49 protein-coding genes and 5 pseudogenes are annotated in these 46,732 nt (G+C 56.7%); 19 read left to right on the top strand and 35 right to left on the bottom strand.

Annotation, left to right across the window (positions count from 1 at the left end):
* Window positions 1-96: 96 nt before the first annotated feature.
* A pseudogene (locus ACR0K5_RS23145) lies at window positions 97-228 on the top strand (hypothetical protein); the annotation flags it as partial.
* Between the two features lie 27 nt (window positions 229-255).
* Here the strand turns inward: ACR0K5_RS23145 and ACR0K5_RS23140 are convergent.
* The 18 genes from ACR0K5_RS23140 to ACR0K5_RS23055 form a co-directional block, all read right to left on the bottom strand.
* The gene (locus ACR0K5_RS23140; protein WP_480631900.1) at window positions 256-2,436 is read right to left on the bottom strand and encodes a type IV secretory system conjugative DNA transfer family protein; all 2,181 of its coding nucleotides are present in this window, start codon (window positions 2,434-2,436) and stop codon (window positions 256-258) included.
* Between the two features lie 99 nt (window positions 2,437-2,535).
* Window positions 2,536-3,825 (bottom strand): TrbI/VirB10 family protein, encoded by a 1,290-nt coding sequence (locus tag ACR0K5_RS23135; protein ID WP_480631899.1) that lies wholly within the window; start codon window positions 3,823-3,825, stop codon window positions 2,536-2,538.
* Window positions 3,825-4,646 (bottom strand): TrbG/VirB9 family P-type conjugative transfer protein, encoded by an 822-nt coding sequence (locus ACR0K5_RS23130; RefSeq protein ID WP_480631898.1) that lies wholly within the window; start codon window positions 4,644-4,646, stop codon window positions 3,825-3,827. The genes ACR0K5_RS23135 and ACR0K5_RS23130 overlap by 1 nt, the downstream gene beginning before the upstream one ends.
* Window positions 4,646-5,383 (bottom strand): VirB8 family type IV secretion system protein, encoded by a 738-nt coding sequence (locus ACR0K5_RS23125; protein ID WP_480631897.1) that lies wholly within the window; start codon window positions 5,381-5,383, stop codon window positions 4,646-4,648. The genes ACR0K5_RS23130 and ACR0K5_RS23125 overlap by 1 nt, the downstream gene beginning before the upstream one ends.
* A gap of 61 nt (window positions 5,384-5,444) precedes the next feature.
* Window positions 5,445-6,524, bottom strand: a complete 1,080-nt coding sequence (locus ACR0K5_RS23120; protein ID WP_480631896.1) for a type IV secretion system protein — start codon at window positions 6,522-6,524, stop codon at window positions 5,445-5,447.
* On the bottom strand, window positions 6,521-6,907 hold the full coding sequence (locus tag ACR0K5_RS23115; RefSeq protein ID WP_480631895.1) for a hypothetical protein: 387 nt from the start codon (window positions 6,905-6,907) through the stop codon (window positions 6,521-6,523). Before ACR0K5_RS23115 ends, ACR0K5_RS23120 begins: the two co-directional genes overlap by 4 nt.
* On the bottom strand, window positions 6,907-7,665 hold the full coding sequence (locus ACR0K5_RS23110) for a type IV secretion system protein (protein WP_480631894.1): 759 nt from the start codon (window positions 7,663-7,665) through the stop codon (window positions 6,907-6,909). The genes ACR0K5_RS23115 and ACR0K5_RS23110 overlap by 1 nt, the downstream gene beginning before the upstream one ends.
* A 24-nt stretch (window positions 7,666-7,689) precedes the next feature.
* Window positions 7,690-7,869, bottom strand: a complete 180-nt coding sequence (locus ACR0K5_RS23105) for a hypothetical protein (protein ID WP_480631893.1) — start codon at window positions 7,867-7,869, stop codon at window positions 7,690-7,692.
* Complete coding sequence (locus ACR0K5_RS23100; RefSeq protein WP_480631892.1) at window positions 7,866-10,307, bottom strand: VirB4 family type IV secretion/conjugal transfer ATPase; 2,442 nt, start codon at window positions 10,305-10,307, stop codon at window positions 7,866-7,868. Before ACR0K5_RS23100 ends, ACR0K5_RS23105 begins: the two co-directional genes overlap by 4 nt.
* A gap of 1 nt (window position 10,308) precedes the next feature.
* On the bottom strand, window positions 10,309-10,599 hold the full coding sequence (locus ACR0K5_RS23095) for a VirB3 family type IV secretion system protein (RefSeq protein ID WP_480631891.1): 291 nt from the start codon (window positions 10,597-10,599) through the stop codon (window positions 10,309-10,311).
* Window positions 10,599-10,901: a TrbC/VirB2 family protein gene (locus ACR0K5_RS23090; RefSeq protein WP_480631890.1), complete on the bottom strand. Its 303-nt coding sequence runs from the start codon at window positions 10,899-10,901 to the stop codon at window positions 10,599-10,601. The genes ACR0K5_RS23095 and ACR0K5_RS23090 overlap by 1 nt, the downstream gene beginning before the upstream one ends.
* Window positions 10,902-10,930: 29 nt before the next feature.
* On the bottom strand, window positions 10,931-11,386 hold the full coding sequence (locus tag ACR0K5_RS23085; RefSeq protein ID WP_480631889.1) for a lytic transglycosylase domain-containing protein: 456 nt from the start codon (window positions 11,384-11,386) through the stop codon (window positions 10,931-10,933).
* A gap of 188 nt (window positions 11,387-11,574) precedes the next feature.
* Complete coding sequence (locus ACR0K5_RS23080) at window positions 11,575-13,011, bottom strand: DUF1173 family protein (RefSeq protein ID WP_480631888.1); 1,437 nt, start codon at window positions 13,009-13,011, stop codon at window positions 11,575-11,577.
* Window positions 13,008-13,322 (bottom strand): hypothetical protein, encoded by a 315-nt coding sequence (locus tag ACR0K5_RS23075; protein ID WP_480631887.1) that lies wholly within the window; start codon window positions 13,320-13,322, stop codon window positions 13,008-13,010. Before ACR0K5_RS23075 ends, ACR0K5_RS23080 begins: the two co-directional genes overlap by 4 nt.
* Window positions 13,323-13,340: 18 nt before the next feature.
* A complete protein-coding gene (locus ACR0K5_RS23070) occupies window positions 13,341-13,799 on the bottom strand; it encodes an RES family NAD+ phosphorylase (protein WP_480631886.1) in 459 nt (152 codons plus the stop codon).
* Between the two features lie 224 nt (window positions 13,800-14,023).
* Window positions 14,024-14,341: an MbcA/ParS/Xre antitoxin family protein gene (locus tag ACR0K5_RS23065; RefSeq protein ID WP_480631885.1), complete on the bottom strand. Its 318-nt coding sequence runs from the start codon at window positions 14,339-14,341 to the stop codon at window positions 14,024-14,026.
* 365 nt (window positions 14,342-14,706) lie between these two features.
* Complete coding sequence (locus ACR0K5_RS23060) at window positions 14,707-14,997, bottom strand: hypothetical protein (protein ID WP_480631884.1); 291 nt, start codon at window positions 14,995-14,997, stop codon at window positions 14,707-14,709.
* Between the two features lie 132 nt (window positions 14,998-15,129).
* Complete coding sequence (locus tag ACR0K5_RS23055) at window positions 15,130-15,330, bottom strand: hypothetical protein (protein WP_480631883.1); 201 nt, start codon at window positions 15,328-15,330, stop codon at window positions 15,130-15,132.
* Between ACR0K5_RS23055 and ACR0K5_RS23050 the strand changes: the two genes are divergently transcribed.
* The 10 genes from ACR0K5_RS23050 to ACR0K5_RS23005 all read left to right on the top strand — a co-directional run bounded on the left by ACR0K5_RS23050 (window position 15,304) and on the right by ACR0K5_RS23005 (window position 23,797).
* Window positions 15,304-15,876, top strand: coding sequence for a hypothetical protein (locus tag ACR0K5_RS23050; protein WP_480631882.1), 573 nt, complete (start codon window positions 15,304-15,306; stop codon window positions 15,874-15,876). The genes ACR0K5_RS23055 and ACR0K5_RS23050 overlap by 27 nt on opposite strands.
* Window positions 15,877-16,008: 132 nt before the next feature.
* The gene (locus ACR0K5_RS23045) at window positions 16,009-16,254 is read left to right on the top strand and encodes a DUF433 domain-containing protein (RefSeq protein ID WP_480631881.1); all 246 of its coding nucleotides are present in this window, start codon (window positions 16,009-16,011) and stop codon (window positions 16,252-16,254) included.
* Between the two features lie 295 nt (window positions 16,255-16,549).
* Window positions 16,550-17,167 (top strand): TetR/AcrR family transcriptional regulator, encoded by a 618-nt coding sequence (locus ACR0K5_RS23040; RefSeq protein ID WP_480631880.1) that lies wholly within the window; start codon window positions 16,550-16,552, stop codon window positions 17,165-17,167.
* A 16-nt stretch (window positions 17,168-17,183) separates the two neighbouring features.
* Window positions 17,184-18,731, top strand: coding sequence for a sulfatase-like hydrolase/transferase (locus ACR0K5_RS23035; protein WP_480631879.1), 1,548 nt, complete (start codon window positions 17,184-17,186; stop codon window positions 18,729-18,731).
* Window positions 18,725-19,480 (top strand): ABC transporter ATP-binding protein, encoded by a 756-nt coding sequence (locus ACR0K5_RS23030; protein ID WP_480631878.1) that lies wholly within the window; start codon window positions 18,725-18,727, stop codon window positions 19,478-19,480. The genes ACR0K5_RS23035 and ACR0K5_RS23030 overlap by 7 nt, the downstream gene beginning before the upstream one ends.
* Window positions 19,480-20,229 (top strand): ABC transporter ATP-binding protein, encoded by a 750-nt coding sequence (locus tag ACR0K5_RS23025; RefSeq protein WP_480631877.1) that lies wholly within the window; start codon window positions 19,480-19,482, stop codon window positions 20,227-20,229. The genes ACR0K5_RS23030 and ACR0K5_RS23025 overlap by 1 nt, the downstream gene beginning before the upstream one ends.
* Window positions 20,229-21,089 carry a branched-chain amino acid ABC transporter permease gene (locus ACR0K5_RS23020; RefSeq protein ID WP_480631876.1) on the top strand — a complete coding sequence of 287 codons (861 nt, stop codon included), beginning with the start codon at window positions 20,229-20,231 and terminating at the stop codon, window positions 21,087-21,089. Before ACR0K5_RS23025 ends, ACR0K5_RS23020 begins: the two co-directional genes overlap by 1 nt.
* Window positions 21,086-21,994: a branched-chain amino acid ABC transporter permease gene (locus ACR0K5_RS23015; RefSeq protein WP_480631875.1), complete on the top strand. Its 909-nt coding sequence runs from the start codon at window positions 21,086-21,088 to the stop codon at window positions 21,992-21,994. The genes ACR0K5_RS23020 and ACR0K5_RS23015 overlap by 4 nt, the downstream gene beginning before the upstream one ends.
* On the top strand, window positions 21,991-22,542 hold the full coding sequence (locus ACR0K5_RS23010; protein ID WP_480631874.1) for a carboxymuconolactone decarboxylase family protein: 552 nt from the start codon (window positions 21,991-21,993) through the stop codon (window positions 22,540-22,542). Before ACR0K5_RS23015 ends, ACR0K5_RS23010 begins: the two co-directional genes overlap by 4 nt.
* 22 nt (window positions 22,543-22,564) lie before the next feature.
* Window positions 22,565-23,797, top strand: a complete 1,233-nt coding sequence (locus ACR0K5_RS23005; protein WP_480631873.1) for an ABC transporter substrate-binding protein — start codon at window positions 22,565-22,567, stop codon at window positions 23,795-23,797.
* 67 nt (window positions 23,798-23,864) lie between these two features.
* On the opposite strand, the pseudogene ACR0K5_RS23000 reads toward ACR0K5_RS23005, so the two are convergent.
* From ACR0K5_RS23000 to ACR0K5_RS22925, 16 genes and pseudogenes are all read right to left on the bottom strand, one after another.
* Window positions 23,865-24,600 (bottom strand): annotated as a pseudogene (locus tag ACR0K5_RS23000) (IS5 family transposase).
* A gap of 45 nt (window positions 24,601-24,645) precedes the next feature.
* A pseudogene (locus tag ACR0K5_RS22995) lies at window positions 24,646-24,898 on the bottom strand (transposase); the annotation flags it as partial.
* 143 nt (window positions 24,899-25,041) lie between these two features.
* Window positions 25,042-25,659, bottom strand: coding sequence for a rhodanese-like domain-containing protein (locus ACR0K5_RS22990; RefSeq protein ID WP_480631872.1), 618 nt, complete (start codon window positions 25,657-25,659; stop codon window positions 25,042-25,044).
* Window positions 25,656-25,856, bottom strand: coding sequence for a YgaP family membrane protein (locus tag ACR0K5_RS22985; protein ID WP_480631871.1), 201 nt, complete (start codon window positions 25,854-25,856; stop codon window positions 25,656-25,658). Before ACR0K5_RS22985 ends, ACR0K5_RS22990 begins: the two co-directional genes overlap by 4 nt.
* 42 nt (window positions 25,857-25,898) lie before the next feature.
* Complete coding sequence (locus tag ACR0K5_RS22980) at window positions 25,899-26,561, bottom strand: Crp/Fnr family transcriptional regulator (protein WP_480631870.1); 663 nt, start codon at window positions 26,559-26,561, stop codon at window positions 25,899-25,901.
* Window positions 26,562-26,802: 241 nt separating this feature from the next.
* Window positions 26,803-27,849: a cytochrome-c peroxidase gene (locus tag ACR0K5_RS22975; protein ID WP_480631869.1), complete on the bottom strand. Its 1,047-nt coding sequence runs from the start codon at window positions 27,847-27,849 to the stop codon at window positions 26,803-26,805.
* A 169-nt stretch (window positions 27,850-28,018) separates the two neighbouring features.
* Window positions 28,019-28,693, bottom strand: a pseudogene (locus ACR0K5_RS22970) (integrase core domain-containing protein); the annotation flags it as partial.
* A gap of 108 nt (window positions 28,694-28,801) precedes the next feature.
* Entirely contained in the window at window positions 28,802-29,302 is a 501-nt protein-coding gene (locus ACR0K5_RS22965) for an IS110 family transposase (protein ID WP_480631868.1), read from the bottom strand.
* Between the two features lie 173 nt (window positions 29,303-29,475).
* A complete protein-coding gene (locus ACR0K5_RS22960) occupies window positions 29,476-31,278 on the bottom strand; it encodes an ABC transporter ATP-binding protein (RefSeq protein ID WP_480631867.1) in 1,803 nt (600 codons plus the stop codon).
* A complete protein-coding gene (locus ACR0K5_RS22955; RefSeq protein ID WP_480631866.1) occupies window positions 31,275-32,219 on the bottom strand; it encodes an acetamidase/formamidase family protein in 945 nt (314 codons plus the stop codon). Before ACR0K5_RS22955 ends, ACR0K5_RS22960 begins: the two co-directional genes overlap by 4 nt.
* 4 nt (window positions 32,220-32,223) lie before the next feature.
* On the bottom strand, window positions 32,224-33,846 hold the full coding sequence (locus ACR0K5_RS22950; protein WP_480631865.1) for an ABC transporter substrate-binding protein: 1,623 nt from the start codon (window positions 33,844-33,846) through the stop codon (window positions 32,224-32,226).
* A gap of 36 nt (window positions 33,847-33,882) precedes the next feature.
* Entirely contained in the window at window positions 33,883-34,803 is a 921-nt protein-coding gene (locus ACR0K5_RS22945) for an ABC transporter permease (RefSeq protein ID WP_480631864.1), read from the bottom strand.
* The gene (locus ACR0K5_RS22940; protein WP_480631863.1) at window positions 34,803-35,693 is read right to left on the bottom strand and encodes an ABC transporter permease; all 891 of its coding nucleotides are present in this window, start codon (window positions 35,691-35,693) and stop codon (window positions 34,803-34,805) included. The genes ACR0K5_RS22945 and ACR0K5_RS22940 overlap by 1 nt, the downstream gene beginning before the upstream one ends.
* Window positions 35,668-36,279: an ANTAR domain-containing response regulator gene (locus ACR0K5_RS22935; RefSeq protein ID WP_480631862.1), complete on the bottom strand. Its 612-nt coding sequence runs from the start codon at window positions 36,277-36,279 to the stop codon at window positions 35,668-35,670. Before ACR0K5_RS22935 ends, ACR0K5_RS22940 begins: the two co-directional genes overlap by 26 nt.
* The gene (locus tag ACR0K5_RS22930; RefSeq protein WP_480631861.1) at window positions 36,276-37,376 is read right to left on the bottom strand and encodes a transporter substrate-binding protein; all 1,101 of its coding nucleotides are present in this window, start codon (window positions 37,374-37,376) and stop codon (window positions 36,276-36,278) included. The genes ACR0K5_RS22935 and ACR0K5_RS22930 overlap by 4 nt, the downstream gene beginning before the upstream one ends.
* 176 nt (window positions 37,377-37,552) lie before the next feature.
* Window positions 37,553-37,747, bottom strand: coding sequence for a hypothetical protein (locus tag ACR0K5_RS22925; RefSeq protein WP_480631860.1), 195 nt, complete (start codon window positions 37,745-37,747; stop codon window positions 37,553-37,555).
* A gap of 55 nt (window positions 37,748-37,802) precedes the next feature.
* Here ACR0K5_RS22925 and ACR0K5_RS22920 point away from each other — a divergent pair.
* A pseudogene (locus tag ACR0K5_RS22920) lies at window positions 37,803-37,985 on the top strand (IS6 family transposase); the annotation flags it as partial.
* Window positions 37,986-38,188: 203 nt separating this feature from the next.
* On the opposite strand, the gene ACR0K5_RS22915 reads toward ACR0K5_RS22920, so the two are convergent.
* Window positions 38,189-38,860, bottom strand: coding sequence for a GntR family transcriptional regulator (locus tag ACR0K5_RS22915; RefSeq protein WP_480631859.1), 672 nt, complete (start codon window positions 38,858-38,860; stop codon window positions 38,189-38,191).
* Between the two features lie 294 nt (window positions 38,861-39,154).
* Between ACR0K5_RS22915 and ACR0K5_RS22910 the strand changes: the two genes are divergently transcribed.
* The 7 genes from ACR0K5_RS22910 to ACR0K5_RS22880 are packed head-to-tail and all read left to right on the top strand — an operon-like array spanning window position 39,155 to window position 46,591.
* On the top strand, window positions 39,155-40,048 hold the full coding sequence (locus tag ACR0K5_RS22910; protein ID WP_480631858.1) for a DUF1932 domain-containing protein: 894 nt from the start codon (window positions 39,155-39,157) through the stop codon (window positions 40,046-40,048).
* Window positions 40,049-40,057: 9 nt separating this feature from the next.
* Window positions 40,058-41,263, top strand: coding sequence for a pyridoxal phosphate-dependent aminotransferase (locus tag ACR0K5_RS22905; protein WP_480631857.1), 1,206 nt, complete (start codon window positions 40,058-40,060; stop codon window positions 41,261-41,263).
* Entirely contained in the window at window positions 41,260-42,537 is a 1,278-nt protein-coding gene (locus tag ACR0K5_RS22900; protein WP_480631856.1) for a hypothetical protein, read from the top strand. Before ACR0K5_RS22905 ends, ACR0K5_RS22900 begins: the two co-directional genes overlap by 4 nt.
* A gap of 25 nt (window positions 42,538-42,562) precedes the next feature.
* Entirely contained in the window at window positions 42,563-43,663 is a 1,101-nt protein-coding gene (locus ACR0K5_RS22895) for a Bug family tripartite tricarboxylate transporter substrate binding protein (protein ID WP_480631855.1), read from the top strand.
* 54 nt (window positions 43,664-43,717) lie between these two features.
* Window positions 43,718-44,215 carry a tripartite tricarboxylate transporter TctB family protein gene (locus tag ACR0K5_RS22890; protein ID WP_480631854.1) on the top strand — a complete coding sequence of 166 codons (498 nt, stop codon included), beginning with the start codon at window positions 43,718-43,720 and terminating at the stop codon, window positions 44,213-44,215.
* A gap of 40 nt (window positions 44,216-44,255) precedes the next feature.
* Window positions 44,256-45,746, top strand: coding sequence for a tripartite tricarboxylate transporter permease (locus tag ACR0K5_RS22885; protein ID WP_480631853.1), 1,491 nt, complete (start codon window positions 44,256-44,258; stop codon window positions 45,744-45,746).
* Window positions 45,743-46,591 carry a DUF6282 family protein gene (locus ACR0K5_RS22880; RefSeq protein ID WP_480631852.1) on the top strand — a complete coding sequence of 283 codons (849 nt, stop codon included), beginning with the start codon at window positions 45,743-45,745 and terminating at the stop codon, window positions 46,589-46,591. Before ACR0K5_RS22885 ends, ACR0K5_RS22880 begins: the two co-directional genes overlap by 4 nt.
* Window positions 46,592-46,732: the final 141 nt, after the last annotated feature.

Here is a 46,732-nt window from a genome sequence, read left to right as displayed (position 1 = left end):
AGATTACTCATGTTATACCCCTGAAACTCAAGGGTTTGAATCACGCAGCCGAGATGACGGCAACCAAATTAATGGGTCCAGAACCTAGGGTTTCCAGCCAGCGGTAATCGCGTCGAATTCAAGATAATTAGTATCTACAAGGTCAAAGATGGCAGGCTGGCCGAGTTCTGGGGGTTGCAGGACGAGGAAGCACTAAGAAAACAACTTGTTGCCTGCAAAGAATACTGAGGTTTGCTTTGTCCGCTTCTTGCCAGTTCATGCCCCCTGCAGCGAATGACCACTGATCGTCACGTTTTTACCGCTGAACAGTGGCATCAACCGGTTGACTAGTTCGTCAGGTGAGAGCCGATGTGCCAGATCGGAAAGTTCGGGCTCGCTGTCTGCGCTGATCGGTGCCAGGTTCAAGAGGTTGCCGAGGTTGTCCGCAAAGCTGGGTGCCTTCACCGTTTCGATTGCTTGCGTTAGTTGGCGGTCCTCGGCTGTTTCCTCGTCCTCGGCTGTCTCGCGCGGATCTTCGAAGTAACCGTATCCGGCCACGCCATGATCAAGATGCCCTTCATATTCAGGTGGATCAAAAGCACTTGGGCCAGTTACAGCCGCACGCTGTGACAAGGGCGGTTTGGCGACAGGCTCAGGGTCCGGTTCTTCGACCTCAGCCGATTTTGAAGAACCGGCATCCTTCAGGAACTCATCAAACCGCGTCACAATCCCATCCTTGGCCACAGGCACATCCGGCCAGGGCTTGCCCTTTTGACGGTTGTTCAGCGCTTTGAACCGATGGTCTTTGTAATAGGACACCCGATTTGTCCGGATCGGGAACATGCCCTTGCCGGTGACAATGACCTCTTCCTTGCCCAACCGACCGATTTCTTCAGGTGTCAGAAGCGCCCGGCTTTTCTCTGACCAGCTTTCCGACCGGCCGGGTTCTTTCGACCAGTTGCGCCCCGAGACGGATTTCTGCGTCACCGTCTTGTTGCCAAGGGCCTTGGACAGCTTTTGCTTTGTCTCCTCTGAATTGGGGGTCAGCCACACATGCAGATGCGAACTCTCTGTCAGAATTTCCTCACCAGCTGGCCCATAGTGTTCACGCAGCGATGCCGGCGACTGCACAATCAGGCACAGCCGGCCACCATAGCCGGGCAGGGTGGTCACAGCATCGAGGACGCCTTGCATCTTTCCCAGCGAATGAAACTCATCGATCAGAAACAGGACCGGCAGGAAATCCTCACCCGAGGCCATAAGGCGACGACGCAGCGCGTTGATGGCGCACTGGATGAACAGACGCACCAAAGGCCGCGACACCTGCTTATGCGCTTCAGGAATCGAGATGTAACAGGTCTGCGGTTTCCAACGCATCGATTCAAAATCGAAATCATTGTTCTTTGTCGCGCGCACGATCGCGGGGTTGCGCCATGCATTCAGACCACCACCCATCAAAACCGACAGGTAGATCCCCAGCTGCTTATTGTCCTGGCCCGCCATGCGCAGCATTGCCCCTTTCGAAACCGGATCAGGCGCGCGCGGCGCAAGGGCGGCGAACATGCCTTTGTAATCCGGTATCTCATCATCGCCCGCCACTTCCGGCGTCAACACCTGCAGGACGCGCCCGAGCGACGGTTCGGGTTCGTTACAGATAATGGCCGCGGCGGCCTCAAAGATTTCCTGTGCATCTTCCATCAACGACGCCTCAGCGCCTGTTGAACTTTTGGGTGCCAAAAGCGCGGCACTGATTTCCGAAATCCGCACAAGCCGGTCTTCCAGGTCTTCCATTGCCGCAATCTCAACCAGCGGGTTGAAGCTGTGCGACCGGCCGACAAGGGAACCGTCCGGATTGTTCGGAAACTGAACGTCGAAAGGCGATAGCACCCGCACCTTGTCGCCTTTTTCCAATCGCCGCCGCGACGTGGTTTCAAAAAGCTCGCCTTTGACATCATAGACGATGAGCGAACCGGGGTAGTCGAGCAGGGTGGGGACAACGATACCGACACCTTTACCGGATCGCGGCGGACCCGAGACCAGGACCGTGCCTTGATCATCTGTATGGGCGCGCAGGTGTGGCGCTTTTTTCTCAGGTTTGCCCAGCTTACCCAGCACCAACCCCCAATCGCTGATGAGACGTGCGGCGCGGATCTCTTTCGCCGTGGCCCATCGCGCATCCCCATGCGCATCAGTCGCCGTCACCCCAAACACCATCCCGCCAAAGAGATAGGCAAGGCCCGCGCCGGTCATCAGCCCGAGGGTGATGCCACCCCAAAGCACCAGGTCCCAATCCTTTTGGTGCAGACTATTGCGCTGGCTGAGCAGGAGCCAGGGCCGCCATGTTTCAATGTCGCCATTCACCTTCCAGGCTATCAGAAGCGCGGCCCAGAGCGGGATGCTGATGAGGCCAGCTGCTATCGTGTACGGAAGGTGGGTCTTTGCCTGTATGGTGCTCATGGCATTCTCCTTCAGGACAAGAGTGTTAAGGGGTGGAAAGCTCGAAAACGCTGCGGGGCACAACCGTGTTGCGCCCCGCCTGGAATGATGCTCAAGGCGTCACATATAGAGGTCTCGCGATACGAACACGTTGATGTTCTCGCCCTGATTCACCCAGATCGTCGGCGGGATCGACAGATATTCCTCAAAGGCGTCCTGACCGGAATTCGCAAAGCCATCGGTTCCGGTGGACAGATCGTTCTCGCTCAGAGTGCGATTTCCGAAGCTGGAAATCCCCGAGAAGATTGAGATGAAGAATGCCGCTTCAAACTTGAGGCCGAAATGGTGCTGCACATTGCCCGTCAGACCGGCGCGGCCGAGCCCGTCGACGCCGCGCGATCCGATCATGACCGAGCGTTTGTCTGTTGTGATCACCCGGTTCCAGGCCACTAGGACCCGGCGCTGACCAAGGGAGATATCTGACGAGTATTCGCCAATCAGCGTTGACCCTTTGGGTATCAGGATCGTGGTTGCATCTGATGACCACACATCCCGGCTAATGGTGGCTTTCAGTTCACCAGGAAGATCGGACGATATTGCTGTATCCAGAATGGCCGGAATCATGGTTCCTTGCGTCACCAGTCGATGCACATCCTGCAACTGAACCGCCCGCGCAGTCTGAACGGTACGAGACGCGGCCGCATCGAGGAAATCGTTGCCCGTGCTGTTATTCGCATTACCGCCAGCACCCGCTCCAGGAGCACTGCGCCCAAGGCTATTGGTCAGAGGCTGGGTCAACCGGTCTTCTTCAGCCTGAACCGCAGCCTGTGCCGCATCGCCTTCCTGTGCCGGTTCAGAAGCTTTGCCCGGTTCTGTAATCGGCCGGTTGGCCTGAATCCGCGCGAGCAGTTCCCGTTGCCGCCGTTCATCGGCCAGCCGATCCTCTTCCAGTTTCTTCAGGAACGCCTCAAGGGCCTTTTCTTGCCGTTCGGTGCGTTCTTCGAGCGCTGCGAGAGCGGCTGCGTCTAGATCCGGGTCGGGCGCTTGCGGGTTTGGCTCCGTCACAGGCTCCTCTTCCTGCGCCGCTTTAATTAACTCGCGCAGTTCGGCTAGCTCAGCCTCAAGCAAGGCAACGCGTGGGTCTGGCTCTTGTTCGACTTGGGGCAAAGGTTCCGTTGGCACGGCTCCAAATAGGGTGCCCCCTTGATTGCGCTGGTCCGGTGTCTCGTTGACTTCGGGAATGATGCTGCCGCGTCGGTCGCTGTCATTCCCGCCGCTGTTGATCCACAAGAACAGGCCAACAAAGGCGACGAATGCACCGATGCCGAGGATCATGGGCAGGTTTGGGCCGCGTGTTTCTTCCTCAGAGCCTTCGATGCGGTTTTTAAGCAGTTTGTTTTGCTCAGACATCAGCGGTTCTCCCCATGCAGGCTTGCGGTGCGGCTTGAGCCGGACTGGGACCGCCAGGGTTTGTTCGGGTCGCGGTTCTGGTCGATTTCATAGAGAGGGATGTTGAACACGCAGACCACATAAGGTCCGTCGCGCAGGACCAGGCGCGGATATACGCCGGTCACGACAATGGTGCCATCGGCCAGATCCGTTGAGTTGACCAGACGTTCGCGCCCTTTTGCATCCATGGCAAAGACGGCGGGCCGCACGCTTTGCTGTTTTAGGCGCAGATACGTCTTGCGCCCATCATCAAAGGCCACTTCCGGCCGCAACAGCCTGTCACCGCTTGCACTGTATTGCAGATTGGCAGGCCGACCAGTGGTGTTGAATGCCGTCTGGATGTTTCCTGCCTGTCGCGGTTTGAATCCCTTTTTCTGATCCGGATAGCTGAACCGATAGAGAAACCCGACATTATCCGGTGGCCCGGCTTCATGCGCCTGAAGGAGAAACACATAGCTGCGCAGGTTGGTTTGCAGAATGAGGTTGCTCGCCTGCGACGTGGCATGTTTGGCCTTCAGGACAAAGCCGTTGCCAGCGGTCAGAGGGATAAAATCCCAGGTCTTGGGATCGCCCCGGACCTCATCGACCATCTGTTCACCGGCTTCGAGGTGAATGCTGAGAGCATAGCCCCGCGAAACATCGATCTTGTAAACCTCGTCAGGGTGATACACGAGGGTGCGCACGCGCGCGTCTGTGCGGGTTCCCCGTCCTTTTTGTTCAGCTGAGACAGCGGCCACGCCAAGCGCCAGCATCACAGCCACAGTGCAGATCAAACGCAGCATTATCGCGCCTCCTCATCCAGTCGATAATTGGTGACGCAAAAGCCGGTTGGGTTGTTCCAACGTTCTTCCAGTGTCATGTTTCCGGTGCGGTCGAACTCGTAGCCCATCGTCACCACGAAATTCCGCATTGTGACGGGTGCGCCTTGTTGCGCCCGAGCGCTTTTCGTGATGCGCAGCGTGGCTGAGATTCCGTTGTTCAGTGTGACAGACCGAATGCGAACATCGACGCGGCCATAGCTGCCATATATGTTCATGGGGCTATTGGGATTGTCCTCGTCATAGAGCGCCGCCAGATCCTCTGCGGCCCCGCCACAGGTCCGCCGATACACATCTGTTAGCCGGTCGCGCTGATCGTGCGCATCATAGGTTTCCCGGTCGCGGGCGTACTGGAACAACAACGCCTGCGTGACATACTCGTCATCATCCAGCGTCAGATCACCCAGACGGGACTCCACGTTGACCAGTCCGGTATGCTTGTCGACCGTCATAGTGATTGGCACGACCTGTTTGAGCGGGGCGAGACCCATGACGGCCGCAACGCCCATCACGCCGATCAACGCGCCAACCCCAGCGACGATATAGGCCACCTTTGTCCTGCGCCGCATCGAGAGATACATCTCATCTTCCCAACGGTCGTGACCGTCGTGAATGGTGGTGGTATCGGGCAGGGGAGAGCTCTGATACTGCCCGTCAGGATTGAGCGGATCGGGCCTCAAATCTGCTGCTGCATGTCGCATCTGGTGACTCCTCGTCTGTTGCGGGGCCAGCCCGCCAGCGGTTTTTTGGGGAAACTTCAGGTCAGGTTCGTCGGCTTCGGGCTTCTTCGGCCATACGTTCGGCCCCACGCCTCACGGAGTCGCGAATGCGCTGATTGTTGGCTTCTGTTCCCGATGGTTTGTCGGCTTCATTCGCTGCACTTGCGCGCTGATTGGAGACGTCGCCCAAGTTGTTGCCGCCGGAGTTGGCACCTGTCAGCTGGCCGCCTAGAAGTTTCATACCGGCCTGGCCAGCGCCTTTGATCTGCGATTCACCGAGGTTGAGAGCTGCGCCGCCGATCCGCTGTGCGATCATCGGGCAGATCAGGAGAAGTCCTGCTGTAATCCCGCTCATTCCGGCCAATTTGAACATTTCCAGCGGTATGTCTGTTTCAGATCGAACACCTGCCGTCACAGCGTCAGCAGTGCCTTGGGTTGCAGCAATCGCAATGCCCATGACACCAAAGAGCAGGATCTGGAACAGAACCAGCATGGTTACACCGCGCACCCAACCATTGAAGATTTCGGCCGAGCTTCGGAGATAGGCCCAAACAGCAAGCACGGGGAAAATGGCAAGTAGTATGGCCAACAAGACTTTGGACGAAACGAGCAAAGCGAGGGCTATAACGATCATCAGGAGAATGAAGAGTGCGGCAAGCAAAGCAAACAAGAGTACCCCTAGAGCATCGCCCGCGATGTAATCCGTCACCCCGTATGACCCTAGTGCCGTCACGATGTTTCTGAAGGCAGTGTCAGCCAAATCGGCAAAGGCAGTGGCCACGCCGCCAGCATTTCCGCCTCCACCAAAATGGGTGATGATCGTATTGCCGACAGCCACCGGGAACCCGGTGATGAAAGGATAAATAAACTGCGTCCAGAGGACACCACCGGAGACCGCCAGATAGAAAAACGTAAATCGAAACACAAAGGTGATAAAGCCGTCCAGCGAAAAGCTTCCCCGGAACGCTGCTGTGACCGCCCAGACTGCCAGTGCAGCCCCGGCGAGTATCGTTAAAAACTCTGCGCTGGGGGTCGCAAGGGCCTGGAACACCTGCTGCGACCCACCATTGATGATATTGTCAAAGCTCTCATCCGTACCAACAAGGAAGTCTCTGATACTCATGATCCATCATTCCTTTTTCTGAATTTACGGATGCAGCCGTTCACAGCTCGGTCGGCTTCGTAGAATGCGTCCGACGCAAGCGCGAATTGGTCGGAAATCTCTTCCAAACTCATCCCCATCAAATCCTGGTCGATCTCCACCGCATCAGTGACACGCACATCCCGCTCCGGCATCGGCTCACCGGCAGCAAAAGCCGCTTCGCATTTTTCCGCGTAGGCAAATCTGACTTCGGCAGATCGGCGTTCTAAAGACACCGTCTTTGCTTTTCCGAGACGAAATTTCTCCCGCTTCTCATCAGCCGTTAGTGCAAGCGCTGGCTGGCCCGCCGCCAGTGTGGTGACAACGGTTGCTGCGATAAGGAAGGTGTAAGTGGGGAAGCGCATCAGTTTGATCCTTCAGGTCGGTAGGCCTGGCGCGCAACGATATCCTGACCGCGCAGGCGCTGGTTTACGATTGCGGCGTCCAGCTGACCTTGTGCGGAGAGAGTCTGCAACAAAGTGGCGAGCATCATACCGTTCTCAATCGCTATGCGTGTATTCAGATCGATGCTAGCTTTCAGATCATCGGTCGCGGAAATCTGCTCACGATAGCCGTCATACCGCTCCATCGCTTCCCCGGCCCCGGCAAAGCCTTCCTCGGCAACGGCGAGGCCGGCCATGCTCGATCCGGAGACCAAATCATGTGACCTTGTGGCCGGATCTTCTGCCGAACGTCCCAACGCCTGCAGCCCGCTTAGCGGCTGGAAATCGACCTTCAGTTCTTCCATGTGATTGCTAAGGCGGCGGTTCACCGAATTGCCGGTCATAGAGAGCGTGGAAAGGGACGAGGACAGCTTGCGTGGGGTTATGTCGCCACTGAACAGGTTGCCGATCGTTTCACGGGCACCAGTGATGGCATTGTGCGTCGCTCGTGCCTGGCGCAACTGTTCCTGAAGCTCGTTCAGCTGCAACAGGGCGTTATCCAGAATCTCAGTGTTCAGACCAACCATTTCGCCGCTGGAATTGAGCAGAGCGATCAGCTCCGCATGCTCTGCTGCACTGAAGGTTGGAACACCCTGTGCTTTGGCTGTGTCGGTGGTTCCGACAAATCCGGCCAGTGTAAGTGCAACAACCGCAGCTGTGGTTTTCAGAATGCGCTTCATTGTCTTGTCCTTTCAGGAGAGGGTTCAGATTTTACCGATGCTGAGTGGCAGGGTGGTGGCAAGGCCGGTTTGCGGAACCGGATCGGCATCAGCGATATTGCAATTGGCTTTCAGCTCACGCGGCGGATCGAGAGCATCACCGGTAATGGTGCAGGCTCCGAGAAGCGGCAGGCTAAAGGTAACGAAAACAAACTTGCGGATCATTGGGGGGTCTCCTGTGGGGCTTTGAGGGTCATGAAGGCGTCGAGCCAGCCATTCTCGCCGTGCGCGGCGCGCAGCTGGTCCATCTCGGCAACGCTGTCGCCTGTCGCTGACAACACCCGGTAGAATTGCTCGGGAAGCTCAAGCCGCGTTGAAACCACAGCTGACCCGTCTCCGTCATTGATCAGCACCAGACGGGATTTGGGTGGCATCGATGAAATCGCGTTGAACTCGGCCTCAGTCAGCCGGAACGCATCAACATAGGTCGCGCGGTCGGCCTTCGGGTTCGCAAAGAAGATGCGGTTTTCCGTCGACTGGATCAGCGTGTCCGAGATAGAGGATTTGGCCGCATCCGAGGTTTCCTGCGTCATGAACACCAGAATGCCATCCAGCTTACGGATGGTTTTGATCCAGTCCTGAATACGGGGACCAAACCGGGGATCGTCAAACAGCGCCCAGGCTTCATCAACCATGATGATCAGTGGCTTGCCCTGCGCCAGTTTGCGCTCGATCCGGTAAAACAGGTAATCCAGCAGAGGCAGGCGGATATCGGAGGCTTTGAGCAGCGCCGTCATGTCAAAGCCGGTAACAGCTTGATCGAGGCTGAAGCTGTCCTGAAGGTTATCGAACAGCCATGCGCGACTACCGGACCCATGCCACTTGCTGAGCGCATCGAGCAGCTGGACCGGCGCGTCAGCATCGTCAACAGAGCGCAGCGTGTCGGCAAAATCCAAAAATGTACGCAGGGCGGGATCACCCGATGCAAGGCGGCGCAGACCTGTTGCAATCCGACGCTCTTGTTCCGGGGTGAGCTTGTCGGCACCCGTCAGGCGTTGAATGAAACCCTCCAGCCATTCGATCCCAACCTCATCGGTGGCAACAGCAAACGGGTTGAACCCGAGGTTCATGCCGGACTTCAGTTGAAGGTAAGTGCCGCCAATGGCTCGAATGAAGGTTTCCGATCCCCGGTCTTTGTCAAAGGCGATCAGGTGAGGGTGTTCGGGCAGGCGGTAGCAGCTGGACAAGAGGAAGTTGGCCAGCAGGGTTTTGCCTTCTCCCGTTGCCCCAAAAATGGCCGTGGTTCCTGGTCCTTTGGATGTGTCAGAGCCTTCGCGGTGGAAGGAGAACCAATAAGGCGTGCCGCCCAGCGTCCGGAACGCCGCCACAGGCCCGCCCCAGCGCAGCCTTTCCCGCGATCCGGTCGGCCAGGAATGCAGGTTGGAGAAATCGGCAAAGTTCTTGTCAGAGACAAAGCGCTTTTTGCTTCGGGTCTGATAGGCAAAGTTGCCAGGTAGCTGCGCCCACCAGGCCGCCTCTAAGCCAAAGTCTTCGCGCCGCGTACGCAGATCTGCGCCCGTCAGACAGGAGTTCACCCGCGTGGCGGCGTCTTCCATCTCCTCGCGCGTGTCACCCAGAACAGAAACCGTGAAGTGATGCCGCCCAATGGACATGGCACGGGAGGCAACCGCGTCGCGCGCCTCTTTCAAGTCTTTCTGTAGGGTTTCGGCTTCATCGCCCGCATCTTCCATGCCCCGTTTGGCGTCACGGATTTTTGTGCCGCCCGACACGCGATCCATCGGCGCGTAGCATTGGGTGGCGATAAACTCGCAGCGCTCCCCCAACAGTTCATCGAACATGTAGTATTTCGAGCGTTCGGGATAGGCGTTGACTGCAAGGACAGCCGCAAACCGATCCTTGTCCCCACCCGGTGACAGGCTGTGAACATGGTCTTTGCGGAAGGTGATACGCCCGTTGGGCACAGCATCTGCCAGATGGGTCCAGACGGACGGGGCCGCTTGCCAAATCCCGCTTTGCAGCATCGAGAGGAAGGACAGCGTGCGGCTGCGATCCGCCTCTGTTCCCATGAGCCTGCGCGCGCCGAACACCGACAAGTCACGCATCGCCTGTTCAGCGGCAACATGAAGGGCCTTGCGGTTCTTTTCGCGGGCTGCACCTGTTGCAGGATCTGTTGTTGCAGAGCGCAGAGACCGCAACCCCGCATCCAGCAGGCGCTTGCCGCTGGTGTAAGGGCGTCGGACGATCGTCAGGAAATGGCGCAGTTGATAGGACTCATTCTGGTCCAGTTGGTCCCGATAGTGCTTGTCCAGTTCGGCAGAAAATGCGGGCTCGCTCACAGGCGGCAGCGTTTCCGCCAGTTGAATTTTTGTCCGGATGATATGGCTGTAGAAGGCCGTTCGGTTGTCTTCAAAACTGGACGCAAGACGGGCGAGCGTATCATTAGCGGCCTTGGTTGCCGCTCGGTCAGCGGTTTCGTGGATGAACCCGGTGAGTTCCAACACCGCCACCAGATCACCGTTGCGGGTGGTGAATGTCCCATCCGACAGGAAGCGCACAAACGGGATATGCGTGGTCGCAGGCACCTCTCGAGCGGCGCGGCGCGCGGAAGGCATAACCTTTTGAATCTCGGGGTGCATGTTCATGTCAGTCTCCGGCGTAAGAATTGCCGCCCCAGTAGGGCTTGTTTTTGGTGAACAGTTTGCAGTCGGCCATGGTCGCAACGTGATCCGGCAGATACGGATCGACGCTGACGATCCAGCGGGCAGCGCCATAGGACGGGAAGATGGCCAGCAATCCCCAGAAGCCCAAAAAGCCCTGCGTCACGATGAACGTCATCAGGGGAATGCTGAGCGCCACAATGTGAAACGTCATAGGCATCCCGGCCCTCTCAGAAGGCCGGGTGATCGCCTGGAATATGCGGTTGTCGTCGCTCATCAGGTCGCAAAGCCCTGAATGGCTTCGGCAATACCAAACGCACCGTAGAAAATACCCAGCACGACGAGGATCACGAAGAAATGGCCCCATGTGACCGGCACACGTGGGCTGGCGGCCGAGATACCGGCAAGCGCGATCGCCGCCCCGCCAAGCAGAATACCATTGGCGCCCGTCACAAATGTCCGGATCTGGGTCAGAATGGACACCGGGGCGTCAAACAATGACTGAGCCATGGCCGGGCCGCTGAAGGCCATGAACGCCATCAATGTCAGCAATGTCACGTTTTGAGGGTTACGGTTCATAAAAAATAGTCTCCTTGGATGGGGGGTGTTCAGGCGTCGGGCGGGAGCCCGGCTCCTTCGAGAACGGTTGCGACATAGCGGGTGGTTTCCGTGTAGGGCGGGACGCCCTCATAGCGTTCGACGGCTTTGGGCCCGGCGTTGTACGCAGCCAGGGCCAACCGCCATGAGCCGAATTTCAGAAACATGGCCTTCAGATACCGCGCGCCGCCATCGAGGTTTTGCACCGGGTCATGCGGATCGATACCAAGCGCGGCAGCGGTGGGCGGCATCAGCTGCGCCAATCCCAACGCACCTTTGGGGCTGACCGCATTGGTATTCCAGCGGCTTTCCTGATGCACAAGCGCATGAAACAGCGGCACCGGAACACCGTGGCGTTTGGCGGCACGTTCCGCCTCAGCGGCCCATTCGCCTTTGGGGCGCGGGGTTACATTCTTCGAAACGACCTGTTCCGGATTGCTTCCGTCCTCATATCTGAGGCATACCATTGCACCTGCCCGGAATGACGGTTCCAGGCAGGTGCGGGCGGGGGCGGTCACACACAGCAAGCGCCCTCCACTCAAAATCGGGCCATCGCGACCCGTGCAGATTGCGGCCTCATCATTTTGCGCGTGGGAAAATGATGGGACTGCCGCAACCAAAGGGAGGCTAATTAGCAACGGATTGAACACGTTCTTCATGTTGACCGACTGTTCTTTTGTGACATTGGGGAGGTTGAAGTAGAGGGAGTTTGCTGGTTGAACCCCATCCCAAATTCAGTTTGATCGGCATCCCTCTCCGTCGCGATATCGTCCTGTTGGCGGAGAGGGAATCTATCAAAGTGATAGGGATCGCTTTTTCCCAAGCAATCGGCGCCTTCATTGTTCGCGTTCTCACTCGCGCCCCCCTCCGGTGGTCGTGAGTTATGGTTGAAGGGGGACGCGCTACGATCCGGGAACGGGCTCATCGGCCCATCATCAAACCAGCACCAGCTCGGATACCGGCCTTCTTCAGAGGCTTTGGTGAGAAGTGCCAGCGCCCCGGCATCGTCGGGATTGTCTGCAACAAAGACGGCAATCGGAACTGTCGTATCCAGCAGCACAGCCGATGCGATCGGTGCGTCCACCGGCAGGTTGAACCGCAATTGCTTTTGAAACGCGCGGCTCTGTTCGGTCAGCGCTTTCAGCACGTCCAGTTCGCGCAGGCCTTCAAACGGGATCCAGGTGTCCGTCACAAGCATCAAGCCGATTTCATGCAGAATCGGATAACCCGCTTTTGCGATAGAAAAGCTGGCGATCACGATGGCATGGCCGGACCTCATCGCTTCAAGAAGCAGCAGCTGTTCCCCGAACACTTTGTCGAATTTCTTGGACAGGTCCTTATCGGCAAAAAACGCGCAATCGGGGGCGTGTTTGAAAATGAACCGCGCCCCGTGAGGGGTGATTTCTTTGCCCTTGTATTCTGCGACGACCAGGCCAAACGGGGTTGCGCTGCGACGAGCTGGCCGCAGGTTTGCAAAAAGCCGGTTTCGTCTGGCTGCAATCTCAGCCTTTTTCTCAGGCTTGAAGTATTCCGGCACATAGAGAATGCGGGCCAGCTCCTGACCCTTGACGATCTTCGCCGCCGCAGCCCGGCGCAGAGCATGGTGGATCACGCCCCAATACCGCTTACCTCCCATTCTGGGATACCACTTGCCCAGATCGGCCTCATGCCAGAGGAAGTGTAGAACGCTTGTAATCGTGAGCTTGCGCGGGGCAACTTTGACCTCGGTTGGCTTTGCACCGCGCTGTTCCGGCGCGGTGCGGCTTTTGCTGTTCTTGCGCAGCGGGAAACCCAGTTTGAGCGTGGTTGTGCCATCATCAGGATCTTCGGTAATGGCCGACGCCTGCACCTGTGCCAGGCCCGAGAGTTCTTCAGGCGGCAGAAAGGACGGGCAGTCAATCGCGTGATCCGGCCCGGTTCCGGGCATCCGTTTGACGATGAACTTGCCCACCGTGGCCGCGATATACATCTCAGGTGAAGGTTTGCAGCACCCGCATTCAACGCGCGTTCTGGCGCTATGCGCCGCTGTCAGGGCACGTTGTCCCTCTTCGCTGTCGACCACCAAGGGAGTGCCGTTCAGAAACAGGGTCATTCTGGTGCCCCCAGACTGCGCTGAGGCGTGCTGACAAATCCGTGATCGGGAAGGGTTTTAAATTGGTTTGAATAGGTTGGATTGAGTAGCTTGTGGTGCGTAACATCTGATGGATTGCAGATTGCGGAAATGTGGTTGGTGCGTCTGATACCGGTCTTGGCCACATTCTCTCTTCGGTGTAGCACCACATGCATCGAAGAGAAGTCATCTCGGAGGTTGCCGTGTGACGGCATGAGACCGTTGTCGGGGAATAGGTCAGAATATTTACCATAAAACGGATTACGTGTTTCTGATTTGATTCCGTGGCGCATTCTGAGTTGATGGCTCACTCAAGTCAGTTCTTGAACAACCACCTTTCCGGTGGGTCTGACATCGATATCAAAGTGCCGCGCCTGCGTGACATCCAAGATCGCTGGCGGCACAAAGCACACCCAATTTTCGTGACCAGGACGCCTGACGCTTTGGTATCGGATGCCAATCGCTCCGTGACCACCGCCATTTGATCTGACATGAGCCCCAAAACTCTGTGGTTCAGGATAAGTGTCATCGTCGGGATCATGGAATTCGGGGTGGAGATCGAAGATGTCGATGAATTCACCGTTCATGTTTGCAGTGTACTCACGATATGTCTCTCGCTTGCTTCCCAGGCCGGACAAAGAGAGTTCCTTCCGAAGGCCGTTGGCAACTTCTAGCACGGCAGTCATCAACTCCGTCGATGCATACCAGGCACCCAGCTCAGGGCCTGTGAAGCGCATACCTTGCGGAGATCCATGCAGGAACGAAGACATCACGATGCTTGCATTGGGAGACCCGTAAACCCACAAGTCCCGATCCAGCCGAGAAATTCGGGCCGCAACCATTCTGTCGTTTGTCCAGCCTTCCAATTCGAATACGGCCTTCAGATCATCGGGGCTGGAGACAGTTTCAAAAGTTGCGATTGGAGGAAACCTTGACGGGATAATGCGGCATGTCGACGGCGGCCGGCATGTCGCATAGCTTTCTAACTTCCATGTCATACGAAAACGATGTCTTCCTCGGTAACAGGCTCGAATGATCCTTCTGGTGCGCCATGGCCCATCGAACCACCTCTCCAGGCATCAATGTATCGCCGCACAATCATCATGCCGTCCTGACCGTTTTCAACGATCAGGCTGAGCGGAGACCGCCCCGCAAAATCAGTTCCACGGTGCGGAGATGTCAGCCACTGAAGCGCTTGCGCCTCCTCATGGAACAAAATTGACAGGCCTTTATGAATACCAAGGATTGCTGAAATCCGGATAAGGGTGTCAAACGGGAGCGAAATATTCTCACCGCTGACGGCCTTTTTCATCCATGAGTGATATGTGGACCGGCCAGGGTAGCCGAGAGCCGCAATGCGCTCCGCCTCACTCAGTCCCCAGAAATCAGCGATGTTGCGAAAGGTACGCAACCCAGGGCCGCTCAAGCGAGAGCGGTCTTCTGGCTTGATTTGGCGGAAGACAGGTGCGGGAGTTCCTGAGTCAAGTGGTTGTACGATCTGCATATCCGACCTCATGTCTTGTATTAGACATATTGTCTATATATAGACATTGATTTCCGAAGTCAAGATTTTCTCAACCCAATCACCATGGTGAACTGACCGCGCGCTTCAGGTCAGACTGGCGAGGGCGGAGCTTGCCAGAATTGCCCAATGTTCTGCGCGCAATAGCGATCAGATCAGCGGGCGTCATCAGCGAGATCGCCTGTTGTCAAGAAGCGGAAAACAGGGAACGTGCTTGGCAGTCGCGTTTCCAACCAAGGCCGGATGTGTCGCGCCAGCGCCGATACACGAGATGGGCGAGGCTCTTCTCCTGCCTCATCGTAGACAATCTGGAGCCTAAGAATAGGATCCCCATCATGGTCGTGATCAGGCTCCGCGCGGAATTCCATGATTTGAAGACCAACCATGTCTTTTTCGATTTCCTCACGTATATTAGCAAGCAAATCGTCTGAAATAGTATCAGGCATCTTACACCCCCAGCCTTCAAGATAGTTCGCCCAAGCAGTTGTCGCAATTGGGATAACGGCTTTCCATCGGTCCGCTCCGTGGTTGCCGAAACGATCATTCGCTAACTCGAACCTGTTGATCACTGATTGTCGTTACAAAGTCATCCCCCAGGGCGACATGTAAGAAACCAGCTCGCCGGTCCACTTTCTGACCTCAGCGAAGAGGCTAACCTCGGTTTCATCATCTTCAGAGCAGCGCACTACTGAGCCGAACAGGTCAATGCGGATCATCGTTCCATCGGCCATCATGACCTGAGCCTCGCGCTCATGAACGATGATCGATTTCCAACTCACCGAATTCTCACGAAGAATGCCGATAAAATCCGGGCGCAAAGCAATGTGCACATCTTCGGTTTCAGCGTGCTACGTGCTTTTGAGATGGATAAACGTCTCTTTATCATCTGGGTTCTCGTCGATCTGAACGCCAGCGCGTTCCGGCGTCCAGTGAAATGGCGGGTTCCGTGCGTTCCCCATCTTGTCCTTGTTGAATGTCATATAGAACTCGGCGGACTCCCATACCCGGCGGGCACTCCGCCGCGGCTGTTCTTCAGAACCCTCTTCAAAGTTCGCGAACAGATCCCGCTCAGAAGGGCGACTGGTGCAGTCTCCACCATCCGGCGACATGACCGCATCGAGATATTGGGTTTGGCGATGACAGCATTTTGGCTATTCGCTTACTTTTCTGTTCGCGAGTTACCAATGTCGTTTTCCGGGGCCGTCAGGGCATCTGGTCCGATTTGGACTCTACTAGGAGGGATGGTGGTCTTTGACGACCTTCTCACCGTAGCTCTGCTTGGTTCCGGTTTCTTTCTCATCTCCACTCCTTGGCGGTTACGATGAGCCAGAAACCCTCTCTTATCAAATCAACCTAAACTGTCCCATTGGCGCTGACGTCAGACACGTATTTGGAGGTTCCTTATACACACTCACGACGAGTATCTTGGAGTTGTGCACCTCTCAGCTGGACTTTCTTTGACACTCAATGATGTTACAGGCACAGAGTGGATTAAAGCTCTTCGCTATCTTCGCGCGAAAGAGGAGCATCTTTCGTCAGATCCAGAAGTGTTGGGTGGCGAGCCTGTCATCGCGGGAACCAGGATCACCTGCAGGTCGGTCCTCGGTCGCGTGTCTGGTGGGGAAACACCCGAAGAGTTGGTCGAGGATTATCCTGAAATCCCTCGCGAAGCATTCGAAGCGAACTTCATTTTCCAGTTCTAGGTGTTTTTTGCTGCAGTAGCGAAGCACGCTAAGCAGACCTTCACACTTGATCTGCGAACGGCGGCAAACGAGAACTCCTCTCGCCTAAAGCCCATCGAGCGATTGTATGCGAGCTAAAATCACAAATTGAAGCACCCGAGCTTAAGCCGTTCTACACATTACAAAAATATGAAAGCAGTAATTAGGCGTAGATCAGTTTAAAATAAAAACATACACGCCTGTTTTTTATTTGACCAGGACGTTTGCAGTGCCTTAACGTAAATCAACCTCGACCCTGAGGATGATTCGAAAGCCCATGACCCAAAGCAAACAACAACAGAAAAGCGAAGACATGCGTGCCCGGCTGCGGCGCGCTACACTGCTGACGCTGATGGAGAAAGGGTTCCGCAATGCCGGGACGCCCGAGATCTGCCGTCAGGCCGGTGTATCACGCGGTGCGATGTTCCATCACTACCCAAACCGCAATGCGCTATTGCTGGATGCCGCAATCGACCTCTGGCGAGAAGTGCCGGAACGTCTGCGCGGTCTGGTGGCTGAGCTCAAGGAAGGTGAATTCAACGTTGACGCGTTTGTCGACGGCGCCTGGGAAAACATGTTTGCCGATGACGTCGTTCTGCCCTCGCTAGAGCTGACCCTGGCGGCGCGCAACGACCCGGAACTGGCCGAACCCGTGGCCCAGGGACTGCGCGATCTGTTCAACAGCTATTACACTATTCTGCACGACACTTTCGCAGCCCAAGGTTGGGAAGAAGAGGCCATTCGCGACTGCATCAATCTGGTGCTCTGCGCTCTACGCGGGCTCAAGGTGCAGTCACTGGTCTATCACAGCCCGCAATTCGAAACCGAGATGATAGCGTCTCTCAAGAATGCTTTCAGACATGCGATCCAGGCCATGGCCGAGGACACAAGCTAGAGAAAACAGGAGCAAAATGACAGTAATTCGGAACGTGCTGCTGGTCATTGTCGACCAGTGGCGTGGGGATTCTATTGCCGCATGGGGGCATCCAGATGTGAAGACGCCGCATCTGGACGCCTTCGCAGCCGAGGCAATGTCGTTCCGGCGGCACCACGCGCAGGCCGCGCCCTGCGGGCCGTCGCGGGCCTCGCTGCTGACCGGGCTGTACCTGATGAACCACCGGCAGGTCAGCAACGAAACTCCGCTGCCTTCCAGCGTTCCGACCCTTGCGCATCTGGTGGCGGACAGCGGCCGTGCTCCGGTTCTGTTTGGCTATACCGACACCCCTAACGACCCCGACAATGCTGCTCAGTTACAGCCGTGGGTCTGTCCAGGCTTCGAGACGCACGCCGGGTTCTTCTATCATGATGGCTTTGCCGCGTGGCGCGACTGGCTGCAGGGGCACGGGATCGAGATTGAACTGGGCGACGATCCCGAAAGCATCTTTCTGCCCAAGGGTGGCTATGATCCGTTCCAGCCGGATGCACCCTGTCAATACCCGGCGGAGTTCAGCGACACAGCCTTCATGTTCGGCGCGGCACGGGATTACATTGCAGAGACGGGAGCGCAGCCATGGTTCGTGAACCTCAACTGCCTGCGCCCGCATCCGCCGATGGTAGCGCCCGAGCCATTCAACTGCCTGTTTGACCCAGCGGACCTTTCGGTCCCGACGCGACCGCATGCCATCGCGCAAGTGGCCGAGAGCCACCCGTTTCTGGCCGCATCCATCGCCGCTTACGGAGCCAAGCGCTATTTCCGCGCCGACCTCACAGCCGATCAGGTAACCGACGACCGCGACCGCGCGATGCGCGCCGCCTATTACGGCAATATGGCTGAGGTGGATCAGAAGTTCGGAACCCTGATCGCAGATCTCAAGGCCAGCGGGCAATATGACGAAACGCTGATCATCTTTACCTCGGACCATGCAGATCAGTTAGGCGACAACTGGATTTACGGACGACGCGGACCGTTTCCGGGCCTGTTTCACGTGCCGCTGATGATCCGCGACCCGCGCCATCCGGCCAGCCATGGAACGGAAAGCCACGCCTTCACCGAAACCATCGACATCCTGCCCACCATTGCCGAGGCTGTAGGCCAGCCAGCACCGCATTGCGACGGTCATGCCCTGACACCGTTCCTGCGGGGCAGCCCGCCCAAGAACTGGCGTTGGCATACAGTGTGGGAAACAGATTTCCGCGAGCTCCGCCTGAACCCCGATCTGGGACATCTGCTTCCGGACCACGTAGATGACTGCTGCTTCACTGCACTGATGTCACAGGACTGGCTCTATATCCATTTCCCGGCGCAACCGGCGCTGCTGTACGATCTGAACGCGGATCCTTGCTGCCACGAAAATCTGGCCGATGACCCGTCCCATGCTGCCCAGCTGGCCGCCTGTGCACAGGCGCTGCTGAGCCATCGCATCAAACACACACCCAAGCAACTGTCGGATTACTGGTTGACCTATGCAACCGACGGCAAGGCGCAGAAAATCTGGAACACGGGAGGAGACGTATGCTGAAGATCTCGAACCTGACCAAGAAATTCGGGGCCTTTAGAGCTCTGAATGTCGGGCAAATTGACATACCCACCGGACAGGTGACTGGGATCGTCGGCCCCAACGGGGCGGGCAAGACCACGCTGTTCAACACCATTGGCGGCGCGTTCCGCCCCGACAGCGGGCAGGTCACGCTGGACGGCGCCGACATCACCGGCCTGCCGCCGCACAAGCTGGCCGAACAGGGGCTGGTGCGTACCTTTCAGATCAGCCGCGATCTGGGCGCGCTGACCATTCTGGAAAACCTGCTGCTGGCACGCCCCGGACAATTGGGCGAAGGCATCGCCGCCTCGCTGTTTTCCCGCGCCCGCATCCACGCCGAGGAAGAGAAAGCCATCGAACAGGCCCGCGCCTTGCTGGAGCGCGTCGATCTGTGGCGGCTGGCTGATCAGTCGGCGGCGAACCTGTCTGGCGGTCAGAAAAAGCTGCTGGAAGTGCTGCGCGCCATGATGCTGTCGCCCAAGGTCATCCTGCTGGACGAACCCGCCGCGGGTGTTGCACCGACGATGGAGGGCGTCCTGGCCGATTTCATCCTGTCGCTGAAGGCCGAGGGCGTCACCTTCGCCATCGTCGAACATGACATGGAGATGATCGAGCGCCTGTGCGACAGCGTCTACGTGATGACCGAAGGGCGCGAGATGATGCATGGCTCGTTCGCGCAGGTCACCACCGACCCGCGCGTGCTGGAAGCCTATCTGGGGAGCATGGTGTGATGAGTGATCCGATCCTGACAGTCGATGCCCTGCGCGCCGGATACGGCAGCGGTGGCGACATCATCAAGGGCGCGGGGTTCACTGTGTCCGAGGGTGCGATCTCGACCATCGTAGGCCCCAACGGGGCGGGCAAGTCCACACTGATCAAATCACTGGTCGGCCTACTGACCCCGCGCGGCGGGACAATCACGCTGAACGGGGCCGACGTGACCAAGCTGAACGCGCCGTCCAAGGCTCGCGCCGGGTTGGGGTATGTGCCACAGGAACACAACGTATTTCGCAACATGTCCATCGGCGAGAATATGACGCTGGCCTATGAGTTCATCGCCAAGAACACCAAGGGCCTGCAAGCCGCGCGCGCGCGGGTGTTCGACATCTTCCCTGACCTTGCTCACCGTGAGGGCGACATGGCGGGCAACCTGTCCGGGGGCCAACGGCAGATGCTGGCCTTTGGCTGTGCGCTGATGCCCGACCCCTCGTTGCTGTTGCTGGATGAACCCAGTGCCGGCCTCAGCCCGAAATACGTGGCCGAGATGTTCCAGGCTGTGAACGCCGTGAACGATGCGGGCGTGTCGATCCTGATGATCGAACAGAATGTGAAAGAGGCGATGGTGATCTCGGAAACCGCCATCGTGCTTGTGTCGGGTCAGGTCCGGGCGCAGATGCCCGCCCCCGATTTCCTCAACCATCCGGATATCCACGCGCTCTATATGGGCACGGCGGATGCCGCAGCGGCGGAGACCGTCTGATGTTGCAAATCCTGCTGAACGGCGTGGTCTCGGGGCTTTTGGTGGCCCTGCCCGCCATCGCGCTATCGCTGACCTACGGCGTGCTAAACTTTCCAAATTTCGCCATCGGGTCGATGATCACGATGGGCGCCTATATCGCGCTGTTTTTCAACGTCGATATCGGCGCACCACTGCTGCTGGCTGCCGGGCTTGGGGCGGTCGGGCTGGCCTCGGTCGCGCTGCTGACGGATCGGCTGGTCTATAAGCCGCTGCGAAATTCGGACCACGTGACGCTGCTGGTGGCGTCGATGGGGGTCTATTTCGTGCTGGAGAATGTGGTGCGGTTCCTGTGGGGGTCGGACATTCGCGGCTATGACATTGCCGTGGCGCGCCCGCATCGCTGGATGGGGATGCGCGTCAATAACGAGCAGATTACCATCGTTATCGTGGCCCTGCTGGCCATGGTCGCGGTGTGGTTCATCCTGATGCGCACCCCGCTGGGCCGCGCCATGCGGGCGGTGTCGGACAACCCCGATCTGGCGGGCGTGCGTGGCATCAACCGCAACTATGTCATCGCGGCGGTCTGGGCGATCTCGGGCGTGTTGGCGGGCTTTGCCGGAGTGCTGGTGGGCATGGACGGCGTGGTCGATCCGTTGATGGGCTGGAACTATATACTACCGGTCTTTGCCGCGGTCATTCTGGGCGGCATCGGCAACCCTCTGGGGGCCGTCGTCGGCGCGCTGCTGATCGGTGTGGCTGAAGAATTATCAACCCTGATCCTGCCCACCACCTACCGTCAGGCAGTGGCCTTCCTGATTATCGTCCTGGTGCTGTTGCTGCGCCCGCACGGACTGTTTGGCAAAGCGAGGATCAGCAGATGATCGGCTATCTTACCGCAATTCTCATCTTCGTCATCATCTCGGCCCTGATCGGGCTGGCGCTGAACCTGCAATGGGGTCAGGCCGGGATGGTCAATTTCGGCATCTTTGGCTTCTTCGCTGTTGCCGCCTATGTCGCGGGCCTGTCGGCGCTGGCCGGGGTGCCCGCGTTGATCGCCGCCGCGCTGGCGGTGATCGTGACCGTGATCCTGTCGGCGCTGGTGGCGCTGGTCTCGGCTCGATTACGCGAAGATTATCTGGCCATTGTCACGCTGGCCTTTGCCGAGGCGGTCCGTCTGTTCCTGCTGAACGAGACCTGGTTGACAGGCGGCGCCAACGGCTTGCCGGGTATCCCACGGCCCCTGTCCGGTATCGCCTCGGGCCTGAGCTATGAGCTGATGTTCCTAGCCATCTCGGTCGTGGTCTTTGCCTTATGCTTTGTCTTTGCACAACTGCTGACGGTCTCACCCTTCGGGCGCGTCCTGCGGGCGTTGCGCGAGGATGATCTGGTCGCCGCGACGCTGGGCAAAACCACGCTGTCGTTCCGCGTCCGCGCCTTTGCCGCAGGCGGGGCCATCATCGGCGCGGCGGGCAGCCTGCACAGCTTTTACTTCAGCTATATCGACCCGACGCAATTCGGCGCTTTCGTCACCGCCTACGCTTTCATGGCCGTGATCGCGGGCGGGCGCGGGTCGAATACCGGCCTGATGATCGGTGCGGTATCGGTGATGGTGCTGCTGGAGGGCACCCGCTTCCTGAAAGACCTCATGCCGTTTCTGGACGCAGGACAGGCCGCATCGCTGCGCCTGATCCTGATCGGCGTGGGCCTCATCCTTCTGTTGATCTACCGCCCGCAGGGTTTCATGCGTGAATACCGCCTGCAGGCAAAAGACGGAGAGCTGTCATGAGCCGGATTTCTCCCCTCTCGGCTGACGCCCTTTCGGAAGAGGCCCGCGCCGTTTTTGACGAGATGAGCCGCTATGGCCCGTTCGGCAATCTGGTCGGGGCGATGGCGCACCGTCCGGTGATCCTGAAACACCTGTTCGGCATGTTGCTGGACCTGCGGGATGAGGCGGTGCTGCCGCGCCGGGCGCTGGAACTGGCGCTGGTGGCGGTCTCAAAACTGAACGAATGCACCTATTGCGTCTCGCACCATGCGCCGATGCTAGAGGTCTCGGGCCTCAGCCCCGAGGGCATCGCTCGATTGCCGGATGTGGACGATCATCCCGAACTGGACGCGGTCGACAGGATGGTGGTGCGCTATGCCGTGGCTGTCACCATCCGTGCCAACCGGATGCGTGACGCCGAGGTCACCGACCTGCGCGCCCATTTCACCGATGCACAAATCGTCGAACTGACCTGGCGCATCGCGCTGTGCGGCGCGTTCAACCGTTTCAACGACGCATTGCAACTGACGCTGGAACAAGGGGTCGAGGAGGTCCCCGCCAGCCCATGACCACTCAGAGGAGGATAGAGTGATGACGAAACTGATCATGAACCGCAGGCGGTTTCTGAGCACGATGGCGGCGGGCGTTGCCGCCAGCACCCTGCCGCTGCCCGCGCTGGCGCAGAACGCGCCGGTGAAGATTGGCATGATCTCGCCCCTGACCGGCGGCGGGGCATCTTATGGCCCCAATATCGTTAAGGCGGCGCAGGTGATCGCGGGCCAGATCAACGACGCGGGCGGTATTCTGGATGGCCGCCAGATCGAAATCATTGCCGAGGACAGCGAAACCAATCCCACCGCTGCCGTGCGCGCCGCGCGCAAGCTGCTGGACGTGGACCAGGTCAGCGCCATTGTCGGCATGTGGGGCTCGGGGCCGACGCTGGCGGTCAAGCCGTTGGCCATCGAAAAAGGCGTTTCCGTCAGTTGCCTGGGAGCGGCGGATGCCATCACCGAAGGCGACCATGGCGGTCTGATTTGGCGCTTCCAGGCCACAGGTCGCGAATGGGGCGTGCCCCCCGCCAAGGCAATGCTGGCGGCGGGCCACAAAAAAGTCGGCGTCCTGGCCGTACAGACCGCGTTCACCCAATCGATGATTGGCCCCTTTGTCGAGACAATCGAAGCCGGTGGCGGCGAAGTCGTGGTACAGGCCGAGGTCAAACCCGATCAACCCAGCTTCCGCGCCGAAGTCGACAAGGTCATGAGTGAAGATGTGACCGCTGTCTTCCTGCCCGCTTACGTCACCCAGTTTACCTCGATCGCCAAGGAATGGTTCCGAGGCGGCTACGAGGCCGAGCTTTATACCCTGACCATCGCTGCCAGCGCCGGTGTGAACGGCGGCGGTAAGTTCATTGAAGCCGTCGGCGCCGAAGTAGGCGAAGGCATCAACCACCTTCAAGCCACCAATGACAGCTCGTCGGCGGCTTATAAGGAGTTCGAGGGGCTGATGGGCGTAGAACCCGGGACTTTCCTGCCCTTCTCGGCGCTGTGCGCGGATTCGTTGGCGGTACATGCGGCCGCAATGGAAAAGGCGGGCACGCCGGATGCGACCGTTTACACAAAGGAAATCCTGAGCATCACCAATGGTGACGGTGAGGCGGTCGGTGGTGCGGTGAATCTGTTGGAGGCCATCCAGGCAGGTAACCCCGTCAACTATACCGGCTATGGCATGGACGTGGCCTTCCACCCTGACGGCAACCTGAAAGACCGGCCCTTCGCACATTTCGTCATTAAGGATGGCAAAGACATCGAACTGGGCACGATCTGAACCGACCTGAAACTACGACAGCCCCAAAGGTCGGGGCTGTCGATCAAGCAACACCGAAATAAGCGTCCTAATGGTTGAAAATGATAACATCACGGTTCTGGGTGCCGGGATCGTGGGGATACGCTACATGCCTCCAATCTTTGAGCCAGCCGAACATGATCTCGATCCGGTTGCGCCGCTTGGATCGGCGCTTATCGTACGGGACGGGTGTCGTTCGTTGCTTGCAACCAGGGATACAGGCGCGTATGCCTATGTCTTTCAACGCTCTCTGAACTAATCAGCATCATAGCCGCGATCCCCAAGCAGCCAATCGACATCTGGCAGACTGCTCAGCAAAGCCCTTGCGCCGATGTAATCGCTGACCTGACCAGCGGTGACAAACAGGCTGAGCGGTCGGCCTTGGCTGTCGCAGACCGCGTGCAGCTTGGTGTTCATGCCGCCCTTGGTTCGGCCTATCGGGCGTCCACGCCCCCCTTTTTGACACCCATGCTGGTCGCTGTCCGGTGGGCCTTGAGGTAGGTCGCATCGATCATCACGGTTTGCTCTTTGCCATGTTCGGCTGCCAGTCCGGACATCATCTAAGCGAAGACGCCTTTGTCGCTCCACCGCTTCCACCGGTTGTAGAGCGTCTCGTGAGGGCCATGTACCCTGGGCGCATCCCGCCACCGCAACCCATTGTGATTGATGAAGATAATCCCACTCAGAACACGCCCGTCATCAAGGCAAGGTTTCCCGCGGGACTTCGGAAAGTAGGGTTCCAGACGCGCCATCTGCGCATCTTTTATCCAAAAGAGATCAGACATGTTCACCGCTTGTTTTCCAACCGTGAATCACGCCGTCTTGCAGAAATCAATGGGTCCTGACCCTAGCCATGCCAACGTCCAGATCCGAAACTCGCGATACACACTTGACCATTTGCCGAATTCTTCTGGCAAGTCGCGCCACGGGGCGCCGATGCGGCGCAATCCAGAAAACTCCTTCAAGAACAAGTCGGTGATTGGTGAGTTTGCATCCATTCGGCGCGCAGACTCCCAGGATAAAGTGCTCAAAGAACACCCACTCCTCGTCCGACATCAGATTTCGTGCCAAGTCGGTCTCCATTGCAGATACCAGTTTGAATCATGTCTACGACCCGTTGTGAATCCCTTTTGTCGACACGACCTAACCTGTCTATTTCGTGAGGTGAATCCCTCGCCCGCTTTTATGCAACAACGCTTCTACACGTTCGAAATCTGCAAGAATGACTACGTTTCGCGTGACCAGGCAACGCCAGGTTTGAGGCGATAGCTCCAGGGCAATCCGGCATTGCGCCAACCATTGATCGCCCGAACTCCATTTTGGTCTTTATCTCCTTCGAACCCCTCAACCACGTTCCACACGTTGCTGTACCCGGCCCGACTCAACAGCTGCACAACGACCGCAGACCGCGCACCCGATCGACATGTCACAATGATCGGCGCGTCTCGGAGTTTGTTTTTTGCGGCCAGCAGGGCGTCGAATTCGGCTACCACGTTTGGGTTCCCGACCATGCGATACTGTCCACTGTCAGGATCAACATCGTGCGTCATGAAGCTCAGCGGGATGATTTTATCAATTCCTTCAGGGTGTCCGACAAAGGAAATCTCAATAGGATCGCGGACGTCGACAAACAGTATGCCCGAATCTTGGAGCAGGGCCGAGTGAGCTTCCTCTGGTGTAAGGTAAAGGCCCAGAGGTGTGCGCGCCTTGACTTTGAGGGATTCCGGGTCGATCGCCGTTTCGATGCCGCCTGCGGCTGAGGCCAGGGGAACCGGACCCACAAGGACGCTGGCAACACCCAGCTTCAAAAGCGCACGGCGGGATGTTTGGATTCGGTCTGTCATTGTTCGTCCTTTTGGCAGGTACACATCCCCAACACGCGGTAGATGGGGCAGAATCTGACAAACCCGGTGACGATAAACACCAAACCCAACCACCCCCAGACACCAATGGTGCCGGTCAGCGCAAGAAGGACTAGCAAAACGCCCAAAAGCAGACGTGCTGCCTGATCGATTGAGCCAACATTCGGTGAAAAATACATGATTGAGTCTCCTTAGACGTTCGGATGGAGACTCGCAAAGTTTCATGCGCGTTTATGTAACGGCGTCACACAACAGGATCGGCCGAGATGATCAAGAGCGGAGATGTCCGTTACATGGACAACACCGCGTTTCAGCGTAACCCAGCCCCGACGTTCAAAGTCCTTGAGGACACGGGACATGACCTCTCGCGCGCTGCCCAATTCAGCGGCGATTTGTTGATGGGTTATATGTAGAACTTGTTCATGTCGGCCTTTGTCAGTCAGCCATTGCGCGAGCTTGCAGTCCATTCGATTCAGCAGAAGATCGTCGATCACCTCGGACAGCTCAACGATCCGTGTAGAAAAGGCGGCAAAGACCGAAGCTCTGAATTCAGTATCCTCAGCCAGAAGCCTGTTGAAGCGATCACGACCGATTGCTAACGCGGTCACCTGTCCTTCAGCATAGCCAAATCCGGAATATGGAATGTTTGATAACATACAGGATGTCGTCATAACACAACTGTCATTCGGACCGACACGATACAAAACGATCGTCCTGCCGGACGGGCTGGTTTGTTCGACGCGAACCTGCCCGGAACGCACTATCAGAAACATGTCTCCATATGCGCCGGGGGCAAAAATTTCAGTGCCATCTTCAACGTTATAGCGCTGGCCTGCGGCTTCCAGCCGTTGCAGAACAGTGCCGCTCCATATTGGAAGGGTCATGAAGATATCTCCTACGGTAACGCATCTCGGTTACCATCAAACAGTGCTGAAAAAACCAACGTGCTCGGGAAAATTCTCTAAAATCCTTTGACTGAGATTCCTATTGCGGCGCCGGTCTTGGTGGACCCGTTAGGATGACGGTGGTCCGTCAAAGGACAGGACGTCAACGCTGACATGCGGGTAGGTGACGAAAGAGAGACGTGGTGCACACCTCTCTTCCGTGTGGGAGCGGGGTTGTCAGTTACTCTGAGAAAACGTCCCCGGAAGGGCGCGGAGTTGTCGCGGTTTCGGCGGGCAGAACCGGATAGGTCACCCTCGGCAAGATGCCGGTCAGACTGTCCAGAAACGCAACTAGTTCAGCGGCGGTCTCATCAGAAATCTCTTCACCAAGCTGGCTTTCAGCCATGATCTCAACGGCAACTTTCAGATTCCAGACCTTTCCGGAATGGAAATAAGGGGCCGTCATGCCAACGTTGCGTAGCGGCGAGGCGCGGAAAACATATTCGTCATCGACCGTTTCGGTGACGGCAAAGCGCCCTTTGTCACCTGCGGGCAAGATATCGGCACCCGGCTTTTCGATCAGGCCGAACGGATAGTAACCATGCCCCCCGACATTGATGCCGGAATGGCAGGTAGAACAACCCAGATCCATGAATTTCTCGAGACCCGCCAACTGGACGTCAGACATTGCGTTATCGTCGCCGTTCAGCCAGGCATCAAAAGGCGCGGGCGTGATCAAAGTGGCCTCGAAGGCTTCAATGGCCTTGGCGAAGTTGTCGAAAGTCACTGGATCGGTTTCGCCCGCAAACGCCGTTTTGAACCAGTCCACGTATTGCGGCATGGATTTCAACGTGGCGATGACGTTGTCCGGCGTGTTCGCCATTTCCACTCCGGCCTGCACAGGCCCCTTCGCCTGTTCTGCCAGATCAGCAGCCCGCCCGTCCCAGAACTGCACCTCGTTGAACACCGAATTCAAAGCTGTCGGCGCATTGCGCGGCCCCCTTTGCCACCCGTGACCAATCGAGGTCTCCAGATTGTCATCCCCGCCTGTCGCCAGATTATGGCAACTGTTGCACGAAAAGACCCCCGAGGCAGACATGCGGGGATCGAAGAAAAGCGCTTTGCCCAAGTCGATCTTTGCATCCGTTATCAGATTATCCTTTACCGCCGGAACGGTGGACGGCAGTGGCTTGAAAATTTCCAGCGCGGTCTCACGCAACTCGCTGGCGATGGCCGCCTGATTGACGATAACAAATATCGCACATGCAAGCGTCAGTTTACTGGACATTTTTTTCTCCAAAGTAAGTCGCGCGCTGTTTGGGTTTTGAGGCAGACGACAATTTGATCCTTTGATTTAGATCAATTCTAATGTGCAGTAACTGGAATGTGATAGGGAAATCTAGGAGGCGTTGGGCAATGTTGCAAACTTTGGATCGGGGTTGACGTAACTGTGTGCACTAGGTGTTCAGTCCCGGCATCTGGTGGATCGGATTTAGGATGAAACGTTCTGGTTCTGCTGTCCAGATTTTGCTGATGTACTCGTAGGGTGTGAGGCTGCTGAGCGTCTTCAAACGACGAGCGAAGTTGTAGGCATCCAGAAAGTCGGCGAGATGCCTGCGAAGCTGATCGTGGCTGTCGTAGTGGTACCGCTTTACCGTGGCGTCTTTGATCGTGCGGTTCATCCGCTCAACCTGACCGTTGGTCCAAGGATGATTGGGTTTGGTGAGACGGTGCTCAATGCCGTTTGCTTCGCAGATCATGTCGAACCGCATTGGCCGGGAATAGATTGTGTTCCTGTTCCGGGGTTGCTCTGCAAACTGGGTTCCATCGTCCGTCAGTATCGTGTGGATCTTGTAGGGCACTGTATCAAGGAGGTATTCGAGGAACTCCCAGGCAGTCTTGCGATTGGCCTTCTCGACCAACTGCGCAACTGCGAACTTACTGGTTCGATCAATGCCGACAAAGAGATGGAGCTTGCCTTCCTCGGTTCTCACCTCGGCGATATCGATATGGAAATAGCCGATTGGGTAGCGTTTGAACTTCTGACGCTTGGGTTTATCACCGCTCATATCGGGCAGCCGTGAAATGCCATGCCGCTGAAGACAACGATGCAGAGAAGAGCAGGTCAGGTGAGCTCTGACCGCGTGCGTGGTCGCGGCGCTGCCATGACGAATTTGTCCCATAGTGCTTCCTTCCATTCGTGCGAAAGGATCACACCATCAAACCGTGGGATCAAACACCTAGGACACCTCGTAAGTGGGCAGGTGTTTCGGCAGCTGCAGCCCAAAACTAGCCAACAATCCCTGAATGGTGTTTTCGACATTCACTCTCGATTTTAAGACAACCTCCCGGGCCTTCAGCAAAGCTCGACGCTCCTGGGTGACCCGGCTTTTAACTTCAACCTTCCTGTAAAACCCCGTGCGTGCCAACTCAGCCAACATAGCTGCATCATTGGCGTCGGTCTTGTTATGCATCTGACTGAGAACGGCATGAGTCTGGCGAGCGTCGATGCAAACCATCGGCAAACCTCGATCCGAAAGCTCAGTGTAAAGCCAGTTCGCCATTCGGCCGGTTTCGAGAACAACACACTGCATGGCACTTACGTGTTCGCGCAACGACCGGAAAATGCAATTCGGGCCCGTGACTTTGTTAGCGGTAAACACGGGATCACAGTTCTCATTGCAGACGCAAATTGACGTCTCAGCTTTCGAAACGTCCGATCCAACAAAGCACTGTTCCATTTTACTCTCTTGTCTTTGCTCCTGTGCCATCATGCACTGGCCAAGAGAGCTACCGCTCTATTACTCTGAGCCTCGTCCATTCTCCAAGATGCGTAGCAGCATCTGCCGCGAGAAGTACGAGATTTTTAGTGACTTGGCTTTAGCGTCGAAACAGTCACTTTATCTTAAAGGCTTTATTCCACAGCTTCCGGTCTAGGGCGTGAAACAAGATGACCATCCCCAAGGTTGATCAGCTTCGCCCGGCGTGGAGCCTTTCCGATCGGATAAACCGGGCTGGGAACTTCACCCGTCAGTCGAACATCGGACACGCGAACGTGCAGCGGGTCGGGAACCGGGACCGCCTGTATCAGCCGTTGGGTATACGGATGTTGAGGGTTACCAAAGATCTGCGCGCTGGTTCCCATTTCTACGATCTGACCCAGGTACATGACCCCGACCCGGTCCGCTACATTTTCAACCACTGCCATGTCGTGAGAGATGAAAAGGTAAGAGATTCCAAGTTCTTTTTTCAAAGATTGCAACAAGTCCAGAACCTGAGCCTGAACCGAAACGTCCAAAGCCGAAACCGATTCATCGGCGATAATCAGGTCCGGTTTCAGGGACAGGGCGCGAGCGATACAGATCCGCTGGCGTTGCCCTCCCGAGAACTCGTGCGGATATCGCTCGGCGGCCTCAGAGGGCAAACCGACCCTGTGCAACAATTCGGCGACCTGAGTTACACGCTCAGCAGGGGTGCCGATACCATGGATGACCAGGGGTTCGGCAATCAGATCGCCCACGCGCATTCGCGGGTCCAAAGCTGCCATGGGGTCCTGAAACACCATCTGTACATTACGGCAGCGTGACATACGCCGTTGGGCGTCCACCCTTTCAAGATATTGGCCCTTGAGCTTAATACGGCCCGTATACGGGGCCAAACCGACAATGGCCCGTGCAATTGTGGATTTCCCGCACCCACTTTCACCAACAAGGGCAAAGGTTTCTCCGCGTTTGATCTCAAGGCTGACGCCCTCCACCGCATGAACGCGATGGGTGACACGGCCAAGCACACCGCCATGAATATCAAACCTGACCTCCAGATCATCGAGATGTAAAACCGTATCCGTGACCTCGTTTGTAGCGGGTTTCGTCCCGTCCCCCATATGGGGAACCGCTGACAACAGTGCCCGCGTGTAAGGATGCTTCGGTTCCGCAAACAGCGATTTGGTATCATTTTCTTCAACGACGGTTCCGTCTTTCATCACGATGACATGGTCCGCCATTTCGGCAACAACGCCCATGTCATGTGTGATCAGCAGGATCGCTGTGCCATGTTCAGCCTGAAGATCGCGCAAAAGGTCCAATACTTCGCGTTGCACAGTAACGTCCAGCGCCGTTGTCGGTTCGTCGGCGATTAGAATCTCGGGCTCCAACGCCAATGCCATCGCGATCATCACGCGCTGACGCATACCGCCTGACAGTTCGTGCGGGTATTGCATCATACGCTGCTCCGGCTGGTTGATGCGCACAGAACGTAGTGCGCCTAGTGCCCGGTTGCGGGCTTCGCGTCGGCTGACCGGATCATGGGTCCGGATCGCCTCGACCAACTGAGTTCCGATGGTCAGCACCGGGTTGAGCGATGTCATCGGCTCCTGAAAGATCATGGCAATGCGGTTGCCGCGAATGTCACGCATCGCAGCCTCATTGATCTGGGTCAGGTCCTGCCCTCCCAGCCGGATGGCTCCGCCGGTAACCTGCACGGCGGGTGGGGGCAACAGGCCCATAATCGCAAGCGATGTCAGCGATTTGCCCGATCCGCTTTCCCCGGCCAAAGCCAATGTCTGTCCCCGTTGCAACTGAAAACTGACATCCGACACCAAAGGTTTGAGAACCCCTTGCGCGCGCACTGAAACGCACAAGTGGCTGACATCCAGAACCTGCGTATCCGGGGCAGCGGCGTCTGCCGCCCCAGATGTTTGTTCAGCGGGCACGGTCATTCGAACACCACCCGGGGGAAGTAGAAACTAACAACCCAGTTCGGCATATCCACGATCTCGGATATGCGAAGATCACCGCAGGTGGACACCAGCATGTAGGCGTCGACCGCCGCCAGACCGCGCTGTTTGCACAGCAGATCAATCATGCCGGACACCGCATCCCGAGCCGCCTGCATCAGGCTGTCGCTAATACCGGTCGTCACCTCGTAGCCTTTGGTATCGAAATGCTGCGTCACCGGGCCCGGCGTAGTAAAGCGGGGGAACTTCAGGTTTTCCCCTTTCACCAAATCCAGCGTCAGGACAACGTCCATCGGGCTTTCGATGGCGGTGCCGCAAACCTCTCCGTCGCCTTGCGCAGCGTGGGTGTCGCCAACGCTGAACAACGCGCCTGCGACTTCGACAGGAAGATACAGAACAGTGCCTGCCGCAAGATCACGGATGTCGAGATTTCCGCCAACATTGCGAGGCGGGACAATGCTGTGCTGGCCCGGCTCCGCCAGGGCGTTCCCGATGGTGCCGCAAAACGGTTTGAGAGGCACCTTTCCCTGATCGCCCCACAGGGACGGTGCCAGGGTTTCAGGATTATACTTCCAGAGCGTTAGCGCCGGATCGGTGAACTGATCGGCTAGAAGGCCAAAGCCGGGAATGTTGGCGGTCCATCCCCAACCCGAGGGGGCAAAGCTGTCGATCGTCACCTTCAGGCTATCGCCCGGTTCGGCCCCTTCCACATAGATCGGGCCCGAGACCGGATTGATTTGGCCAAAATCCAGATCGACTACATCCTGTACCGTGGACGACGGGCCAAGCTGGCCCGCCGAACTGTCGGCGCAATGAAACAGGATGGTCGATCCGGGCGTCACCCGTTCAGCCGGGACAATCGAGTTGTCCCAGCCAAAGTGATGCTGCGCATGATGGATCGTATAATTACAAGCCTTACACATACGATCACTCGGTCACATAGACATAGTCGTAGTTGATCGGGATCGAGACGGGATCAACATACAACGCGTCCGCACCGCCCATGCGCGCCGATTTCATCGTGTAGCGCTGCTCGTTGAACACTGGCACCCAAGGCGCATCCTCCATCACGCCCATGTAGACGTCCGACCACATCTGCATACGCTCATCCTGTTTCGCTGCATCGGTAATCGCATCCGCTTTGGTCGCCATAGCGTCCAGATCGGCGTTGCAGTACCAAGACCAGTTCCAGCCACCTTCGACGGCACCGTCACAGCCCAAGATCGGGCCGTAGAAGTTCGACGGATCCGGGAAATCGGCGATCCAGGCCATACCGCCCGACCAGATCATCGGGGCAGACCCGTTGCCACCCGCCTCAATCACGTTGGCCTGTGCCAGAGATTTGATCGCGGCGTCGATGCCGATATCTGCAAGATCGCGTTGAATGGCCTGCGCGATCCGTGGATTGGGGTCGGTGTTCATGACGTATAGTTCGGTCGCAAACCCGTCACCCTGCCCGGCTTCGGCCAGCAAAGCTTTTGCACCTTCGGGATCAAAGCCATATCCGGCATACCCTTCGGTGTAACCGGGCATCGACGGCGGCAAGGGTTGTGTCGCAGGAACCGCACGCCCGTTGATGATCTGCACGATGCGATCTTTGTTGATGGCCATATTGATGGCCTTGCGCACCCGCGCATCGTCCATCGGTGCAGTATTCACATTCAGCGTAATATAGCCGGTGTGCAGTTGCCCGCCTTCAACAACGCGTTCCGCCTGTGCCGGATCTGACATCACCTCGCGGAACTTCGCGGGCGGAATACCATCTCCGGGTACATCAACTTCGCCGTTTTGCAACCGTAGCAGGGCCACCACCGGTTCCTGGCCCACTTCAAAAGTGATGCTGTCGAGATAGGGAACCCCATCCCGCCAGTAATCGGTATTCTTTTCAAAGACCAGCCTTTGGCCCAATGTCCAGTCACCCAACTTAAAAGCTCCGGTGCCGACCGGCTGTTTGCCGAAATCATCTCCGGCCGCTTCAACAGCCTCGCGTGCCACGACCGACGCGAAATTTAACGCCATGACATGTAGGAAGGTGGCGTCGGGACGTGACAGAGTAATCTCGACAGTGCCGTCATCGACAACTTTCACTCCTTCAAGGCCATCCGCGCTGCCATCCGCCATGGCGTCATATCCCTTGATCGAGCCAAAGAAACCGGCCCCGGGCGATTGCGTGGCCGGAGTGGTAACTCGGTCCAGCGAATACTTGACATCGTCGGCAGTCATTTCCCGACCATTATGGAACTTGACCCCATCGCGCAGCTTGAAAGTATAGGTCATCCCGTCGTCTGAAACCGTATAGCTTTCCGCCAGCCCGGGGCGCAGATCGGTTGTTCCGGGAACATAATCCATCAGGCCGTCGAAAATCGATTTGATCATCGACCAGTTCTGCCAGTCGTATCCGATTGCCGGATCAAGCGTCGCCACATCATCCTTGTAGGTGATAACAATGCCGCCGCCGGGCTTCGCATTCGGGTCGGGCTGATACTCTTCGGCAAATGCCGGCAGTGTCAGGCCGACCGCCAGCGCTGTTGTGCACAGGATTTTTTTCATCTTGGCTTCCTCCATGTTGGTCTTTTTGTAGAACTCTCAGCGCAGTTTGATGCGCGGGTCGATGAGCGGCGCGATAATGTCCGCCAGTAAGTTGCCGATGACGATGGCGCAGGCGGTCACAAGGGTGACCCCCATGATGATGGGAATGTCGACGCGCTGAATGGCCTGCCAGGCCAGCTGACCGATGCCAGGCCAGCCAAAAACGCTTTCGACAACCACAAGTCCGCCCATGAAGATGCCGATGTCGATTCCGATCATCGCAATGACCGGCAGGATCGCGTTTGGCAAAGCATGGCGCAGAATGATACGGGAACGGGTCAATCCTTTGGCATGTGCGGTGCGGATGAAATCCTGACGCAGCACATCGATCATCGAGGAGCGCATCATCCGGCTGTACCAGCCCGACCCCATAATCCCCAGCGCCAGCGCCGGTAGCACCACATGGGACGCGGTTCCATAACCACCGATCGGGAACCAGCCCAGCTGCACCGCAAAAACGTAAAGCAACAACAGCGACACCACGAATTGCGGTGCCGAAACCGCGACAAACGATACGATCATTAGCGCCTGATCAGAAGTCTGACCGCGTCGCAGCGCAGCAATCACGCCCATCGTTAAGCCAATGGCCAATTCACACAGGATACCGGCACCCATCAGCAGCAAAGTGGCTGGCAGACGGGCGGCAATCAGGCTGCTGACCTCGGTCTTTTGCAGGTAGCTGCGGCCCATGTCGCCCTGCAGAAGACCTATAAGGTAGCGCCAGTACTGGACAAAGAACGGTTGATCCAGGCCCAGCTGTTCGCGGATATTCTGCACGGTCTGCGCCGTGGCGGAACGACCGGCAATCTGTCGAACAGGGTCCGCAGGCAAGACATAAAGCAGAAGGAAAGTAATAAACGACACGCCCAGCAGGATCAGAATCGATTGTACGATACGGCGAAGCAGATAAGCGACCATCAGCTGCGCCCCCGCTGTGTTGGGTCAAGCTCATCCCGCAGGGCGTCGCCAACCAGATTGAAGGCCAGCGCCAGCAGCAAAATGGCAAGTCCGGGAAAGAACACCAGCCAGGGCGCTGCCTGAAAATAGGTCTGGTTCTCGAAAATGATATTGCCCCAGGACGGTGTCGGGGGTTGTACTCCGACGCCAAGGAAACTGAGCGTCGCCTCAAGCAACACCGTCGTCGAAATGCCCAATGTGCCCCATACGATCAAGGTGGGCACCAGATGCGGCAGGATGTGACGGAAAAGGATACGGCCAGTTCCCGCACCCAGCGTCTTTTCGGCAGCGATGAAGTCGCGCTCAGACAAAGATGTGGTTTCGGTATAGATGACGCGGGCGGTTTGCACCCAGTTCACGAGGGCGATCACCAGGGCGACAATCCAAAGCGACGGCTGGAAAATCGCGGCCAGACAAATCGCCAGCAACAGCGCTGGGAAGGCCATCATCAGGTCCGTGAACCGCATCAGCACGGTGCCCAGCCACCCGCGTAGATAGCCCGCGGTCACACCGATGAGAGTTCCGATGATCAACGCCAGCCCATTGGCGATGACGCCGATGATCAATGACGTTCTCGCACCATATAATATGCGCGAAAGCAGATCCCGCCCAAGCAGATCGGTCCCCAGCGGAAACTCTCCGCCTGGCCCGAGGGGCGCACCCTCCAACGTCAGCCCTTCGAAATGTTGTTCGTCCGGCGCGTAAGGCGCGATCCATGGCGCGAAGACAGCGCCGAATACGACCAGAGCAATCAGGATCAACCCGAACACTGCCAGTTTGCGTCGCAAGATGCGACGCCAGGGACCGGGTTCAGCTACTGTGGTGTCAGCTGTGGCTGTTGCGTCGCTCATCTGATCCTCGTTTGCCGGTGTATCGCGCGACCACGCGTTGCGCTGCCATCTCAAAACTGACGCGCCAATCCATCGCCATGTGGCGTAGCCGGTCGAAGGCGGCGGTTTCATCCATCCCTTCGGACATCAGGAAGTTGACCGCCTGAACAACTGTTTGCCGCTCGCTCAACCTATGGCGCAAATCCTTGACTTCCGCCGCCAAAGCCAATGCCTCGTCATAGGCCGCGCGTGCGATCAGCAGGGCACTATATGCACCATTGTCACCAATGGGCTTGATCAATTGGGCATTCGCACCTGCGGTCAGCGCCCATTCAACCCGTCCTGGCGCTTCGCTGCCGATCAGTGCGATCAATGGCATTGGTGACTGACCGCGCGCCCATGGAAACTGCTCATCATGCCCAAGATCGGCGTCGAAAAAAACAAAATCCGCGCCAAGGGCGGCCGCATCCAACGTCGGCCATTTCTGTGTCACCCGAAGCCCGATGGCGGTCAGCTGCCGCGACAGAGCCCTCACCGTCGCATGCTCACGGTGCAGAATGACCGCGCGGGCACCGCCCAGCTCTCGTGCGGTGAAACGCCGGGTCATGACACCACCTTCAGGTCAGGGCCAACTTCTTGTAGGATATCCTTGCCTCGCGACAGATACGGATCGCCCGGAACCGGCGCGAACCGGCGCCGGACGGCAAACTGACCGTTCTCCACCTGCGCAATCAAAACCGGTAGGTTTGTGTGATGCGTCTGTGGATCGACGATCCCTTCGCCTGTCTGATCCTGCTCCAGCAGTTCTGAAATACTGAAGGCCTCACCACCCGGACATTGCGACATCAGCCGCGCGAGCTCCATTACCGCTGCATATGACATTGCTTCATGAGATGATCCGAAACCGGCAGTGTTCGACGTGCCCCCATCACCGCGAAAATACGGGCCCGCCGCGATCAACCCTTCAGCAGCTTCGCCAAACGCTGGGAGTTCACATTCAGTGAGGTTGCACGACATGATAGGGCAGGTCTCGGGACGGAAGTGTGGATCTCGCTCCCCAAGCTCATGATAGGCCGACACGAACCGGTACTGAGACGGTCCGATCAGCGAATTCAAAATGAAATCGGGCCGCGTGGCTTCGATCTCTTCAATCATCCTTTCGACGTCAAAAGACCCGATCGGCAGATAGCGTTCGCCCAGAACTGAACCGCCTGCATTGGTGATCGTCTCACGCGCGATCCGGTTCATCTCCCAGCCCCAGATATAGTTGGAGCCGGTCAGGAAGGCGCGTTTGCCATATGTGGGAAAGGCCCAGTCCAGCAGTGGCAGCAGATGCTGGTTCGGGCAAGCATGGGTATAAACCACCCGGTCGGAGGCCTCGAACCCTTCATAGGGAACGGTGTACCATAGAGTGCCACCATGACGTTCCAGCGCCGGGATCACCTCCTTGCGGCTCCACGAGGTGATACATCCGATGACATGCCGGGCGTTGGTGTTCGTCAGGATATCCGTGCACAGCGGTTCATAATTGTCGATGTTGCCCATCGGATCGCGTTCGATCGCGTAAAAGGTGAAATCCCGCGTTGGATCTGCATTGATCTCCGCGATCGCCCCGAGCGCCCCGATACGACAAGCTTCCGAGATGAGCGAGTAGTTCCCCGAGCGGGAATAAAGGATACCAAGTTCGATCTGTCGCTTCGTCACTTAAGCTCTCCAAAACGAGAAAGCCCCACATTTGCCCGTGCGAAATACACGGGCAAATGTGGGGCTCTGATGCCAGATTGGCTATACGCCTAATGTTGAGAACATGGTGTAATCAAGCGGGAGAGCTGTCAAGATTTTATTCCAACGACTGAAAAAGTCCGGGTTTGCAGAGATCTTTATGCTTCTTCAGTTTTTCTAAAGTCTTGTTTTTTATGATAGTTATCAGAATCGACCATTGAGCTCGCAAAGCGCAATGTCACTCTAAGCCCTGCTTGCTGATCCGGGTTCCCCCAGTCAAGATCGAGAAAAGCACAATGCAATGTGGCGATTGCGCTGACCAGCGGCGGTTTTGTCGCAAACTTTGTTCCCACCTGTCAGATCAAGAGTCGTTTTGGTAGCGCGTGCTCAAAATGACAGGAGCAGACCGTGACGATTTCACTCAAGGGCGCACACTTTCCGAAAGAAGTGATCTTGTATGCTGTTTTCTTCTATCTCCGATACGGCGTGTCATATCGGGATCTGGAAGAAATCATGGCGGAAAGAGGCGTTGAACTGGATCACGCAACTCTGAACCGATGGGTGAGCCGATACGCCGGTCTTGTAGCTGATAGGCGATGACTTCATCGATGCCACCTACGTCCAAATACGGGCATGAGCAACCGAACGACAGTTAACGTAACAACACCAACTTGGCAATGCCCGCGTTGGAAACGGGAGCCTTACAAATGGGGCAACGACCTTGGATCCTTCTTGATCTTTTCCGAACCTTTCGGAGCTCGCCAATCGCTTGGCAATGCCTGGAACTGTTTTCCTTAGGATGTACCGAGGCTAGTTTTTAGGTGGATTCCAAAAGAGTTCTGAATGTGTTCTTCCGCAGCTACACGCGCGGCGTCAGGGTCACGCTTCGCGATGGCCGCCACAATTTTCTCATGCTCACGAAACAACTTTTCCGGACGATCAGCCGGAATATACTTTGCCCCCCGCAACAACGCGAGCGAACTTGCAAGCGCATCAAAGGTTTGAAGCAGGAATCGATTGTGCGTCGCAATGTGAATAGCGCGATGCAATTTCCAATTGTTCTCATTCAGACTTCTCGGGTCGCCCGACAGCAACTTGCTTTCCTCCAGCAGGGTCCTCATTAAGATCACTTCCGCGTCCGAGGCATGGCGCGCCGCCAATGCCGCCGCAAAACCCTCCAACTCGCTTCTGACCGTATAAAGCTCCACAACCTCTTGCGGCTGCAACTCGGCAACAATGGCACCGCGTTGAGCCTCAATAACGACTCGCCCCTCTGCCTGAAGGCGCCGAATAGCTTCGCGAACCGGCGTACGGCTGACTCCAAGACGCTTGGAAACACTCGCTTCCCGCAAACGTTCACCAGGATGATATTCGCCTTCGTTGATCCACTTCTGAATGGCCCGATAGACAAACTCGCTACGAGGTATCTCCAGATCTTCCTGTAATTCTTCTTTTTTTTCCGCCATTTGTGCTCGCAAAATCGGTCGATGTACCGGTACGGTTGATATTGTATTCAATCGCCCGCCTCAACGAGAAAATGCACTTTCAAGACCATTTTTTTGATTTTTTTAGTCAGGGGTTGACATTGTATACATATAAATACATTTAGCCTATCAGGAGTTGGAGCTTAGCCGGACGCCGGAATCTCGTCGTAGTTTTTTGTACTTGTTACGCATTTCCTCCCTCCTCGGGAGGAGAAGAAAAGCAGTCGTCTTGCGCTAACGCCGGACGCTAAGCCAAAGAAAATGAAGGATGACAGAATGAAACTTGGTTTCATGGGGTTTGGAGAAGCCGCATTTCACATGGCCAAAGGGCTTACAGGCGAAGGGCTGACGGGGCAGATTGCCTATGACCATGCGTTCACTTTAGAGGAGAATTCCGCCCCTCGGTTAACGTGTCAGCGCCGACTTGAAGAGGCCAAAGTTGCTCTAATGGCGACTCCTGCCGAACTCGCCAGCAACGCGGAATTTATTATCCTCTCGGTTCCCTCGACCTTCGCCGAAGGGGCCGCCAACTCTATAGTCGAACACATGTCACGGGGTCAGACACTGGTTGATGTCTGCTCATCTTCACCGACTTTGAAAGCTCAGATTGCAAGTGACTGCGCCGCCAGAGACATCGGTTATGTGGACAGCCCCATGCTTGGCCCGCTTCCCGTTTACGGGCATAAGGTGCCAATCGCGGCTTCGGGCAGCGAAGCGCAGAGCTGGCGGGACGCGGCAACGCCCTTCGGTATGGTGATTGACGTCATCGACGGCCCGGCTGGCAAAGCCAGTAAAATCAAACTAAGCCGCTCGATTTTCACCAAGGGCTTTGAGGCTCTGCTGGTCGAAACCTTCCAATTTGCCCGCAAGAATGGCGTCGAAGATGTTGTGATGAACAGCATCGGCCAAACCATGGACAAGGTTAGCTTTCGTCAGTCGGCAGAGCGTTACATGTCGGGCGATTTGGTTCACGCCGCGCGGCGTGCGCACGAACTGGAAGACGCCATCGATATCATGAATGAAACTGGGATCGACCCGCTTGTCGCTGGTGGCGCATTGGCGCGCCTCAATGCCTCCGCCAACTCTGGCGCCGCAGAAAAGCTTGCCGGCGAAATGCCAAAATCACTGGAAGACGTTTTCGCAATATGGCGCGAAATCGGCGCAATCTAAGAGACTGATATGACTGAAATTTCTGAACGCATCTTGCGGCTGCAGCCCTCTGCAACCCGTGCAATGTCCGAGCGCGCTGGAGCCCTAAAAGCGCAGGGACACAGCATTGTATCCCTATCCACTGGCGAGCCTGACTTTGTCTCGCCCGAGGTCGCAATGAATGCCGCCCGCCAGGCGTTGGACAACGGGCGTACATTCTACACTCCCACCGCCGGCATTCCGGAACTGCGCAACGCGATATCTCAGTACTATGCGGACCAGTTCGAATTGACCTATGACACGTCCGAGATCATGGTTGGAGCCGGTGCCAAGCCATTGTTATTTCAAGCCTTCGCCGCTCTCATCAACCCGGGTGACGAAGTGATCCTGACAGCCCCTTCCTGGGTCAGCTACGTCGAACAGATCAAGTTTTTTGACGGTACCCCCTTCATTCTGGAAACCGATCCAGACACGCTGGACTTTGACATCGCTTCCATCCGCGCCGCGATCACACCACGCACCAAAGCTATTGTCCTGAATTCCCCCAACAACCCATCGGGGCGCATCTATGCGGACAGCCAGATCAAGGCAGTGTGCCAGTTGGTTGTTGAGCATGATCTGATGCTTATCAATGATGAGGTTTATGAACGCATTCTTTTTGACGGCGCGCGGTACCGCAATCCGATCGAAATCTGCCCTCAGGCCCGTAACAACGTCCTGAATATCAATGCTGTCAGCAAAACCTATGCCATGACCGGATGGCGCATTGGTTATGCACTGGGGCCGCGCAACCTCATCAAGAAAATGACTATGCTGCAAGGGCATCTGACCTCCGGCGCAAGCTCAGTGGCACAATGGGCTGCCGTAGGTGCACTCCAAAACGGTGAAGACGCGGTGGCGGATATGGCCGCGCAATATCAGACCCGCAAAGAACTCATCACTGGTCTGATGGATGCGATGCCGCACATTCGCTACATCCCACCAGAGGGCGCGTTCTACATTTTCGCTGACATCCGCGGCACTTTTGGATTGCGCGCGGGCACAACCGAGATCACCGACGACCTGACCTTCTGCGAAGCGCTTCTGGAAGAGGGCCTGGCCATCGTTCCAGGAACCGCCTTCCTGCAACCTGGCTTTGTAAGGCTGTCATTTGCCACGTCCGAAGACGTGATCCGTGACGCGATGAAGCGCTTGAGCAATTTCCTTACAAAACTCGAAATGAGAGCTTCGGCATGAATTTGATAAATACCAAAATCACCACTCAAACCGCCCCGATCCGCCGTGTTGGAGAAGGGCCGCTGCATAGCTTTTTTGGCTATTACAACAAATCGAACTTCTGCCCGAACGGAAACCGTCTTTTGGGAAATCGGGTAGAGATGTTCACAGGCGACTTGGACGGAACCGAAGTCGCCGAGGTCGGTTACTACGATCTGGCTAACGGTGACACTTTCCACAAACTCGGCGAGACAACCACTTGGAACTGGCAAATGGGGTGCCAGTCCCAGTGGCGTGGCGGGCGCAATGAGGTCATCTTCAACACGCGCGCCGACGGGGCTTCGGGGCCGGACAATGTTTTTCCGGATTTCCGCTCTACATTGGTCAGTGTGGACACCGGTGAAAGCCGTGAGCTCCCCTTGCCAATCTATGTGATGGACCCCAACGGAGAGTTTGCGCTGACCGTCAACTACTCTCGCTTCATGGTGACGCATCGCACCATCGGGTATCCGGCGACAACCGCCGAGCCGAAGTTGGAACTGGCGCCAGCAAATGACGGCATCTTCCGCATGGACATCGACAGCGGTGAAGCATCGTTGATCGTCAGCCTTAAAGAACTGCGCAACTTCCAACCCGTGCCTTCGATGGACAAAGCTATCCACTGGGTCACCCACATGGAAGTCAACCCATCAGGCACCCGCTTCCTATTCATCCATCGCTGGACAGAGCGCGTAAAGGATGAAACCTGTTTCCTACACCGCCTGTTCACCATGAATGGCGACGGCTCTGAACTGCGCCTTCTGGAGTGCAGCGATCACCCCTTGCCACAGCTGGCGGACGACTTTGATCCCGACGCCGTGGGCACCTTTGACTACGAAAAATCCGAGTATCAGATTTCCCACCCGATGTGGAAATCCGACGACGAAGTCATTGTCTGGGGCCCTCACGCTGGAGAAATCCACTATCACCTCTATGATGATAATTCTGGAAAAGTTGAGATCGTTGGGCCGGATGTTCTGGATGAAAACGGCCACATGACCTATTCTACAGACGGACGTTGGCTGCTGAGCGATACCTATCCTGACGCGACAACCAACGAACGTATCTTGTTCCTTTTTGATGTTGAAACCGGCCTTCGCCACGATCTGGGCAGCTTTTATACGCCCGCCGATCTAGGCAAACACAACCGTTGCGATCTGCACCCGCGTTGGAGCCGGGATAATCAAACTGTCTGCATCGACTCCGTTCACGAGGGAAGCAGGCAAATGTACTTGGTCGATGTAAGCACACGCTAAAGTATTGATTTTTCTAAGGAAGAGTTTGGGTCAGGAGAAGCTCATCCTTGCGAACCCCATCAAAAATCAGATCGCCCGTTTTATGGGCGGTCTCTGCCAGTCAATTTTCCACAATTTTGGCGCGGCACGCACACAGCTCAATCGGAGGAAAACAATGTTGTTCAAATTTCAAAAAACTGTCGTGAAAACGGCAGCGGCGGTTGCACTTACAGCCTGTTCCTTGCTGCCCGCAGCGGCACTGGCTCAGGATTATCCGCAGCGCGAGATCAAAATGCTCGTGGGCTTCAATGCCGGAGGCGCAACCGACATCATTGCCCGCTCGCTCGCCAAACAGATGGAAGCCTCTCTCGGTCAAAGCGTCGTTATTATGAATAAGTCCGGCGCGGGTGGGCTACTGGCCCTGAACGATCTGGTGCGCGCAAAGCCTGACGGCTACACGGTCATGCTATCCACCGCGACACCGTTGACTGCCAGCCGCTCTGAGCCGGGTGCCCCTACGCTCGAGGATGTCGAGGTGCTGGGCGTCGTCAATCTGGACGGCAGCGTGGTCCTGGTAAAAGGCGACAGCGAGTTTGAAACACTTCCTCAGTTCTTTGCTGCGGCGAACGAAAATCCAGGCAAAGTCATTATGGCACACGCAGGCGTTGGGGGTTCTTACCATTTGAACGCACTGGTTTGGGAAATGGCGACAGGTTCCAAGTTTCGCTACGTCCCATATGGCGGCGGTGCTGAAATTTACCCCGCACTCGCTGGCGGGCATGTGGAAAGCGCCTCAGCTGTGCTCTCCCCCGCCAAACAGTTGATCGAAAGCGGTCAAATTCGCGCGCTTGGCATTTCATCAGCCGAACGCCACCCCGGTTTTCCCGATGTTCCAACCTTCAAGGAGCAGGGCATTGATCTTGTCTGGGGTGCGCCAAAATTCTTGCTTGCCCCTAAAGGTACCGCTGATGAGGTCATCGAAATCTTGACCGAAGCGTTGGACGTGGCGATGACAAGCGAAGAAATGGAAGAATTCTGGCTGACTTCCAACTACGAGAAATTTTATCTTAAGCGCGACGAGGCCATCGCCTACTTGCAGGATGCACAAGTCGCTATCGACGACGCCTTTGCGGCTGCCGACAAATAATACCTCCCTCGTAAAACTGGCTCCCTTCCCAATCAAATTGGGGAAGGGGCATCCGTGAAACAAAAACGACGCCAATACCAAAAGAAATCACGATTGGAGGAGATTATGGTTCAGGACCGCGTAGTTGGGTTACTGATGATTGCTTTCGGAGGGCTATGTCTTGCACTGACAATTGGTTGGCCTGCCGGATTTGGGTCAACCTCAGTCGTCTTGACGACACATTTCTTTCCTCGGCTGGTCTCGGCTGGAATGATTGTCTCCGGGATTTGGGTTTTTGTCCAAGCGTCTGAAATTATGACGTCCTCTTCAAATTGGTTGCCGAAACTTGCCTTTTGTGCGGCCTTTCTCGGCAGCGTCGCTTGGGTGTGTCAGTGGGATTTTTTCGTTGCTGGAACCGTGCTTGGTTTCGGTACTCTCCTGCATACAAAAGTCGGGGTCGCAAAGGCACTTTTTAGCTCAATCTTCATCAGCGGCGCGATCTATCTGATTTTTCGCTACGCATTCAATCTTCAAATTCCCAATGGTCTCCACAGCGCTCTCCTGGGCGCGTGAGCAGTTTTTTGGCGTTCACTAACTCGCAAAGGAGGCCTTCGTGAACTTTCTAGATTTCTACCTTGTTGGTTGGGACAGCGTGTTTGCATTTTGGCCCTTGGCCATGCTGACGATGGGAGTCATTGTTGGCGTGATTTTTGGTGCGTTGCCAGGCATGGGCGCGACCGCCGGTGTCGCGATTGTGGTGCCGCTGACCTATGGCATGGACATGTTTCAGTCGCTAGCCCTGCTGTTAGGGATATTCTGCGGCGCTATCTTTGGAGGCTCTATTTCCGCGACTCTGATCAATATTCCAGGTGTTCCTGCGGCCATGATGACCGTGCTGGAGGCCGGCCCACTGGCCCGCGCTGGCAAGGCTGGGCTGGTTCTCGCGGTTTCGACGATCTGTTCCTTTCTGGGCGGCATCTTTTCGGCCATCATGCTGGCCTTGTTTGCCCCGCTTTTGGCAAGTTGGGCGCTGAAATTCGGCCCACATGAGTACTTTATGGTCGCGCTCCTTGGAGTGTCCGTAATTGTGTTCATTAGCGGCGGCTCTCTGCCACGCGCTCTGTTTGCTGGTTTTCTGGGCCTCCTTCTGGCTATGGTTGGTGAAGAAGCCTTGCGCGGTTTCCCAAGGTACACCTTTGGATCCGCCGACCTGCGGGTTGGCCTGCATTTCATACCCGTAAGCCTCGGCCTCTATGGCATGGCACAGGTGATCGCCTTTCTGGTGGACGAGGCTGGCTCCGGCAGAAAACCCGAAGTCATCAAATCGCTGGGCAAAATTACACTCCCCTTTTCGCGCATGATGTCCCTGCTTCGGGTGGTCCCGCGAAACGCCGCATTGGGCACCATTGTTGGGGCCCTGCCCGGCACCGGAGCCACCATCGGAGCGATCCTGTCCTATGGCATCGAAAAACGCATTTCCAAGACGCCTGAAAAGTTTGGCAAAGGCCATCTCGAAGCTATCGCAGCCACTGAAACCAGCAACAATGCCACGATCGGCGGGGCGATGATCCCACTGTTGGCACTTGGTATTCCCGGCGATGCGACAACTGCGATCATTCTCGCCGCCTTTGTTCTGCACGGCATCGCGCCTGGCCCCCTGCTTTTCACCGATCAGCCCGAGCTTGTCTCCAGCGTCTTCCTGATCATGCTACTGGCCAACGTGGTGTTCCTGTTTGTCGGACTCGCTGGCGCGCGCGTCTTTCCCAAGTTGCTCTCCATCCCCAAGAACTACCTTATGGTCGCAGTGGCCATCCTGTGCATGGTTGGCGCATTTTCGGTGCACAACAACGCCTTTGACGTGGGCACAATGGTGGTCTTTGGTTTTGTGGGTTACGGGTTGCGTAAGCTCAACATACCGATTGCACCCCTACTGCTAACTCTGATTTTGGGACCGCTCCTTGAGAAAAACTTCCAGCGCATCGCGATCATCGATCCAATGTTTGAAGGTTTCTTTGCCAGCCCGATTTCTCTTGGCATCATGATGTTTGTCGTCGCAATGTTCGCCTTCCCAACTCTCCGTAAACTATACTGGAAACGCAAATGAGCTTTCTTGAGACCGTAACTGAAACGTTGCAGGGGGCTGCGGATTACCATCTGCATGTTGGTCCCGACCCGAATGTCGAGCGTATTGCAGACGGATTTGAAACCGCCGCTAAAGCCGCCGAGCTGGGTATGAAGGCGTTGGGAATCAAATGCCACTCCGGTGCCACCGGTGTGATGGCCGCCATGATCCGAAAACAGCACCCGACCGTGGCAATTGTCGGCACCGTTGCTCTGAATCGCGAAATCGGGGGTATCAACCCGCTGGCCGTGGAAACCGACGCCAAACTCGGCAGCCGCAAGATTTGCATGCCGTCAACCTGGTCGACGCTTGCGCGCAAGAGAAAAGGCTTTGACGATGGCGTCAGAGTGCTTGACGACCACGGTCAGGTGCTACCCGAAGTCAAAGACGTGCTTCAACTTGTGAAAGAGCTCGACCTCATTGTCGAAACGGGCCACCTGTGGACCGACGAAATCGCAGCCGTCTTCGCCGCAGCCCAAGACATCGGCGTGCAGCGCTTTGTTGTCACTCACGCCTCAAAGATCGAAGGGCTGGCGCTCGATCTGGACTTCCAAAAGCACCTTGCCGACCAAGGGGCTTTCATCGAACATTGCTACGCGCATTCGTTCCCCTTCCTTGGCAATATCGGCGTGGATACGATTGCGAAGTCAATTCAACATGTCGGCGTTGAGCGTTGCATCCTCAGCACGGATCTAGGTCAGGCCTTCAACCCCCCGCCTTGGGAAGGTATGCGCATGGCCGTCGCCTCAATGCTCAAAAGTGGTTTCACAGCCGCGGACGTTGGCTATTTGGTTAAAACCAATCCTGTGGAGTTGCTGTGTGGGTAATCGTAAAGCACGGTTATGTCGGATGTGTCGCAAACTTTTAGAATGACCAAAGGCAGTCAACTACTGGACACACCTATCCTGCGATCTCGGCAAACATCTGAAAACCCGGGGTCGTAGTGCTAAGGAATTGCTGTTTTCGGA

The organism is Ruegeria sp. AB9 (genome assembly GCF_056542585.1).
This window is presented reverse-complemented; position numbering and strand designations above follow the sequence as displayed.

Excerpts from the sequence above, each read along its gene's own strand:
- ACR0K5_RS23070 (WP_480631886.1), bottom strand. The coding sequence starts at position 13,799 with ATGTCTTCGTTCCTGCATGGATCTCCGCAAGGTATGCGCTTCACAGGC.
- ACR0K5_RS22980 (WP_480631870.1), bottom strand. The coding sequence starts at position 26,561 with ATGACCCTTCCAATATGGAGCGGCACTGTTCTGCAACGGCTGGAAGCC.
- ACR0K5_RS23100 (WP_480631892.1), bottom strand. The coding sequence starts at position 10,307 with ATGAACATGCACCCCGAGATTCAAAAGGTTATGCCTTCCGCGCGCCGC.
- ACR0K5_RS23095 (WP_480631891.1), bottom strand. The coding sequence starts at position 10,599 with ATGAGCGACGACAACCGCATATTCCAGGCGATCACCCGGCCTTCTGAG.
- ACR0K5_RS22955 (WP_480631866.1), bottom strand. The coding sequence starts at position 32,219 with ATGTGTAAGGCTTGTAATTATACGATCCATCATGCGCAGCATCACTTT.
- ACR0K5_RS22940 (WP_480631863.1), bottom strand. The coding sequence starts at position 35,693 with ATGAGCGACGCAACAGCCACAGCTGACACCACAGTAGCTGAACCCGGT.
- ACR0K5_RS22945 (WP_480631864.1), bottom strand. The coding sequence starts at position 34,803 with ATGGTCGCTTATCTGCTTCGCCGTATCGTACAATCGATTCTGATCCTG.
- ACR0K5_RS22900 (WP_480631856.1), top strand. The coding sequence starts at position 41,260 with ATGAATTTGATAAATACCAAAATCACCACTCAAACCGCCCCGATCCGC.
- ACR0K5_RS23065 (WP_480631885.1), bottom strand. The coding sequence starts at position 14,341 with ATGAAAAAGGCCGTCAGCGGTGAGAATATTTCGCTCCCGTTTGACACC.
- ACR0K5_RS22950 (WP_480631865.1), bottom strand. The coding sequence starts at position 33,846 with ATGAAAAAAATCCTGTGCACAACAGCGCTGGCGGTCGGCCTGACACTG.
- ACR0K5_RS23130 (WP_480631898.1), bottom strand. The coding sequence starts at position 4,646 with ATGCTGCGTTTGATCTGCACTGTGGCTGTGATGCTGGCGCTTGGCGTG.
- ACR0K5_RS23075 (WP_480631887.1), bottom strand. The coding sequence starts at position 13,322 with ATGCGCCACGGAATCAAATCAGAAACACGTAATCCGTTTTATGGTAAA.
- ACR0K5_RS23105 (WP_480631893.1), bottom strand. The coding sequence starts at position 7,869 with ATGATCCGCAAGTTTGTTTTCGTTACCTTTAGCCTGCCGCTTCTCGGA.
- ACR0K5_RS23110 (WP_480631894.1), bottom strand. The coding sequence starts at position 7,665 with ATGAAGCGCATTCTGAAAACCACAGCTGCGGTTGTTGCACTTACACTG.
- ACR0K5_RS23020 (WP_480631876.1), top strand. The coding sequence starts at position 20,229 with ATGTTGCAAATCCTGCTGAACGGCGTGGTCTCGGGGCTTTTGGTGGCC.
- ACR0K5_RS23060 (WP_480631884.1), bottom strand. The coding sequence starts at position 14,997 with ATGCCTGATACTATTTCAGACGATTTGCTTGCTAATATACGTGAGGAA.
- ACR0K5_RS22880 (WP_480631852.1), top strand. The coding sequence starts at position 45,743 with ATGAGCTTTCTTGAGACCGTAACTGAAACGTTGCAGGGGGCTGCGGAT.
- ACR0K5_RS23005 (WP_480631873.1), top strand. The coding sequence starts at position 22,565 with ATGACGAAACTGATCATGAACCGCAGGCGGTTTCTGAGCACGATGGCG.
- ACR0K5_RS22965 (WP_480631868.1), bottom strand. The coding sequence starts at position 29,302 with ATGGAACAGTGCTTTGTTGGATCGGACGTTTCGAAAGCTGAGACGTCA.
- ACR0K5_RS22960 (WP_480631867.1), bottom strand. The coding sequence starts at position 31,278 with ATGACCGTGCCCGCTGAACAAACATCTGGGGCGGCAGACGCCGCTGCC.
- ACR0K5_RS23010 (WP_480631874.1), top strand. The coding sequence starts at position 21,991 with ATGAGCCGGATTTCTCCCCTCTCGGCTGACGCCCTTTCGGAAGAGGCC.
- ACR0K5_RS23120 (WP_480631896.1), bottom strand. The coding sequence starts at position 6,524 with ATGAGTATCAGAGACTTCCTTGTTGGTACGGATGAGAGCTTTGACAAT.
- ACR0K5_RS23135 (WP_480631899.1), bottom strand. The coding sequence starts at position 3,825 with ATGTCTGAGCAAAACAAACTGCTTAAAAACCGCATCGAAGGCTCTGAG.
- ACR0K5_RS23125 (WP_480631897.1), bottom strand. The coding sequence starts at position 5,383 with ATGCGACATGCAGCAGCAGATTTGAGGCCCGATCCGCTCAATCCTGAC.
- ACR0K5_RS22985 (WP_480631871.1), bottom strand. The coding sequence starts at position 25,856 with ATGTATTTTTCACCGAATGTTGGCTCAATCGATCAGGCAGCACGTCTG.
- ACR0K5_RS23035 (WP_480631879.1), top strand. The coding sequence starts at position 17,184 with ATGACAGTAATTCGGAACGTGCTGCTGGTCATTGTCGACCAGTGGCGT.
- ACR0K5_RS23050 (WP_480631882.1), top strand. The coding sequence starts at position 15,304 with ATGAACGATGATCGATTTCCAACTCACCGAATTCTCACGAAGAATGCC.
- ACR0K5_RS22935 (WP_480631862.1), bottom strand. The coding sequence starts at position 36,279 with ATGACCCGGCGTTTCACCGCACGAGAGCTGGGCGGTGCCCGCGCGGTC.
- ACR0K5_RS23140 (WP_480631900.1), bottom strand. The coding sequence starts at position 2,436 with ATGAGCACCATACAGGCAAAGACCCACCTTCCGTACACGATAGCAGCT.
- ACR0K5_RS23080 (WP_480631888.1), bottom strand. The coding sequence starts at position 13,011 with ATGACCCTGTTTCTGAACGGCACTCCCTTGGTGGTCGACAGCGAAGAG.
- ACR0K5_RS23030 (WP_480631878.1), top strand. The coding sequence starts at position 18,725 with ATGCTGAAGATCTCGAACCTGACCAAGAAATTCGGGGCCTTTAGAGCT.
- ACR0K5_RS23015 (WP_480631875.1), top strand. The coding sequence starts at position 21,086 with ATGATCGGCTATCTTACCGCAATTCTCATCTTCGTCATCATCTCGGCC.
- ACR0K5_RS22910 (WP_480631858.1), top strand. The coding sequence starts at position 39,155 with ATGAAACTTGGTTTCATGGGGTTTGGAGAAGCCGCATTTCACATGGCC.
- ACR0K5_RS22915 (WP_480631859.1), bottom strand. The coding sequence starts at position 38,860 with ATGGCGGAAAAAAAAGAAGAATTACAGGAAGATCTGGAGATACCTCGT.
- ACR0K5_RS22990 (WP_480631872.1), bottom strand. The coding sequence starts at position 25,659 with ATGACAGACCGAATCCAAACATCCCGCCGTGCGCTTTTGAAGCTGGGT.
- ACR0K5_RS23085 (WP_480631889.1), bottom strand. The coding sequence starts at position 11,386 with ATGGTATGCCTCAGATATGAGGACGGAAGCAATCCGGAACAGGTCGTT.
- ACR0K5_RS23115 (WP_480631895.1), bottom strand. The coding sequence starts at position 6,907 with ATGCGCTTCCCCACTTACACCTTCCTTATCGCAGCAACCGTTGTCACC.
- ACR0K5_RS23090 (WP_480631890.1), bottom strand. The coding sequence starts at position 10,901 with ATGAACCGTAACCCTCAAAACGTGACATTGCTGACATTGATGGCGTTC.
- ACR0K5_RS23025 (WP_480631877.1), top strand. The coding sequence starts at position 19,480 with ATGAGTGATCCGATCCTGACAGTCGATGCCCTGCGCGCCGGATACGGC.
- ACR0K5_RS22975 (WP_480631869.1), bottom strand. The coding sequence starts at position 27,849 with ATGTCCAGTAAACTGACGCTTGCATGTGCGATATTTGTTATCGTCAAT.
- ACR0K5_RS23040 (WP_480631880.1), top strand. The coding sequence starts at position 16,550 with ATGACCCAAAGCAAACAACAACAGAAAAGCGAAGACATGCGTGCCCGG.
- ACR0K5_RS22905 (WP_480631857.1), top strand. The coding sequence starts at position 40,058 with ATGACTGAAATTTCTGAACGCATCTTGCGGCTGCAGCCCTCTGCAACC.